Below are 56473 nucleotides of genomic sequence, written 5' to 3' on the forward strand. Positions count from 1 at the left end.
TCAGCGGATTGTCTATTATTTAAAAATCTGTTACCTCTATATTAAAAGGCTTCGACTCCGCTCAGTCTGAGAATGTATAATTAAACAGCATAACATTAGAGCTGCCATACTGAACGAAGTTGAAGCATCTATAATTGAAAGAAAGAAAAAAGTCTTAATAATTCAATAAGTATAGATGATGTTGCAGACCATTATTGCTTTTGAGATTCTTCACTGCGTTACATTCCATTCAGAATGACAGAAGCACAGACTATGACTCTATCAGCCTAAAACACTCAAACTCTAACATTCTCAAACTCTAAAATTCATTATCTTTGCGCCATGGAACTACAATCAATTTATCAAAAGCTGCAGATTCAGGATATGAATCAGATGCAGAAATCTACTTATAAAGCGTCTGAAAACAATACTGATATTGTACTGCTCTCTCCTACCGGATCAGGGAAAACCCTTGCTTTTCTATTTCCGGTTCTCAGAAATCTGAAAAAAGATGTTCAGGGAGTTCAGGCATTGATATTAGTTCCTGCCAGAGAACTTGCGTTACAGATTGAACAGGTTTTCAAATCGATGGGAACAGATTTTAAAGTTTCCGTTTGCTATGGTGGACATGATAAAAAAATTGAAGTCAATAATTTAATTGAAGCTCCGGCTGTTTTAATCGGAACTCCGGGTAGAGTTACTTATCACGTAAGAAATAATAATTTTGATCCTAAAACGATCAAAACATTGGTTCTGGATGAATTTGACAAGGCATTGGAGCTAGGTTTCCATGATGATATGGAATTTATCTGTAATTCTTTAAAAGGACTTTCTCAAAGAATTTTAACGTCTGCAACAGCAATGGATGAAATTCCTGCATTTACAGGCTTGAAAGATGAAAAAATCATCAGCTTCCTTAAAGAGAATGAAGTAAAACCGGATATTCAGTTAAGAAAAGTAATGACCATTTCTGAGGAAAAACTGGATACTCTCTTCAATCTGGTTTGTAAAATCGGAAACAAGAGAACTCTGATTTTCTGTAATCACCGTGATGCTGTTGACCGTATCTCTGAACTTCTCAATCAAATGGGTATTGACAGAGAAACCTTCCATGGCGGTATGGAACAGGATGAAAGAGAACGTGCATTACTGAAATTCAGAAACGATTCTGCAAGAATCCTTATCACAACAGATTTAGCTGCCCGTGGGCTGGATATTCCTGAAGTGGAATCTATCGTACATTATCAGCTTCCTCCAAAAGAAGATGCTTTCATCCACAGAAACGGACGTACTGCCAGAATGAATGCTAAAGGTTTTGTCTACCTGATTATGACGGAAGAGGAAAATTTCCCGTTCATCAAAAATGATACGCCTGAAGAAAGTGTTGCCGGATTCACCCAGGTTCCGCAAAAAACACCTTTCCAGACTATTTATATCAGCGCAGGAAAAAAAGATAAAGTAAATAAAGTTGATATCGTAGGGTATCTGCTTAAAAAAGGAGAACTACAAAAAGAAGATGTGGGTACTATTGAAGTAAAAGACACTACTTCCTATGTTGCGGTTGCCAGAAATAAGGTGAATACTGTTTTGAAAAAGCTTCAGAATGAAAAACTGAAAGGGAAAAAAGTAAAAATGGAAGTTGCTTATTAAAGGATAAGCTCAGGATTTATCTTCGATAAATTGAATACTGCTAATAAGAGTTGTTTTAAATTGCCACGAATGCACGAATAATATTTATGCGTTCGTGGCAAAATTTTATTTTATTCCCCTCACTCTCATCGGAAAAGTATACACTGATTTTGAAGCGGTAATGAATAAAATATCATTATTTTCTCCTCCGAATGTCACATTGGAAGTCCATTTTTCAGGAATCGAAATGTGATAAATTTTCTTTCCTTCACGGTTAAAAACATGTACTCCGTCTCCGGTTAAATAAAGGTTTCCGTGTTTGTCCAGCGTCATTCCATCCGAACCCATTTCACAGAAGAGTTTTTTCTCTGATAACTTTCCTTCTCCCAGAATATCATATACATAGGTTTTTCCGGCATCAATGTCTGAAAGGTACAGTTTTCTTAGTCTTTCACTTCCTACAATTCCGTTGGGTTGTGTGAAAGTGTCTAATTTATTAATCTTTCCATTCTTATTTCTGTAATAAAGGCTTTTATTAGGTAATTCCTGTTTGAAATCTATCCAGTAATCTCTTTCATATAAAGGATCGGTAAAATACATTCCCCCAAAAACATCATTCCAAACATCATTAGGACCGTTTAATCTTTTCCCTTCAAAATCTTTAAACAGGACTTCTACTTTTCTATTTTTTGAGATCTTCCACATCTCTCCATTATCATCGGAACAGGTAATCAGGAAACCATCTTTATCAAAATGAGTTCCGTTTGCCCTTCCTGTTTTATCTAAAAATTCAATGATCTGATTACTTTTCCAGTCCCAGTAATAGATCTTATCATTAGGCTGATCGGTAAAATATACATTTCCTTCTTCATCGGTTGACGGGCCTTCTGTAAAGCTAAACTTATCAGAAACCATTTGTGGTTGTACACCTTCATAAAACATTTTACTACTATTTACTGATTGACAGTTTACTAATGCGAAAACCAAACCAATCAGGCCAACTTTACAGATATTCTTCATACTTCATTTTTAGATATGCAATTTACGATATGCTTTATCGATTTCAAAAATATTTTCATCCTTTGATTTATGATTAACCAAAATATAAAATGTCCCAATTGTACTATTTTTGAAGTAGATCATATTAGTAGTTGAAGGATATAATCCAGAGCTTTGCAGTAGAGGAATCAATACCGTTTATCTATAGAGATTCAGCTTGGAAAACAGGTATTGGTTCGGATGAAAAATATTACCAAAATACTTTTATAGCATACGATAATGAGCGCAGAGTCCAACAACATCAAATCCCTGGAAATTGAAAATGAAGATTTTAGAAATTCGGTAGGAACAATGGATGAGACCGGAAAAAGAAAATGGATCTTCCCCAGAAAGCCCAAAGGTAAATATACCAATTACAGGAACTATACCAGTTACGCTTTACTTTCCCTTTTCTTTGGATTGCCTTTTCTAAAGATTAATAACAATCCTTTCTTCCTATTTAATGTTATCGACGGGAAATTCTTTATTATTGGACAGCCGTTTTATCTTCAGGACTTTTTTATCCTTGCCCTTGGAGCTGTTACCTCTGTTATCTTTGTTATGCTGTTCACCGTAGTTTTTGGAAGAATATTCTGTGGCTGGCTATGTCCGCAAACTTTATTTATGGAAATGGTTTTCCGTAAAATAGAATACTGGATTGAAGGTGACCGAAACAAACAAATGAAGCTCGACAGACAGGAGTGGGATGCCGAAAAGATCAGAAAAAGAATTACGAAATGGTCTGTATTTATTTTGATTTCTATGGTCATCTCTACTTTTATGTTCATGTATATAGTAGGTTATGAACAGGTTTTTCAGATTATGATTGAAGGGCCGGCAGAACATCCTTTAAAGTTTGTCACCATGATTTTTTTCACGATGACTTTCTACTTTGTTTTTGCATGGCTTCGTGAGCAGGTATGTACTCTGGTTTGTCCATATGGAAGACTTCAGGGAGTTTTAATTGATAAGCAGACGATCAACGTATATTACGATTTTAAAAGAGGAGAAGGCCGTTCAAAATGGAGAAATAATGAAGATAGAAAAGCGGCTGGTAAAGGAGATTGTATAGATTGTAATCAATGCGTTGTAGTCTGCCCTACGGGAATTGATATCAGACATGGACAACAATTGGAGTGTGTAAACTGCACAGCATGTATTGATGCCTGCGATGAAGTAATGGATAAAGTAGGCCTGCCAAAAGGATTAATCCGTTATGCCACTGAATCTGAAATTGAAAATCGTGAGAAATTCAAATTCACTTCGAGAATGAAGGCTACTACTGCTATTCTGGCTCTATTAGTCGGGTTCCTTGGCTTTTTAATGTATGACCGTGGATCTATGGAAGCTAAGTTCATTAAGCCAGCAGGCTCTACTTTCTTCATTAAAGACGGTAAAATCACCAATACTTTTATTTATACCCTTCTGAATAAATCGAATGAGAAAAAAACACTCACCATTAAAGTGATAGCCCCTGATAATGCCGAAATTACTTACTTCGGCCCTGAGAAAATTATTCTGAAAGGCGACCAGATCTTAAAAGGAAATATCAATATCTCTTTCCCTGAAGATAAAATCAAATTTTCCAAGCAGAATATGGTTATTGGTGTTTTTGACGAGAAAGGAGAATTGGTAGATTCGTTTGATACTACGTTTGAAGGACCATTTCAACTGGCGTTATAATAGATTAGGAAAACAAGAGATTCAAATATTTGTGACAGACGTGATAAAAACTAATAACCAGCTTTTAAATATTGAACTTTGAATATCAAACAAATCAGGCCTTATATTTCCTCATAAACTGAGTAGGGGTCATTCCGGAACTTTTCCGGAAGACTCTTACAAAGTAGGAATATTCTTCATACCCCAGTCTGAAAGCAATATCAACAAGGTTCTCATCAAGGTACATCAACATTCTTTTGGCCTCCAATACTACCCGTTCGGTGATCACTTCTGTAGCTGTTTTCTGTACTACAGCCTGCACGGTTCTGTTCAGGTGCTTTGAAGAAATCCCTAATAACGATGCATAATAGGCAATTGATTTATGTTCCGTAAAATGTTGTTCAATAAGACTTTCAAAATCCTGATAATGCTTAAAATAAGAAAGCCCGGCAGAAGAAGTAAGTGTATCAAAATCCCTTGAAAATAACCGGGTTGAGTTGATAAAAATCTGAGACATTAATGAGAGAATAAGCCCATTTTTCATCAAACTGTCAGACTGATGTTCATTTCCCAATTCCTGAAATAACTGAATATTCTTCGCCAATTCTACTTCATCCAATTGCTGTTTTCTGGGAAATGATACGGATCCGAAAAAAGGAAAATTTCTCAGTTTCTGATTTACATAATGCATTTCATAAAATTCCTGAGAACAAAAGAAGATATAACCATCTATATCTGCTGACAGTTCCCAACTGTGAATCTGTCCTGGTGAGAGAAAAAACAGACTTCCTTCTGACACATCGTACCTCTGGAAATCAATCTCATGAATACCGGTTCCTTTGGTAAAAAGTACAGCAGCATAAAAATCATGCCTATGAGGCTTTTCTATGTGCTGATGTCCCACAACCAAATGGTTTTTCATGGTATTAAAATAAAAATCTGAAAGATTTTTACCCTGAAAAAGATCAATATGAAGAACGGAAATAGAATTCATCCTATAAAACGGATTAGTAAATGGATGATAAAAATACTATAAATAAAGCCAAGCTACAAATCCGATACAAAAAAGGACCGGCTATTGCCGATCCTCCTTATAATATTTTATAAATAATTATTTTATAACCAGTTTACTGTTGTATACTCCTTTCGAAGAGCTGATGCTGATGACATATACTCCTTTCGGTACATTAACGTTCAGCTCTTTGGTATTATTTCCTTCACTTTGATAAGCTGATGAATAGATCAGTCTTCCGCTTGAATCAAATAAAGTAACTTTCACCTCACCTCTTATATTCTGAGATTTAATAAAGAAATTGCCATCACTTGGATTAGGGTATACTTTAATACTCTCTGCTAATGGAGAAGAGACTTCTCTGGTGGCAAGAGTCTGAGTTTCCCTTGTACATACTTCGAGTGACCATCCATTGATGGTTCCTGCATTACCTGCATTATTATCTGTTGCAAAAAGCTTCCATTCTCCTTGTGCCGAATGACCTTTAAATATACCCAGGGATTCATTTGATTTAGCATTTCCCTGAACTGGAGAAATACAGTTCACCGCTGCTCCGGAATCACTGAATGAAGCTGTAATTCCCGATTGCCCTGAGCACTGTCTGTTCCAGAAAAGAGCTGATGATCCTACCGGACTTTCAATACCAATAGCCAACTGGCTTACACTTGGATGAACAACAGTTGGAGTTACTTTTATTTTCGTAATAGTACCATTATTATTAACCATTAAAGGAATTGTTATTCTTGGTGCTGATATACCGCCGCCGCCAGGGCCATCGGTAACTGCTACAGGTCCTCCACTGTATGTATAGGTATTACAGTTTTCACCAGTTACATTATAATCAATTACAAAACTAGGACTCACTGTATAATAAATATTATCAACCGCCTCAATCAGAATATAGGCATTGGCAGACTTAGAGCCGGATGGTATCACGATTTCTTCACTCCCGTCATTGGGAGTATTGGCCAAAACAACACTAAATGTCTTGCCACCGTCTGTAGATAGTTTAATATTTACATTAGCAGTATTTACCGGTGCAACATTTGTACCAGCAACATCCCAGGTAACATTTACAGATGCTCCTGAGCTTAATGACTGGCCAAATACAGGTGCTGTTACCTGAAAAGGCCCTGACACAGCATCTACTGTTATTGTCATTGCATCTTTTGAGACTTGAGGCTGCAAAGGATTATTATTTCTTACGGTAGCTGCAAAATTAAGGTTTCTGGCTACACTTGATACACTTTCCCAACGGGTTGATAAAACACCTGCCAATACTTTATTAAAATCCGGAAAATATCTTACCAATGAGTTTACAGGAGCAAATGATCTGAAAGTAGGTCCTGTTGGTTTTGCAGGGTAAGCTGAAGAAATATCACCTGCACCAATCTGAGCTGCTGCAGCCTGATCAGTTTGTTCCCAAATATATGTATAAGAAGCATTGTTCGCATCGGTAGTAGATGCTTTTAAAACAAATGGTGTTGATTTAGGAATTGTATAATCCAGTCCGGCATTAATATTGGGAGCAGGATCTACAAAAGGAGTATTTGTACCACAAGTAAGGCTGTTTAATTTAGTTCTTATCTGGCTGATACTATTGGTATGATAGTAATCATTGGAATTAAACTGAACATCAGAAGCCGTAGTAATCCCGGTATATGCCATTATGGTACTTCCGCTTCCAGGTTCTACCTTTTGGTCTGCCTGCGAAGATCTATAGGTATAAGAATGTCCAGCTCCCAATTGATGCCCCATTTCATGAGCGACATAGTCTATATCAAATTTATCTCCTTCCGGAAAATTGTGAGCAGTCCATCCTCCTCCTTTTGAGCTACTCCCACAAATAACTCCTACGAAGGCAGATCCATTACCTCCTTTTTTATCAATCAGATGTCCCATATCATAATCTTCAGTAGGGATTCTTGCTGATATCTGGGCGTGGGCTTCGCTAGGGCCACCGCTTGTATAAGGATCAGATGCAGGATCTAAGAAAATAATAGTTTCATTATTGGCAATCAGATTAAAATGAAAAGAAAGATCTTTTTCAAAAACACTATTAAGACGGGTAAGACTAGCATTCATTGCCGCAAGAATTACTGCCTTTTTCTGCATATCAGTAGCAGTGGCAGGGGTTCCGGCAGCAGTTAAATGATACTGGGCATATTCTCCTGTACAGGATAATGCCAATCTGAAAATATTAAATCCTGCCGCTTTTTTATTTACAGCATTGTTTTTTTTTTCGGCTGCATTCTTTTCTACATCTTCTATTGTAGAGCATTCAAACGGATCTTTTTCCTGACCTCTTCTTGCATTGGAATCAAAAACAGCATAAACAGTTCTGTCTTCAGTATAGGGTTCTATAAATTCAGAAATTCCAGAGCGAGTGATCATTGAGGAAAATCCCACCGGAGACAAACTGAATCTTAAATATACGGAAGGGTCCTCCAATGCAGTTCCTACATACGATTTAATATCAGGATATTTTGCCTGCAATTCCGGAGCCATATTGGAATATTCCCAAACCTGGAATTTCTCCAATCCTCCTTTAGCCGTTGGAAGAGAGATAATTGTTCCTTTGGGGCTTGAAAAGCGCGCTGGTGTATTTTTAAGACTCTGTCTGAACTGGTCAGCATTGAGTGAATAAAGTCCTGCAAATTCGAGTTTTTCCTGTGATTTCTTAACTTTTTGATTCCTAATTTCGGTTCTTGTCCACTGAGAAAATCCAAAGAAAGGAATCATCAATGCAAAAATGAATAAATGTTGCTTCATATCATTATATTTTCTTGTTTTTCACTAAGTTATAAAAAAAACCATTCATTTTTTTATTTTTTTCACAACATCATGATATTTTATTCTGGTTAAAAAAAACGGGGTTATGACAGGACTTTTCAAGATATATTTGGATGAAACTTTAAAAAATTTTTATCTTTGAAGTTTAGGAGTTGTAAAATGAAAATAAATTTACCTGATAAACTGTATTATTCTATAGGAGAAGTTGCTAAAGCATTCGATGTAAACACTTCATTAATACGCTATTGGGAACAGGAATTTCCTATCATCAAACCTAAAAAGAATAAAAAAGGGAACCGTTACTTCACTCCTGAAGATATCAAGAACCTACAGATGATCTATCATTTGGTTAAAGAAAAAGGATACACACTTGATGGTGCACGAGTGGCTCTGACTACCAACAGTAAAATTTCAGAAACCATTACCATTATTGACCGTCTTGAATTTGTAAAAGCTGAACTTTTAAAACTGAAAGAATCGCTGGGTGAAAATGATTCTGAATAAGAGCTTTTCTGTTGCCGTTTTCTTCAAAATATCTCTTTAAATATTTCTATACCAAAGGATATAAACGTTTAATTTTAAATAAATTACAATTTTTTATATTCTAAAATCAACCATTTTAGTTCTGGCTATTGCAATGCATGGTTTTTATCAATATGTTTATACACATGATGAGAAAAAACTATTACCAAAAACTGGCTTTTATGGTCATTTTACTGACTATTTTATTAGCCTTCCAGAAATACACCAGCAAGGACAAGGGTACTTTTCCTGAAGTAAAATTTATTGCCAATTCTTCTGTTTCAGCCAATCTATCTGATTTTGATCCTAATAGTCTGAATCAGGAACAATGGCAAAAACTCGGATTTTCTGAAAAACAGATCACAACGATTCTTAAATATAAAGATATTGTGGGCGGAACATTTACATCAAAGGAACAGCTGAAAAAATGCTATGCAATTTCCAACGAAAAATTTGAAGAATTAAAAAAGTTTATTCTCCTTCCTGAAACGGCTGAAAAAAATAATCCCAAAAAGTTTAGCAGTTTTGTAAAGAAGGAAGTCATTGTTAACGGGAAATTCAATCCTGATATTGTTTCTGCTCAGGACTGGATCAAAATGGGTTTCAGTGAAAGGCAGGCAGAAGCCATTATAAAGTATAAAAATTATCTGGGCGGAAGTTTCATCAGCAAAGAGAAATTCAGAGAATGTTTTATTATTTCCCCTGAAAATTACAGCAAACTGGAGCCCTATTTACTATTACCTGTGAAAACTCCGGAAAGTTTTAAAGCTGTCGGTACTCGTTATCCGGAAAAAATAAAGGTGCAATATCATACTTTTGACCCTAACAGACTGGATGTTAACGGATGGAAAAACCTTGGGTTTTCGGAAAAGCAGGCTCAGATTATCATCAATTATCGTGACAGAAACCTTCGGGGCAACTTTAAAAGTCCTGAAGATCTTCAAAAATGTTTTGTCATTTCTCCAGAAAAATTTCAGGAGATTAAATCTTTCATCAGGCTCAGTCCTGAGGCAATAAAGAAAGAAGAAATTAAGCAGGAAAAAACAGATTTTACGAAAACAGACCTCAATACTATTACCTTCAGACAGCTTATTGAGTTTGGGCTTGATGAAAAGAGCTCAGGTTCAATTATTGGCTTCAGAAAAAAACTGAGAGGTTTTGTCAATAAACAGCAGATTTTAGATACTTATAATATTGATAAAGATTTAGTTCAAAAGTTAATCAATATTGCTCCGTTGGACATCTCCGGCGTTCCTAAATATACTTTAGCTGATGCCCCTGAAGAATGGCTGAAGGATCATCCTTATTTCAAATATTCTGCAGACAAGATCATCTTCTACCGGATTACCTATCCTGATGATAAGAAGATTTTAAAATTTTTGAAATTAAAACCAGAATATGAAGAAAGAATGAAATTATATTTAAAATAACAAAAATACCATACCGGTTAATGCAAAACTATCCAAAACAGATCTTCTATTTCGGATAGTTTCTAATCTGAAATATCGGTTTATACTTTAGTGATGCATATAATTACTTGGCCCATTGGTACCTTCAATGGATTCGGGCAGTATTCCATATTTGGAGCGTAAATTAACTGTACCCAAGGTTTTTCCAGTCTGAATTTCAATGACACTAATGGTGCCGGAATTTAAGTTTGGAATATCCAGCAGATTATTTTGTACGGCTACCACTTCTTTTCCTTTTTTGGTTTTAAAGAAAACCATATGATGCGCTCCTTTATCTGCAGTAAGGGTTTTTAAAAGCTTTAGTTGAGGAAGATTACTGATGTCAAAAACCAGAACTTTGCCCGGATCGGCAAAACTTACATACAGCCTGTTGTTATCATCAATATACATTTCGAGAGTCCAGCCTAAGCCTTGTGTACTTCCGTCAAATATTTTGGTAAAAGCATCGTATTTCTTAGTTGCAGCATTATATGGAGCAATCCAGATATCTCCTCCAAGCATGGTTGTAGCAAGAGCATATTGTGGAAATTGTCCACGAAGCAATAAAACCTCAACAGGACTTGACAAATCAGCTGGTGAGTCTGCAACCTGATAGGTCTCTTTTAACTCATACGTTTTTAAATCTATCAAAGTACAGGTATTTCCAAAACCACTGGTAAGATCCGGATGAATAGTTGAAGTTACCATCATCAGCCCTTTTTCTTCATTAACAGAAATACCATGTGGGTACATAATAAATTTATTGGGATTGTCCTGAATTGGAGCTTTAATGGTTTTGATAAGCTGATTGTTATTAGCATTAAAAACACCTACACTTCCATCTTTCAACCCTCCTGCTCCTCCCATAAAGGTCATAAAAAACCTTCCGTCATTGGTGAAAAATAAGTTTTCGCCTACCGTATTTTCTCCTGTGTCAATTGGGGTTGCACTCACTAATTTTGGTTGTCCGTTTTTGTCTTTTTCAGTTTTCACCTGATAGAGATAGCTTCCTCCTAAAGCTGTTGTATATAATTTGTTTGCATTCTGGTTATAATAAAGATGGTGAGGCAGAACGCCGGCACCTAATTCAAGTTTACTGCTGATATTTCCGAAATCGGGAGCTTCCGGATCCAGCTCTATGACCGCTATTCCATCAGATTGTCCTGTCAGACTTCTATAATCGATATAAAAAGCAGTATCATGGGGAAGGTCTGGGTTATGATTATCATTTTGACAATTAGAAAATGGAAGTAAAATGACAAATAAAAAAACGGGATTAAATTTTAATTTCATGATTTTCAAGTTTTTAGTATTTTTAATTATAAATATAATATAATTTGACCAAAAAACTAAAAATATTACACCAATATGTGAATATTCATAAAAAGTAATCCTTTTAAGATTCTTTAAACCAACTTTCTATACAGCAATGGGCATGCTAATCCGTATAAAAATCTATGTAAAATAGAATAAAACAGATACTCTGCTTTACTTTTGCTTCAGAAAAACAACTAAAAAAGATGGCAAGAAGAAATTTTCTACCTGCCATCTTTTTTATTTTATACTATACTCTTAATCGATTGTTTTACTTGAATCTGTTAAAAGAGAATTTAAATTGCTAAGCTCGTCATCTGTTAAATCTCTCCATTTTCCTACAGGAAGATCAAGCTTGATATTCATGATACGGATTCTTTTCAGCTTTTTTACATCATAGCCAAGGTATTCACACATTCTACGGATCTGCCTGTTGAGTCCCTGAGTAAGAATAATTCTGAAATTCATATCATCAATCTTTTCCACCTCACATTTCTTTGTGACTGTGTCCAAAATAGGAACTCCATTTCTCATTTTTTGAAGAAACGTTGGTGTTATCGGTTTATCTACCCGCACCAGATATTCTTTTTCGTGATTATTTCTTGCCCTTAGAATTTTATTTACGATATCTCCATCACTGGTTAAGAGGATAAGTCCTTCACTGGGTTTATCCAATCTACCGATCGGAAAAATCCTTTTAGGATGGTTGATATACTCTATAATATTATTCTGTTCACGTTTTGTATCAGTAGTACATACGATTCCTACCGGTTTATTAAAAGCAATATAAACAGGCTTATCCTGTGGCTCTCTGATAGGTTTTCCGTCTACTTCCACCAGATCTTCATCAGAAACTTTGGTTCCCATTTCAGGTACTTTACCATTAATCTTTATTCTGCCTTCCTCCAGCAGCTTATCTGCTGCTCTTCTTGAACAGTATCCTACTTCTGATAAATATTTATTAATACGTGTCTTTTCCATTAGTCTCTACCGTAATTGGTATCATTTTTCATTCACCTTGAAATCTGAAATCATTGTTTAAAAACTGATCTGTAGCATCTTCAATTTTATAATCACCGATTTTTGTTCTTCTTAATTGAGTAAGATAAGCACCTACTCCTAATTCCTGCCCTATATCATGGGCCAAACTTCTTATATAAGTTCCTTTTGAACATCCAACTGTAAAGCTTATCAAAGGAAAATCTATTTTAATATCGTTGAGATAGTGAATCGTTGTCTTTCTGAATTTCATTTCCACTTCTTCTCCTGCTCTTGCCAGATTATAGGCTCTTTCCCCATCAATCTTTATGGCAGAGTATACAGGTGGTTTCTGTTCAATTTCTCCAACAAATTTTTCTAAAACCTCTTTCACCTGATCTTCTGTGATATGCGAAAAATCCTGATGAAGAATTTCCGGCTTTTCAGTATCATAGGATTCAGTTTGTACTCCTATTTTAATTTCTGTCCAGTATTCTTTAGGTGCATCCTGAATTTCAGGGATCTTCTTTGTGAATTTCCCGCAACATACGATCAGAAGCCCCGTAGCTCTTGGATCCAGAGTTCCTGCATGTCCGATTTTAAATTTTTTAGGAAGATCAAACTCCCTTTTAAGTTTATATTTCATTTTATTGACAGCCTGGAAGGAAGTCCAGTCCAAAGGTTTGTCTAATAAAAAAATGTGTCCTGCTTGTAGATCTTCTGCCGTCATTCTTTTCCAATATTGTTTATTTCTCCCACTTGCTTGAAACTCACTTTATATTTATTTACGAGATAAAGAAGAGTTATTAAAAATATAGTTATTATGCCTTTTAAATAATAATGAGAATAATCATAATACTGATTAAAAAATAAAGCTATAAAAGATTTAATATTGATTAATAAAACTAATATGAGATAAATATTGATTAATCGTATTGTAATTCTTTTTTTGCTAATCAACAAAATGAAAATTACAATTGCAAAAATAAGAATACTTATTACAAAAAAATTATGCTCTACTCCTACATTATAAGCAAAAGGATGAATATTTAAAGGAATAAAGATAAAGCCACCAAGTATAAAAAATAACAAACAAAATGTACTTACAAATTTCTCTTTAAATAATTCATTTTTCATTATTTAAAGAAATAAAAATAGATTAGTAAAGCAATTCCCACAAAAATACGGTACCATCCCCAAGGTTTGAAACCATACTTATTAAGCACTCCAATGAATGCTTTTATCGCGATTAATGCTACAATAAATGCCACCACATTTCCAATTACGAAGATCATGATGTGATCCTGTGACGCCATAATCATCTCATATCCTTTCTGTGGATTAGCAGTTTCTTTTCCCCAGGTCTTTACAAAAACCGAATATACAGTTACCGCCAGCATGGTAGGTACAGCAAGGAAGAAAGAGAATTCAGCAGCAGCTTTTCTTGTAAGTCCCTGAGCCATCCCTCCAATAATGGAAGCGGCGCTACGGCTGGTTCCCGGCATCATAGCCAGACACTGCCAGAATCCTATGGTTACTGCTTTTTTTATTGTAATTCCTTTTTCATCATCAATGGTAGGGTTTTTAAACCATTGATCAGCAAATAATAAAACAACTCCGCCCAAAACCAATACTGAAGAAATAGCAATCTGATTTCCAAGAATGGCTTCAATTTTATCATCAAATAAATATCCCAACACCAATGCAGGAACTACGGCAAAGGCCAGTTTAAAGTAAAACTGAATGTTATTCAGATCAAAAAACTTTTTCCAATAGGCGACTACAACTGATAGAATGGCTCCAAACTGAATGGATACCTGAAACATTTTCAAAAATTCATCATCAGGCATTCCCAATAAATTGGCAGTGAATCCCATGTGTGCTGTAGATGAAATAGGAAGATATTCCGTAAGTCCTTCTACAATGGCAATAATAATTGCTTTAATTAAATCCATATTCTTTTACAAAAATTAAAAGATTAAGAGATTGAGAGATTTAAAGCTGGCTTTAAATTTCTTAATCTCTTAATCTCTAAATATAAATTTCTATTTATTTCCTTTTTAAGATCGCGTAGACTTCTATTACAAAACCTATCACAACAAATAGCGGAGCGATTCTGATTCTTCTGATGGAGAAGATATCGTCATTCCATGAGTTAGGATCAAATTTACCGTCTACGGTATTAGCATCAGGTCCCATCATCAAAAGAAATCCTACCACAATAAATGCCAATCCGATTAACATCCATTTAAAGTTCTGCTTTCCGAAATAGAAAGCATTTTCTTGTAGTGCTTCTGCTTCACTTCCGAAGTCTGAAGCAGAAATTTTATTTATTTTTTTGCTCATTTTTAAGAGTAATATAAATCGTCAACGTTTGATTTTAAGAATCTCCATGTAGCAAAAATAGTACTTAAGACAGAAATAAAAATTCCTACACCTAATACTAAAATTACTAACCAGACATACTGATTATTGTCCTGTACAAAAGCCGATCCGATCTGGCTTGTGAAATAATACCAAACACCTCCTAAAGCAATAAGACCAATTAGAGAACCAATGGCCCCTAAAATAATCGCTTCAATGATAAAAGGCTTAAGGATAAATCTTCTTTTCGCTCCTACCAGCTGCATGGTTTTAATAATAAACCTCTTGGAGAAAATTTTCAGACGGATAGAGTTATTGATCAACACCACTGCCAATACTAAAAACAGCAACGAAAATCCAAAAATCCATTTTAAGATTCTGCTCAGGTTGTTGTAAACATCCACCATCAAAGTACTGTCGTTCTTTACATCAATGATACCCGGAACCGACTTGATCACCTTGATAGCTTCATCAATTTTCGCAGGATCTACATATTCAGGTTTTAAAGCAATTTCGATAGACGACGGGAAGATATTTTCTTCAAACAATGCGTCACTATCAATTCCCATACTCTTTTTGGCTTCTGTGGCAGCCATGCTTCTGGAAATATAGGTTGCTTTTTTTACAGGAGCTAACGTCTGTACCTTTTTAAAAGTTTCTTCCTCTAGTTTTGCAATTTTCACAGAGTCTTTAGCATCATAGTTTTCATCAAAGTAAGCGTTCACTACCAACTGCTCTTTGATATAGTCAGAATACTTCTGGGCATTGATTAAAATAAGCCCCATTAATCCTAACAAAAATAACACTAAGGCAATACTTATCACTACTGTAATATTGCTGGACCGAAGCCTTTTCTTATTAAACTCATCTACAGATTTAGCCATTAATATTAAAATTTTTGGCTAAAATAGAAAAAATCTTCCGAAATTTGGGACGAAATAAAGAAAATCATTGTTAATAAAATCATAAAAAACTTTGAGTGTAAAAGCAAAAAAACATCTTGGGCAGCACTTTCTGACAGATGAAAATATCGCAAGAAAAATCGTAGAAGGTCTTAGTTTTGAGAACTATAATAATATTATGGAAGTAGGTCCCGGAATGGGAGTTCTTACCAAATATCTTCTTGAAAAGGAACAGAACATTTATCTTGCAGAGATCGACACAGAGTCCATCGAATACCTGAAAAACAACTATTCCAAAGTTACGGAAAATACTTTTGTAGGGGATTTCCTGAAACAGGACTTTAATTTTATCAAGGATGAGCAGATTGCTATTATCGGGAACTTTCCGTATAATATTTCATCGCAGATATTATTTAAGATCGTTGACCATTACGAAATGATTCCTGAAATGGTAGGAATGTTCCAGAAAGAAGTAGCTGAAAGAACTGCTGCGGTACCAAGAACCAAAGATTATGGTATTCTTTCTGTTCTTATCCAGGCCTACTATGATGTATCCTACATGTTTACGGTTCATGAGAATGTCTTTAATCCGCCACCAAAGGTAAAATCCGGAGTAATCCGCCTTACCAGAAACCCTAAAGAAGGTCTGGCCGGTAATGAGGTTCTTTTTAAACAGATAGTAAAGACAGGCTTCAACCAGAGAAGAAAAAAACTTTCCAATGCATTGAAGTCATTGGTTATACCTGAAGCCTTGAAAGGTCATGAATTTTTAGATAAAAGAGCAGAGGAACTCAGCGTGTATGATTTCATTCACTTTGCAAATCTCTGGAAAGAAAACCAATAAGACATATAACAAAAAGCTCCTCATTAAGGAGCTTTTTTATGAAATTTATTTAAATAAAGCCTTTCTGACTGAAAGGCTTTACACTTTATTATTCTCTGTTTTTTAGCATGATCCAGCCAGACCAGTTCATCTGGGTTTTGGATTTTGGATATTCATAGGTAAACTTATACCAGTAAGTCGCTGAAGGCAATCTCTTACCAGATACAGTACCGTCCCAGGTTGGAGTTTCTTTCGAGAATCTGAACATCTCTACTCCATACCGGTCATAGATAGAACCTGTGAAATTTTTAAACTGACCTAAAGCTTTCAGATCAAGTACATCATTAATTCCATCATTATTAGGAGTAATCATATTGTTGATCTGCAAAGTAAAGAAATCAAATGTTCCTATACAGTGCGTTCCTACTCTTCTCACCTGGATTGTATAATTGGTATTATCTAAAAGCCCCGTGAATATATTAGACTGCTGCCATGTAATTCCGTTATCAATAGAATATTCAATACTGCTTGGGGTATTATTCATCGGAGGGTTTTCTGCAGCAATCGTCAGAGTTTTTTTAGATGTTTGGTAATCTATTCCGATAACATAAGGGATTGCAGCTCCCATCACTTTGGCAGAAAAGGTCTTTTTACAGTATCCGTTATCAATTTCAACGGTATAAATTCCCCATTTTTCTACGTCTATTTTCTGTGTAGTAGCTCCTGTACTCCACTTGTATTTATACTTAGGTCCAGCTCCTGCATCAAGGGTAACACGGTCTCCGTCACACATTTCAACATCTGCTAACGGGCTTATGATTTCAGGAGTAACTTCAATTCTGATAGTTGCAGGGTTAAGAGACTTACACCCTTTTTCTCCTATTGCATACACTGTGAATACTGTACTCTGATATAAAGTAACATCTTGCATATTGCCTGTTCCCGGAAAGTTACTCCAAAGGTAGGTATTTCCACCTTCTGCTGTAAGGGTTACGGTTTCTCCCGGGCATACCTGGATACTTGATGCTTTCAGTTGGGCAGTAGGTGTTTCTTCTTTCAACAATTTCAACTCTACCAATTTTCTACAGAAACCTCCATTAGAAACTACTACATGCAATATCTGTCCATCTGTACCATTATAGTTCAGGATATTCTTGATATAATTATTATTCTCAGCAACGGCATCAGCCTGATTTTCATAAAATTTAAATATAGCTCCCGGTGTTGTACTGATTGATGGCTTAATGGTACTTAAATCAAAAGTGGTAATATCCGGTGTAGTACAGAGCAATAATGTAGCATCAAATGCTTCAGGCGTTGTTCCGCCGTGGATTTCTATCGATGCTTTACCTGGACATGGGTTTCCGGGTACACTTACTTCAATTGTATAGGTTCCCGGCTGTGCAGCAGTAACTACATTGGTTGTTGCATTAGGAATCAGGGTTCCGTTATAATACCACTGATACAATAAGTTCGGATCACTTACAGAAGCAGTAAGTACCTGAGGTACATTATCACATACATTAATATCACTAGGTAATTTTGCTCCGCCAGGTCCTAAAAGGTCTACCCCGATATTAAAAGAACCTCCTTCCAGAAATACTGCAGAGTCGAAGCTATGGTCATTGAAGTCAGCGATTACCATTTTAAAATGATATTCCTGTCCTGCCACTACATCTGCTACAGCAGTAAGCGGAACCGTTCTTCCGTTAAAGTTCGTCTCAACATTAGTAGTATTATACCCTCCAAAATACTGTTGATTAACAGCTCCACAAGTGGATCCAATTGCAGGGTGAATATTGGTAATACTTACTGGTCCTGCTCCTCCAGGCAGTATCGCCATATTGGTATAGGCTGCTGCTCCTGATGTAGGTCTCAGTAATATAGCAAAGGCATCCGCATAGTTACAGGGAAATGTCCCGGTATATTCGTCGGATGCAATTAAATAATTAAACTTGATCTGAGTAGTTGTAGGAACAAAATCAAACTCCAGAAGTACTGCATCATACAATTTGCTTTCAGTAACCCCAAGCACCTGTGCCAGATCAGCATCTGACCCACCACCATTGGTATCACTATTACTGGATTCAAAACTATTACCTGCCTTTCTTGCATACCCTGTAGAAAGTACAATACCATCTTTAAAAGGAAAATTGGTTGTTGCCTTATGAAAATATCCCCATGCCCTGTTTGCATCACCTACAGCATGATTAGGGGTAATCTTTACATTGGATACATTGGGAGTAATACAGGTATTGGTTCCTGATGAAATCAATACATCTTTTACTAGCTTCTCTATACTATAAGCGGATTCCAAATATCCCGGTGCATTCACATCAATAAAAGCGCCTGCTTTTTTAGACTGAATAGACGCTTGTTTCTTTAGCACTGATCTGGGCTGCTGACTTTGTGAAAATGAAAAATTTGAGATAAATAAAAATAATAAACAAATCGGTAGGTATCTTATCATAATATTTCTGTTTCAACAAATTTAATTTTTTTTTAAATATCTAATACACATATTTATATTTTTTATAAAAAAATAACAACATTTATAGGCACAAAACAATATTTATAGTAATAAAAGGTGTTTTAAGAAAATGATAATATAAAATAAAAACACAATTTATAAACTTCACTACAATTCAAGAAATACATTAACAAAATCAACCAAAACAAATAACAAAACCCTTCAATTACGAAGGGTTTTGTTGTTTATTTTATATTATAACTTAATTTCTGTTTTTCAAAAGTATCCATCCTGAGCGTTGCTCCAGTTTTTTGCTCGCTGGGTTTTCCCACTGAACTCTATACCAGTAAGTGCCCGTAGGCAGATTGATTCCTTTTAGAGATCCTCTCCATATTACATCTCCTTTTGTTGCCTTAAAGACTTCTGCTCCGTATCTATCAAAAATAGAGGCAGAAAAGTCCTTATATCCACTGATTCCGGAGAAATCTATCGTATCATTTATTCCATCCATATTAGGAGTAATAGCGTTGCTGAGTACGAAGGTATAATAATCCACTGAAGTTCCACATTTTGCATTCTTCACCCTAACCATCAAATGATACATTGTATTGTTTAAGATACCGTTAAATACATTTGATCCCTGCCAGGTCAACCCACCATCTATGGAGAATTCTAACACTCCACCTGTAGGATTAGTTGCAGTAAGGGTCATGATATTCTTATCATAAGCAACATTGATGATCTCAGGAAGATCAGGATTGACAAGCTGCGCTGTAAATACTTTGGAACACACCCCATTACTTATTGTTACAGAATACGTTCCGGCAATTTTTGTAGTAATTGTCTGCGTGGTAGCTCCGGTATTCCACAGGTAGGTATAATTAGGGCCTGCTCCGGCATCAAGAGTACCGTTATCTCCGGCACAGACATACACATTTTCTAACGTAGAAACAATAGCAGGAACTACATCTATTTTTATCTCGGCAGCTTTCTCAGAAATACACCCGTTCCCTCCTAATGCAAACACAGAATAAATGGTAGTAGTGGTAGGACTTACTACCTGTGTATCTCCGGTTCCGGTAAGACCCACCCAATTATAAGTAACTCCACCAGTAGCGGTAAGGGTAACAGATTCTCCGGCACATATTTTCACTTTATCTGCAGAAACTCCTGCTATCGGAGGTCCTACTTTAACAGTAACGGTTGCAGGTGTAGCAGAAACACATCCATTAGCCCCTACTGCATGTACTGTATATACTGTCGTAACTGTAGGTGAAACAACCTGAGTATTTCCGGTACCTGTAAGACCATTCCCCCAGGTATAGGTAGCTCCACCGGATGCAGTTAATGTTACTGATTCACCAACGCATATACGAGCTTCTGACGATACAAGAGCTGCAATAGGTGCCACTTTATCCTGAGTTACTGTTACTGTTGAACTATATGGGCAATTTAGATTTCCCGGCTGGGATATATTGGTAACAGTTAATGTATATGTACCTCCCGCACTTACTACAGGCGTAAGGGTATTCCCTCCTGACTGAATAACGCCCCCAACTGTCGTCCAGGTAATGGTAGATCCTGGCGGTATTACAGAAGCTGATGCATTAAGGGTAATCTGGGGAGTTGTACAGGTAATAGTCTGTGGAGCAACTATGGTTAAGGTAGTTTCTGCAGCTCTCAATAATTGCAGAGAAACCACATAGCTACAACCTCCGTTGCTAACTCTTACATAGACTGTCTGGTTTGCCGAAGTAGGTAAATACGCTGTAGGAGTTGCTATAACGTTACCATTACCGGCATCAGCATCGGTTTGATTTACATAATATGCAAAAGTAACCCCAGTTGCTGTTGTGATCTGGCCCTGTGATTCCTGAAGATTAAAAGTTAATCCCGGCTGATAGCATTTGTGAAGTATTGCATTCTGTGCTGTGAATGGCTCAGATACTTCGATGGTAAGTGTTGCAGGGTTGGCAGAAGCACATCCATTAGCTCCCACACCGATTACAGTATATGTTGTAGTAACTGTAGGAGTTACAGTTTGTGTATTTCCATTTCCGGGAAGGCCACCACCCCAATTATAAGTTGCCGCCCCTGAAGCTGTAAGTGTTATAGATTCTCCCTTACAGATTTTTAGTTTAGGAGCTGTTAAAGTTGTATTAGGCGGAGCACTATTTCCTGTCACCGTTACGTTTGCAACCGCTGTACAGTTGATATTTCCAGGCTGATAAGCTTTTGATATTGTCAATGTATAAGTTCCCGGCGCATTGATTACAGGATTCAGCGTAGTGTTTCCTGAAACAATATTCCCACCTGTAGTAGTCCAGTTGAATGTAGCTCCGGCAGGATAAACTGAAGCTGATGCATCCAGTGTAATCTGCGAATTAGCACAGGTCAATATTGCAGGAGGTACAATAGAACCTGTCATCTGTGGTGCTTTAGCCAGATTCAGCTCAGCTACTTTAGCACAGAAGCCATTTTGTACCCTTACATATACCGTTCCTCCGGCACTCTGATAGGCTGTAGGATTAGGAATTATATTAGCAGGACCACCTGCATTGGCATCTGCTAATGTTGTATAATAAGTAAAGACTGCTCCCGCTGTTGTACTTATTGCAGGTTGTGCTGCAGGCAGATTAAACGTCGCATTTCCTGCACTGTAGCAGGCTGTCAAAGTAGCGTTTTGCACTGTAGGAGAAGTTCCTCCCACAACGGTAATTTTTGCCTCTCCCGGACAGGTACTACCAGGTATCAATACTTTCACCGTATAGACCCCAGGTTGTGTTGCTGTATAGCTGGCATTGGTTTCTCCTGGGATCAGTACATTATTTAAAAACCACTGATATGTCACATTAGGATACTGAACTGAAGCGGTGAAAGTCTGTGGTGTATTATCACACATATTCACTGAGCTTGGCAGCTGTACACCTCCCGGACCGAGGATTTTCACTCCTATATCAAAGGATCCCGCGTCTAAAAACACAGCCGAATCATAGTTACCATCCTGAAAATCAGCCAGAACCATCTTAAAATGATAGGTCTGCCCAGGGATAACGGTTGCTTTTGCCTCCAAAGGAACGGTACGGCCTTCAAAATTGGTTTCAATCTGAGCAGTATTGGTTCCTCCGTAATATATTTCGTTTTTTGGACCACAATTAATATTAGCCGGGTGGATATTCGTTACACTTACCGGTCCTGCTCCTCCCGGAAGTACCGCTAAATTCGTATAATTAGGATCACCAACTTTCTTCAGCAATAAAGCAAAACCGTCAGTAATATTACAAGGGAATGTTTTCTGATATTCTTCTGAAGCAAATAAATATTTAAAGGTAATCTCAGAGGCAACAGCTACGAAATCAAATTCAATATAGGTAGCATTGGTCAGCTTCGCATTACTAATTCCCAAAGCATTTGCCAGATCTACATCTCCTCCTGTACCCAAGTCATCATTAAGATCGGGTATATAAGAATTTCCTGCATTTTTAGCAAATCCGGTAGAAAGAATAATCCCTTTAGAAAAAGGAAAATTCGTTGCCACTTTATTAAAGTAGCCCCAGCTTCGGTTCTGATTAGTGGGTGGTAAATTAGGAAAAACAAGTACATTACTTATATTATTACTAGCACATCCCCCACCTGAGATAAGAACATCTTTCACCAACTGAGTTATACTATAGGAAGACTCAGGATAATTGGAAGTATTAACATCAATAAAAGCACCTGCTTTCATAGTGGCAGTGCTAGGTTTTTTGGCCGCACCTATTTTGCTTCTCTCCTGAGCAAAAATAAAGCTTCCCATAAAAACAAAAAACAACACTAAAAATAAACTTCCTTTCCTCCTATTTAACATTTTATAGTATTTTAAACAAAAATACTATTTTTTTTGATTTAAATTCAGTTTAACATAATTTACATTGTTACTAATTCAAATTTATTAATCGTAGAATATCAACTTAATTTATTTCAATATCACAAAAAAAAGACTGACAAGGCAGTCAGTCTTTCAATAATATTTTTGAATTATTCTATATTCTTAAGCAGGATCCAACCCGTTTTAACGGTGAGCAATTTGCTTGCCGGATCTTCAAAGGTAACCTGATACCAGTAAGATGAGGACGGTAATCGTTTTCCCTGGAAGTATCCATCCCAATAAGGTCTGAACCTTTCAGCCCGGAATACTTCTTTTCCATAACGGTCGAAGACCTTACCGCTGAAATCTTTATATTTTACGATTCCTCTGAAATCGATAATATCGTTAATATTATCTCCGTTTGGAGTAATTACATTTCTCATGACAAAGGTAAAGTACTCCAGGAATCCTACACAGCTTGTAGTCTTCACTCTTACACGAATAGCAATAACCTCATTTTTAGGTACATTTGTAAATACATTGGAATTCTGCCATGTAAGGCCGTTATCTACTGAGTATTCCAATATACCATTACTAGGATTGGTGGCTGTAAGAACCATGGTTCCCTTGTCATTATAGTTCACATTAATAATTTCAGGAATAACCGCTTGTATCACTTTGGTTTTAAATTCTTTAGAACACACCCCATTACTGATCGTTACACTATATTCTCCAGGTTTATTTGCTGTAATAGTCTGTGTTTTATCTCCGGTACTCCATTCATAGGTATATCCGGGGCCTGAGCCTGCATCTAAAAGAATTCTGTCACCTTCACAGATCTGTCCGCCTTTCAGTGTAGAAACAATAGCCGGTACTACCTCAACGGTAACTTCAGCCGGTTTTGAAGACTTACATCCCAGAGCTCCTACAGCATATACGGAATACGTTGTTGTTTTGGTAGGGCTCACCGTTCTTGTTCCATCTGTAACAGAAGTCGTATCACTCCATTCATAAGTTACCCCGCCGGTTGCTGTCATCAACACAGATTCTCCCAAACATATCTTCAGCTTTGCAACATTAAGACCTGCAATAGGGGTTTCTTCTTTTCTCAGTGTTAATGTTGGAATTTTACTACAAAATGCTCCATTAGATACAAGAACATATAAGATTTGACCATCTGTTCCATCGTAACTGGCCAGATTTTTAATATAATTATTATTTTGAGCCTGAGCATCTGAAAGCTTCGCATAAAAACGGACTACAATTCCTGGTGTTGTACTGATCATGGGGATTGCATTCTCTAAATTAAAAGTCTTAACAGTAGGCGTCATACAAAGCTTGAGTACTGCATCCTGTACCGTTGGGCTGGTTCCTCCGACAATGGTAATCGTAGCCTCACCCGGGCACTGATTTCCGGGAATCATTACTTTTACGTAATATACACCTGGTTCCACAGCAGTATAAACAGAATTGGTAGCTCCCGGAATCACAACGCCATCTTTATACCACTGATAAGTCATCCCTGGAATATCAGCTAACAGTGCCTTTAATGCCTTAGGAGTATTATCGCACATATTAATTGTAGATGGCAGAACAGCTCCTGTTTCATCAACGATTTTCACACCGATATCAAATGATCCACCTTCTAAAAAAACAGAAGAGTCTAACTGTGTATCCGATGCATCTGCAAGAACCAATTTGAAATGGTAAGTCTCTCCAGGAATTACGTTAGCAACAGCCGTTAAAGGAATAGTTTTTCCGTTATAATTAATTCCTATATGTGGCATATTCAACCCTCCAAAATAAGTTTCATTGATGGGTCCACAACTGAAACCCACTCCTCCCGGAACAATATTCGTTACACTTACAGGTCCTGCACTTCCAGGTAATACAGCCAGATTCGTATACGCAGGATCTCCTACTTTTTTAAGCAAAAGCGCAAAAGCATCAGCGTAATTACCGCACGGATAATCCCCACCAGGATCATATTCCTGAGAGGCAAATATATAATTGAATTTTACCAGGGTAGAGCTTGGAACAAAGTCAAACTCAAGGGCTACTGCATCTTTCAGGGCTACAGGAGGATTAGTTGCTGCCACCAGATCCGGATCACTTTCTGTTCCTACCGATTTGCTCACATCATCAGTAAAGCTATTTCCTGCATCTTTTGCATGACCAGTAGTCAGTACAATTCCATCTTTAAAAGGAAAATTTGCAGTTCCTCTATTAAAGTAGCCCCAAAATCTTTCGGGCTTATTTACGGCATGATTAGGAGATATGGTAACATTGGTAACATTTGCTGATGTACAGGAACTTCCACCATTGATCAAAATTTGTTTAACCAGCTGTTCAGGAGTAAAACCTGAAGGTGGATAAGGAGGAACATTTACATCTATAAAGTTGCCAGCCTTAAGATTTGCTCCCGTAGGTTTCACCTTTGTTGTCTTTCTTTCAGGAACAACCTGGGAAAATACAGAAATAGAACTCAGTAAAAACGTTAAAAGAAAAAAGTAGTGTTTCAATCTATAATTCAACATTTTGATTTCATTTTGCCCAAATGTAGCAAAAATAATTATATCTAATCAGCATTTAAGACACTTAAATCTCAGTTTTTAATGAAAATTCACAATAAATACTTTTTATTTTTAAATTTACTATAAAAAACAATACTCAATCATAAAAAAACAGACCAGCAAAGCTGACCTGTTCTTATATTCTCAGAGATCTTCCAATCTCCTATTCATCTTTTTTCAATTGATCTATTTCATCCCGAAGTTGAGCAATAATGTCCTTCAAAGCTTTTATTTCATTTTTATTTGAACTTACATTGCTTTTTAGGATAGCATTTTTAGCCTTTTCATTATGATCCTCTTCTTCTTCATCTTCATTAATCTCTTCAATATCCTCACTGATTTCTTCGATGTCTTCCTGAATATCCTCGATATCTTCATTAATTTCCTCAATATCCTCACTGATCTCTTCAATATCTTCGCTGATTTCTTCTATATCTTCCTGAATATCTTCGATGTCTTCCTGGATATCTTCAATTTTTTCGTGGCTTTTGTTCACAGACATCTGAATGAAAATTGCCAGATAAATAGCTTCCAGAGAAAGTACTGTAGTAAGAATCAGAAGCATCTTATCAAAATCAACAATTTTCAGCATCGGAAGCAAAAACGAAGTAACAAACAGCAAAGTATGTACAATCAGAGACTGAATAGATCCTATCCATGAGGTAATACGATCTGCTATTTTTTCGAGAACTTCTGCTTTTTCATTATATTTTTTCATCCTTTATTTTTTACAACAGTTCTTTCGTCACACCTAATCCAAACAGAGCAAAATCATATTTTGCAGGGTCTTTTTCATCAAATTTTCTAATGGCTACATCCAGTTCTTCCACTGTTTTCCAGTCATTCTGAGTTCTTTCCACCAATCCCAACTTTCTTGAGATATTCCCGGTATGCACATCCAATGGAATAGACAGGTATTTCTGATCTATATTTTCCCAGATACCGAAGTCTACACCACGTTTATCCTTACGTACCATCCACCTCAGAAACATAATGATTCTTTTGGCTGAGGAATTCTTATACGGTGAGCTTATATGCTTATGACTTCTATGTTTCTCCACCTGCAGGAAACTGCTTCTGAATCTTTCTATAGCGTGTTGGAAATTAGTTTCCGAATCTTTTACTCTAAACAGTTCTTCCAGGCTTTCATGGTCTTTATAAATTCTGTTGAACTGTTTGATAAAATAAGAAAAATCTTCTCCGTTAAAAGTTCTGTGAATGCTTTTATCCTGAATGTCTTTCAAATCTCTTTCAGAATAATTCAACACAAAATCATAGGGAGAATTCCCCATAAGATCCAGCATTTTATTGGCAGAGTTGATGATCGATTTTCTGTTTCCCCAGGAAATAGTTGCTGCCAGAAAGCCTGCAATCTCAATATCCTGTTTCACTGAGAAACGATGCGGAATCTGTATCGGATCATTTTCTATAAAATCAGGAGCGTTGTATTGGTTAGCCTTTTCATCCAGAAAGCTTTTAAGCTCTTCAAACTTCAACATACTTATTTAAATTTTTACACTCTCCAGAGCTTTTGGCAGGAATGAATTAGGGAAAATGGTTCTGGCTTCATCGGTAAATACCGTCAGATCTGCATATCTGTTGGAAAAATGCCCCAAAATAAGCTTTCCTACCTGAGCTTTTTGCGCAATGGTTGCTGCCTCCAATGCAGTGGTATGTCCTGTATAATCTGCCATTTCTTTTAAATCATGCAAAAAGGTAGACTCATGATACAGAGCCGTCACGTTTTTAATGATCGGAATTACACTTTCTAGATAACGGGTATCACTACAGAATGCATAAGATACTGATGGAGCCGGATCAAGAGTAAGCACATCATTTTTAAGAACATAACCATCACTTAAAACGAAATCTTTTCCTGCTTTGATATTATGATAATCACAGCTTTCAATTTCACTGTATTTGACAATTTCCTTCATATCCAGATGTCTGTCCTTCGGCTTTTCTTTAAAAAGATAACCATTACAGTAGATTCTGTGATCTAAAGGAATGGTATATACCTCCACTCTATTGTCCTCATAGATCTTTTCAGAATAATCTTTATCCAGTTCATGATATACCACTTCAAAACCACGATGTGTTTCCGTAATCTGGAAAATAGTTTCCATCATCTTCTTAATCCCTTTCGGACCATAAACATGTAATGGGTTTTCTCTTCCCAAAAGACGAAAAGAGGCAATAAGACCCGGAAGACCAAAGCAATGATCACCGTGAAGATGAGAAATAAAAATATGGTTGATTTTTGAAAATCTGGCTTTTGCTTTTCTCAACTGTACCTGTGTTCCCTCTCCACAATCGATCAGGAAGAGCCTTTCTTCCATTTCCAACAGCTGGGCTGTGGGTGAGGTGTTGATCGTCGGAATCGCTGAATTAAAACCTAATATTGTTAAATAAGTACTCAAATCAATTGTTTATTGTAACAAATGTACGACAGAAATTTTAAAACATATATTTTACCTTTACTTTTAAGCAGGAAAAGCATAAAAAAACCACTTCTCCGGGAAAGAGAAGTGGTTCTTTTTATCTGTAGTATTGACTACTTTACTTTTAAAAAATCCATAAACAGATCCAATGCCTGCTTACGGTGGCTGATCTTGTTTTTATCTGCAGGATCCATTTCTGCAAAAGTTCTGTCATATCCTTCCGGAACAAAAATCGGATCATATCCGAATCCTTTGAATCCTTTATTTTCAGTCAGTAAATTTCCGTGAACTCTTCCTTCGAAATATTGGGCCCCATTTTCATCATAATAACATAAAACAGTCACAAAATAAGCTTTCCTGTTCTCTACTCCCTTCATTTCTTCCAATACTTTTTCAATATTTTTAGCAAAATCATGATCTCCGGCATAACGGGCAGAGAATATCCCAGGTCTTCCGTCTAAAGATTCTACAACAAGCCCGCTGTCATCTCCCAAACTCGGAACTCCAGTCTTTTCAAAACAATATTTCGCCTTAATTAAAGCATTAGCATGAAAAGAATCTCCATCTTCTATAATTTCTTCGTGAATGTTATAATCTGTAAGACTTTTAACAGTACAGTCATTTCCTAAAATCTGCTGAATCTCTTCTTTCTTATGCTCGTTGTGGGTAGCTACCAATAATTCCATTTCTATATTCATTTTCAATTTTACTTTTTAACTGCTGTTGATTATATTTCAGAATAATGTACTTTATATTTCTTCATAAAAAGATAGTAAAACAAAGAAAAAAGTAGAATTCCTATGGCTAAAATCAGCCATTCTGAAACATTAAAAACTTTTGCAAAACTTTCATCTTTACCATAAAGTACCAGTAATGACAAGGTCAGGTTATTAAATGCATGCAACAATATCGGCATCAGTAAAGATTTTGTCTTGTGATATACCAATCCTAACACGCACCCCAGCATCACAGCACTGATGAACTGCCATGGGTTGCCATGAACTACTCCAAAAATAATGGATGCATATAAAATAGCTCTCCATGGTTTTACTCCTTTATTGATCAGTCCTTTCTGGATAATCCCTCTGAATATGATCTCTTCAAAAATGGGAGCCATAATTACAGTCATGATAATCATAACCACAGGATTATCGGTCAGCTGGCTCATAAGCTGAGTGAAATATTCGTAGAAATCTCCAAAAAAAGGACCTGATGTAGGAATCAGTGTTGTTGTAAACTCTGAAATAAACATCATCCCTGCCATCATCGGAAAAATAAGGAGATAGGTATAAAAATTAACGGATGAAAGATTAAAATTAAGCCTCTGCTGTGTGGTTCTTCTCACAATGAAAAAATCGAAGAATGCAATGGATGTGACGAATCCTACAGAATTGGCCACCATCAGAAACCAGTCTTTCAATTCAAGATTTTCTTTGAAAGCCACCTTCCAAAAGGTACTGAATAAAGAAACAGCCATCGTCCCTACAAACAATCCAACCACTAAAGTAACAGCGCCCAGCCATGTGAAAGTAAACTTCGGATACCTGCTATTTTCCATTCTTTTTTCTGTAAAAATTTATTGAAACAAAGATAATTTTTTTGAATGCTACAGGCAACTAAAAAAGAAAATACTTAAATTAGCCCCAGTACCATGAATATCATCAAAACAAATACAGCAATTCCTTTCGCCGGTGTTGAATCTAAAATTAACAGGCTGGCCACTTTCATCCTTCAGTCCACTTTTTTCGGGATGCTGTTTTTATTATTCAGTCTTTTTGTCCTCGGCCCCGTTTATGGGATTTATAAAAGAGGATTTGAAGCAATGTTAACACCCGCATTGATATGTTGGGGAATTTCGCTTCTTATCTTAATTCCTTCTACACGCTACTATATCATAAAAAGAAAAAATATTTCAAGGAAGATCATTGTTGATAATACCGGACTTTTATTTTACAATTCAAAAAATGAAATCGTAGAACAGATATTGTACACAGAGCTTCGTTCTTCAAAGCAAGATTTTGATATTTATACGGTAACAACAGTTGGTGGCAGCATTGTCCCTTTTCTTGAAGTAACCTTAAAACCTGAAAAAAAAGAAGAAACGAAAAGACGTATTGACATGAACCTACCTCTTCATGTTGTAAAGAATAAATTTACTTTATATGCTCATTTTATGCATGGAATCACGGTTTTTCGTCCGGATTTAAAAATAGATCCGATGGCTGTCAGTAGCTTTTCTATTGATCCGACTACTTGGAAAGTCAATAGAAAAGGAACTTCATTAGGAGGCTGGCTTTTAATTCTTGCAGTATTTGTGATCAGTGCAGCCATTTTTGGCCTTGTATTTTTATTAGCTGAATTAAAAAACTGATATGACGGAAAAGTTTCAAACCATAGTGTCTAAAGTCAATAAAACGGCCACTTATTCTCTGATAGGAATCATGTGGATAGCTATTATCATGATTATTATGGTCATCGGAACTGTTTTCGAAAATATGTATAACAATATCAGCCAGTATTTCGAAAATGATCTTGGTATTTTTTTTCTTCTAGTTATTGCTATAATTCTTCTTATACTTTGTTGTTTGGCTCTGATTCTAGCCTTGACCAATCGAAAAAAAGGAAAAATCAGGAAAGCCATTATTGATGAGAAAGGAGTTACTTTTTATGACAGCCGGGATAATATTATCAATATCATTTTATATAGTGAACTGCAGCAGTCTAGAAACTTATCACATGACGCCTATATGTACAGTACTACATCAAGATATCCCCAAAGCTATCTGAATGTTTTTCTTCGAAATAAAGCAGGCGAAAGTGTATTGACAAGTATAGATTTCAACTTTGAATATGTTCTTCTTAGCAATCAAATTGAGATGTATCGTCAGTTTTTAATAGGAATCCAATATTTTCGTCCTGACTTAAAAATAAGCCAGCAGACCATTAAAGAGTATGATCTTTCTCCAGATTCCTCACCGAGGAAAAAATATGAAAAGTTTGATTTATTTATATCTGCATTTATTTTTCTTGTGGGTTTAGGGTTGATTTATGTCCTGATATTATTAGTAAGAATTCTTTTCTGATAACCGGAAACGGCAATGGTGAATAATTAATCTCAATTCGCTGCGCTTGTGAATTTTATAGTACATTTCAGTGTTATTACCAGCTTTATAATTATAAATTACAAGGATGCTTTTATTCCTTTTATTGGGTATTCTCAATCCTTCTTATCTACCTGCTTTCTCTTCTAATCAGTATTGTATTAATTTAAATTTGAAAACCTCGTAAAAAATCACGATTTTTGCAACTTCAAAATACGATATGTCAGACTTAATCAAAGAAATACAAAAAAGAAAGACCTTCGGGATCATTTCCCACCCGGATGCCGGAAAAACAACGCTTACTGAAAAGCTGCTTCTTTTCGGGGGGGCAATCCAGGAAGCGGGTGCGGTAAAATCCAACAAAATAAAAAAAGGAGCTACTTCCGACTTTATGGAAATTGAAAGACAGAGAGGGATCTCTGTAGCAACTTCCGTATTGGCTTTTGAATATAGAGATCATAAAATCAATATTCTCGATACTCCGGGTCACAAGGATTTTGCTGAGGATACTTACAGAACGCTAACCGCTGTAGATTCAGTAATTGTTGTGATTGACGTAGCAAAAGGAGTTGAGGAACAGACTGAAAAACTGGTTAAGGTTTGTAGAATGAGAAACATTCCGATGTTGGTATTCATCAACAAACTTGACCGTGAGGGTAAAGATGCCTTCGATCTTTTGGATGAAGTGGAACAGAAATTAGGGTTAACAGTTTGTCCGCTTTCTCTACCGATTGGTATGGGTAGCGATTTCCAGGGAATTTATAATATCTGGGAAAACAATATTCAATTATTCTTAGAAGAGAAAAAGCAGAAAGTTGGAGATTCTATTAAGTTTGATGATATTAATGATACTTCAATAGATGATGTTATTGGTGAAAAAGCTGCCGCTACTTTAAGAGAAGAGCTTGATCTGATCCAGTCTGTTTATCCTGAATTTAATCGTGAAGATTATATGAAAGGTGATTTACAACCTGTGTTCTTTGGTTCTGCATTGAACAATTTTGGAGTTCGTGAATTATTGAATGCGTTCATTGACATCGCTCCGATGCCACAGCCTAAAGAAAGTGATACCCGTTTGGTAAAACCGGAAGAAAGTACTTTCACAGGTTTTGTTTTCAAAATCCACGCTAACATGGATCCTAAACACAGAGACAGACTGGCTTTCGTAAAAATCGTTTCCGGAACTTTTAAGAGAAATGAAAACTATCTGTTGGTAAGAGAAGGTAAAAAGATGAAATTCTCTTCCCCTAATGCTTTCTTTGCTGATAAAAAAGAGGTTGTAGAAGAAAGTTTCCCTGGCGATATCGTTGGTCTTCATGACACGGGAAGTTTCAGAATCGGTGATACTTTGACTGGCGGTGAAAAGCTAAGTTTCAAAGGTATTCCAAGCTTCTCTCCGGAACATTTCCGTTATATCAATAACAATGATCCGCTTAAAGCTAAACAATTGGCTAAAGGTATTGATCAGCTGATGGATGAAGGGGTTGCCCAGCTATTTACGCTGGAAATGAACGGAAGAAAGATCATTGGAACTGTAGGAGCCCTTCAGTACGAGGTTATTCAATACCGTCTGGAACATGAATATGGTGCAAAATGTACTTACGAACCACTTTCAATGCATAAAGCATGTTGGGTGGAAGCTGATGAAAAATCAGAAGAGTTTAAAGAGTTTGCAAGATTAAAACAGAGATTCCTTGCCAAAGATAAATACAATCAACTGGTATTTTTGGCAGATTCTTCTTTCACCATTCATATGACACAGGAGAAATTTCCGAATGTGAAACTTCATTTTATCAGTGAATTCAGAGAAAACTAATATGAACAGACAAAATCGCTAAACAGTGAAGTTGTTAAAGATATAGATCCGCAGAGAATTTCTGCGGATTTTTTTTGCTCCCTCCATAGGATAGAAATTACACATTTTCCATTGTAATATTTTTCTTGATACAGCTTAAATTTAGCTGTGTTGAACAAAAAAGGCGTTTTGTAAATCTCTTGTAAAATAAATACAAACAACTGAAAATATTACAGTTATAACTTTACGACCAGAATACATTCCATTTACAAGTACTTCAGCTGCTTCGTCACTAATTTTACTTCATCAAAAAATTAATGTTATGAAAAAGTACATATTACTGATTGCTATATCAGGCGCTTTTATTGCGTGCAGTCAAAAAGGAGGAGCTTCTCAATCTAATATAGAGGATGCTGCCCAAAGTATAGACAGTGCTGCTACTGTTGCTTCAGAAGCTATTGACAATGCCGGCAAAACGGCAAACCAGGCTCTTGATTCAGCCAGTATAAGAATAAAAGATATTGAAGGTGCCAAAAATGATATTCAGGAGAAAATAGAACGCACTTCCAAAATGGTAGATTCTCTATCTGATAAAATTGCATCTACAAAACTGGAATCAAAAGTTGAGAAAAATGATTCTACAGCAAAGAAAACTGAGAAAATTGCCACAAATACTCCAGCTCCCAAAGTTATTAAAGAGACCAAAATCATTTACAAGGAAAAGCCAAAAAATGACAGCTATGAGCTGAATATGCCAAAAGATAAAATGGTAAAAACAGGGTATCTTGCGATAAGAGCAGATAATATTGAAACGGTAAAAGAAATCATTAAAGAAGAAGCTATTAAAAATAATGGTTACATTAAAAGTGAGAACCAGTCCTATATTGAATCAGCAAATCAGCGGGATGAAAATCAAAAAGTATACACTCTGGACATCAAAGTACCTATCCAGCATTTCGATGGATTAATGGAAGCCCTGAACAGTACTATCGGGGATATTGAAACCAGAGATATTCAGGTTACAGGACGTAATTATACAGACAACACCATCTGCAGTATCGATATCAATATCACGGATAAAACTGAAGTGGAAAAGGAACCTAAAACTTTTGGCGGAAAATCATTGGCAGCTATTGAATCAGGCTGGGATGTGATTACTTCCATCTTTCTTTTCCTTCTTCCATTATGGCCTGTATTTCTGATTGGTGGTATTGGATACTATTTCTATAAAAAGAGAAATTCCAATACTCCTGATAGGGATTCTCAATAGAATAGATTTTTGAATCCGTCACCTGTGTGATGGATTTTTTAGTTTATTTAATTGTATTTAGAATATCAGTTTTCAAAAGTTGAATTAAAAATAAGAACCAACGGTCTAAAAACTCACCTTCCTCTCAGTAAGATCATATTTTTACAAGTTATTTCCCAAGAGGAAGATGATAAGAAAAAAGCCAAATTAAAATTCACTGATCGTAATAAACAGTGTCCCGGAAATGGTTTGCCCATTATTTCTATCGGTATTAATAAAGCGAACTCTTACATTGGTGGGTGAAGTAAGCCTTGCAGAAGCTATTGAAACAGCTCCGGGTAGGTCGAAATTTGGAGATACTGCTACTACTGCCTGTGAAGACCCAGGCCTGCTTGCTGCAGGAATGGTCACATTGACATCCAAAACTCCGGAAGAATTAAAATTGCCTAAGAATGTTGAATCTCCAGAAGAAATGGAACTATTGACTGTTGTTGAGAAACTAATCATATTTTTATGAACTGTTCCTGTGCTTCCCAGCTTATAAGCACCATTAACATCTAATTTCGAAGAGGCAGTAGGGGCAGTAGTGTTTATACCTACTGTTGAAAATATTTTCACCCCTGCAAACGACTGATTGGCAGTAGTAACCACTCCCCTTGCCGTGGGACTTGCATCCGGAATATTAAGTGTCATACTTCCTCCTAAAGAAGCTGGTGAACCGGAAACATTGATATTGCTGCCGGAAGTTCCCACATTCAATGATATGGTTCCTAAAGCAGAAGCAGAGACAGGGATCCATGTGGTTCCGTTCCATTGAAGAAGTTGCTCGTTGGATGCTCCATTTTGTCCCAGAACAACAGGATTGGCAGCCGTTCCATTTCCTGTGAGCGGACTCGCCGTTACGACAGAAACTAATCCATTTCCCTCAGCAACAATCTGTGCAGCTGTTACTCTTTTAAGTACACCACCGTTATCAAATGCAACGATAGAATCTTTTGCTGAAGTACGGGGACCAGTTTGTTTGATGTTTCGTATGCGTACCGTACCGTTTACATCTAGTGTTTCGGTAGGTTTCTCTGTGTTAATTCCAATCTGGGAACTAACAAGTGTTACTGCTCCGAAAAGGAACAATAGAGATAAAATTCTCATCATAGTGTGATTTATTTGTGATATTAAATATAATTAAATTATTGATTACCAATAAATAAATCTATTTTTTTTACTATTCAACACACAACAATCTTTGATCGTAGATAGCACCAAAAAGACACAGAACCCTATTGAAATGATATGGTGACAACTGTTTTGAAAACAATAAAGCATCCTGCCCTGCAAAAAAGGCTTCCATAACGGAAGCCTTTAAGATTATTTCATATTCACAACTTTGTCTACGACAAACTTTGTATTTCCCCGCCACGGAAGAGCACCATTGTATTCTTTGTAATGGAGGTCAAAGGTTTTACCACTGTTGGTCTCCAATTGTTTGAAAACTTCAGGGTCATCTACAGAAAATTCAAACTCATAGCTTGTAATACCTCCCGCTTTACCTTTTCCGAAACCTTCCTGAATCAATTTACCTTCATAGGTTTTGAAGACATAGCCTTTTTTCATGGCATAGTTCAGGTATCCGGATTTCACGCCTTCTCCGAAAACGAAGAAGTACTTATACCATACAAATACTCCTAATAACAGCAGTACGACACCAAGGGTGATCCACAAAGATTTTTTCATAGCGTGTGTGTTTTATAAATTCTTATTTTGCAATACTTCTGGAGATCACGATTTTCTGGATTTCAGAAGTTCCTTCGTAGATCTGAGTAATTTTTGCATCTCTCATTAATCTTTCTACATGGTATTCTTTCACATATCCATATCCACCGTGAATCTGTACAGCTTCAATAGTAGTATCCATTGCTACCTGAGAAGCGTATAATTTTGCCATAGCTCCGCTTTCAGAGATATCTTTTCCTGCATCTTTCTCACAAGCTGCTTTGAAGCAAAGCATTCTTGCTGCTGTGATCTGAGTTGCCATATCTGCTAATTTGAATGCGATCGCCTGGTGATTGATGATCTCAGTTTTGAAAGCTTTTCTTGTTTTAGCATATTTCAACGCCAATTCGTAAGCTCCTGAAGCAATACCTAATGCCTGAGAAGCAATACCGATTCTACCACCGTTCAATACAGCCATTGCAAAATTGAAACCAAACCCGTCTTCACCGATTCTGTTTTCTTTTGGAATTTTAACGTTATTGAAGATCAAAGAGTGTGTATCACTTCCTCTGATTCCCAGTTTATCTTCTTTTGTTCCGATTTCAAAGCCTTCCCATCCTCTTTCTACGATGAAAGCATTGATTCCTTTATGTTTTTTCTCAGGATCAGTCTGTGCAATTACGATATAGTAAGTTGCTGTTCCACCATTGGTGATCCAGTTTTTGATCCCATTTAAAAGATAGTAATCTCCTTTATCTTCAGCAGTAGTTTTCTGAGAAGTTGCATCAGAACCAGCCTCCGGCTCAGATAATGCAAATGCTCCGATCACTTTTCCGCTTGCCAATGGTGTAAGATATTTTACTTTCTGCTCTTCAGAAGCAAATTTTTCAAGACCGGCACAAACCAATGAGTTGTTTACAGACATTACAACAGCTGCAGAAGCGTCTATTTTTGCAATCTCCTCCATTGCCAGCACGTAAGAAACACTGTCCATACCTGCACCACCGTATTTTGGATCCACCATCATTCCTAAAAGTCCCATTTCCCCCATTTTCTTCACCTGTTCTACAGGGAATTTCTGGTCGCGGTCTCTTTCAATAACTTCAGGTAATAGTTCGTTCTGTGCAAAGTCTCTTGCCGCCTGCTGAATCATCAGCTGTTCTTCCGATAAATTAAAGTCCATAAAAAAATAATTAGATAGCCGTAAATTTACACTTTTTAACGAAATCTGAAAATAGAATTGGTAATTGCCCATTATTAATTATCCGGCTGCACAAATATTACCAAAAAACAACTATTGGGTTAAAGCACAAAGCATATAAAGTATTGATTTAATGTGTAGATTTGGCCATAAGAATATTTTAATTTCTGCATGATGAAAGAACTTGAACAATATATCCAATCTCATTTTAAAATTATTCAGCCGGAGCAATTGAATCAGGTAAGTTCACTTTTCAAATCAGAGATTTTGAAAAAGGGAGATAACTTTCTAAAAGCAGGAAGGATATGTGATAAATTATGTTTTATTCAATCCGGATTATTGAGAGTCTTTACAACAAAATATGATAAGGAAATTACCCAATGGATTGCAACCAAAGGATATTTTGGAACAGACCTGTCAAGTTTTTATTTTAAAATTCCATCCCGTTGGACCATTCAGGCTCTATCTGATACAGAAATCTATTTTATTACCCACAATGACTATAGTAAAATCATCAATATAGTTCCGACATGGAATGAACTGGAGAAGAATTTCATCATCCAATGTGTAACTTATATGGAGGATAGAATTTTCAGCCATTTGTCTATGTCTGCGGAAGAGAGATACAATTCTTTTTTTGAGAGCAACAAAGAGTTATTTAATCAGGTTCCATTACAATATATTGCTTCAATATTGGGAATGACACCTGAGACTTTCAGCAGAATCAGAAAAAAACAGCTTATGTAATTCTTGATTTTTATCAAGTGTACGCCTTCTTCTATATTTTAACTTTGTGTTCGTTATTAAACGTAAAAACAATACAATCATGTTTATAGGACACTTCGGTTTATCATTTGCTGCCAAAAAAGCAGCTCCAAAGGTTTCATTAATTACCTTATTCGCGGCTACTCAGTTTGTAGATATCCTCTGGCCTTTTATGCTCATTTTTAATATAGAAAAAGTAGCAGTTGTTCCCGGGTATACTAAAGTCAATGCGTACGATTTTCTTTACTTCCCGTTTACTCACAGTCTTTTGATGGGAATTGTATGGGGAATTCTTGCCACGTTCATCTATTTTTTAATAAAAAAAGATATCAGAAGCGCTGTGGTCATTGGTTTATGTGTTCTCAGCCATTGGTTCTTTGATTTGATAGTTCACACTACAGATCTGCCCATTACACCATTTGGCAATTATAAAATGGGGTTCGGATTATGGAATCATATTGCGGCTACTCTCATTATTGAATTTCTTATCTTTTTTGGAGGCCTGTCTGTCTATATATCTACAACCACTGTAAAAAATAAGAAAGGTAAATGGGGACTTTTGGGACTGGCAGTATTACTTGTTATCGTAACGCTTTCCAATACATTTGGACCACCTCCTCCTGATTCTGTGAAAGTTTTATTTATATCTTTTGTAATTCTTATGGCTCTTATCCTCTTCCTTGCCGGCTGGGTTGATAGAAACAGGGAAATAAAATTTTCAGGTAATCAATAAATTATATTTTCATAAAAAACAGATGGGCTTAATGAATAGTTGAAAAGAAATAAGAAGTAATATATTTTCCGGCCTGGATTTTAAATTAATATGTTAAGCATTTTAATAATCTTGAATTCATACCATTCAATTTTTTCAATTAAAAAAAATGCTTATATTTAGATTTCTTTATAAATTATTTAAAAAATCATGACGATCAAGAGATTATTCGATATTCCGCACTACGCTTTAGAGAAATATCCTAAAACGGATATGTTTGCAACGAAGTATCATGGTGAATGGAAAAAAACTTCTACACAGGAGTTTATTAATGAAGGCAATAAGATATCCAGAGGATTACTGAAGCTAGGTATAAAGCCGGGTGATAAGATCGCTTTGATAACCACCAATTCCCGTACAGAATGGGCTATTATGGATTTTGGAATCTCCCAGATTGGTGTTGTTTCGGTACCGGTTTATCCAAGTATTTCTCCGGAGGATTATGAATTTATTTTCAATAACGCACAAATACAATACTGCTTTGTCTCTGATAAGGAGCTTCTCAACAAAGTAATGAAGGTAAAGCACAATATTCCCAGCTTACAGGGAATTTTTACTTTTGATAAAATAAGCGGTGCTGCCAACTGGAGCGAAATTCTGGATCTTGGTGAGGATGAATCCACTCAAATTGAGGTGGAAGATCTTTCCAATGCCATCAATACTGAGGATCTGGCTACTATTATATATACTTCAGGAACTACAGGAAGACCTAAAGGGGTTATGCTGACCCATAATAATATTGTTTCCAATGTATTAGGTTCTATCCCTAGAATTCCTAAGAAAAAAAGTCTGGATTATAAGGAAACAAGAGCATTAAGTTTCCTTCCTATCTGTCATATTTTTGAAAGAATGCTTTTCTATCTTTACCAATACAACGGTTTTTCTCTTTATTTTGCTGAAAGCATCGATAAAATGGGTGAAAATGTAAAGGAAGTGAAACCCCATTACATGACTGTGGTCCCAAGATTGGTAGAAAAAGTATATGATAAGATCTACAATACCGGTTCTTCTGCCGGAGGTTTAAAATCAAAAATCTTCTTCTGGGCTCTGAATCTGATTACCAAAAAGAAATCTGTTTCCAAACCATCCGGAATTCAGGAACTTATTGCAGACAAGCTGGTGTTTTCTAAATGGAGAGAAGGTTTAGGAGGTGAAATTGTTACATTAGTTTCAGGATCTGCTGCTTTATCTACAAGACTGAATTTAATGTTCCAGAATGCTGGAATTCCTATTTTGGAAGGATATGGCTTAACGGAAACTTCACCTGTAATTTCTGTAAACAGTTTTGAAAAAATGAGAGTGGGAACCGTGGGTGTACCTTTGGATAACCTACAGGTAAAAATCCAGGAAGATGGTGAAATTACGGTAAAAGGACCATCTGTTTTCAAAGGGTACTTCCAAAATGAAGAAATGACAAGAGAGGCATTTACACAAGACGGATTCTTTAAAACAGGAGACATCGGCCACATTGATACTGATGGATTCCTACAGATTACAGACCGTAAAAAAGAAATGTTCAAAACATCCGGTGGTAAATATATTGCTCCTCAAACGATTGAAAACCTAGCAAAAGCCTCTAAATTCATCGAGCAGATCATGGTGGTAGGTGATGGTGAGAAAATGCCATGCGCTCTGGTACAGCCTGATTTTGAGTTTGCAAAAAGCTGGGCGATGAGAAATAACCTGAATATCGGTTCCAATCCAGCTGAAATTGCAAACAGCGCTGAACTGAAACAAAGGATTGAAAAAGAAATTGAAGGTATCAATGAGCATCTCGGAAACTGGGAGAAAATTAAGAAGATCGAGCTTACTCCTGAAATATGGAGCATTGAATCCGGACTTCTGACTCCTACGCTGAAACTGAAGAGAAAGGCGGTAAAAGAGAAGTTTATTGCCCTGTACAATAAGATGTATGATCATCATGAATAAATAAAAATATAACCGCTTCGTTTGAAGCGGTTTTTTTGTGGATTTTAATCTGATAAACTAATTAGGTTTTGGCTAAAGCCAATGGAATTTGTTTATTTTTATTAAATAGGCTAAAGCCTATTTCTATTGAATTTTTCACTCTCAGATTTAGCAGATTTTCAAGCGTAATCTTTGTCATTTCTTTAGAAATAGAGGGCTGTTTTTATTTATCTTATGATGTTGAGATTCCTCCTTCGTCGGAATGACAAGAAAACAGCCAAGTAATTTGTGGCATTTGTGAAACATTTGTGTCATTCATGGTTCAACAAAATAAAAAAGCTGTCTCATTTCTGAAACAGCTTTTTTATATTTTTAAAATTAGTAATTAGAATTTAATTACAGATTTCATTCTTTCGTTTTCTTCCATTACCAACTCATCGTCAACAAGGATTTTTCCAGAGTGCTCATCAATGATGATTTTCTTTCTCTGAGCAATTTCCATTTGTTTTTGAGGTGGAATAGTGAAGAAAGATCCTTTTGGAGCTCCTCTTTCTAATCCTACAACTGCAAGTCCGTTGATAGAGCTTTTTCTGATTCTGTTATAAGAAGCCAGTAATCTCTCATCGATTTTACCTGCATATTCTTTAGACTGCTCAATAAGGTACTCTTCTTCTTTTTGAGTTTCAGAGATCAAACCATCCAACTCTTCTTTCTTGAATTTCAAGTGGCTTTTTAAATCGTCGATCTTTGAAGTAAGTTCGCTTAAAGTTTCGTTTTTGTGAGCGATTTTAGCTCCGAACTCTTTAATTCTTTTTTCAGCAAGCTGAATTTCCAGATCCTGGAATTCCATTTCTTTTCCTAATGCTTCAAACTCTTTATTGTTTCTTACATTATCCTGCTGAGACTTGTATTTCTCAATTAAAGTTTTTGCATGGTTAATCACTTCATGCTTTGTTTTGATCTGATCGTCCTGATCTTTGATGTCTGCATGAAATTTTTCAGCTCTCTTCTCAAGACCTTCAATCTCGATCTCTAGATCTTCAACTTCAATTGGCAATTCTCCTCTAGTATTTCGGATTTCATCCAATCTTGAATCAATGATCTGTAAATCGTATAAAGCTCTTAATTTTTCTTCAACTGAAATATCGTTGGTTTTTGCCATATTTAAATGAAATAATTTACTGGGTTTGTTTTTTCAATAGATTTTGAAATTGCAAATGTACTAAATTTTTGTGATAAAATTTCAAATAATTGTTGACTTACAAATTGTTCTGATTCATAGTGTCCTATATCGCACAACAACATTTTAGACTCTGCTAAAAAATAGTCATGATATTTAAGATCTCCGGTAAGGTAAGCATCACATTTCCTGGAAACTGCAGATCGTATTCCACTGGCTCCGGAACCGCCAAGAACCCCTACTCTTTTAATTTTTTTACTCGTAAAATCTGAATGTTTAATAACTTCAATGCCGAATTTTTCTTTCACAAACCTCAGGAAATCCTTTTCTTCCATTTCTTCCTCTAGCTCACCGTACATCCCGAGTCCTACATGATGGTTTTTATTATCAAGACTGTATATCTGATGAGCTACTTCTTCATAAGGATGTGCCTCTTTCATTGCCCCCACAATCTGCCCCTGCCTAAATCCTTCAAAAATTACAGAAATCATGTCTTCATCGGCATTCTCCCGAATATTCTGTTGCCCTGAAAACGGATTTGAACCTTCAACAGGTCTGAATGTACCATTTCCATTAACAGTAAAGCTACATTCGTCATAAAATCCTATGCTTCCTGCTCCTGCAGAGAACATCGCTTCTTTTACTTTTTCTGAATAGTCTTTAGGTACGAAAACCGTCAGCTGTTTTAAATTATTTTCTTTCGGCTGAAGAATTTTCATATTCTTTAATCCCAGCTGGCTGCATATTCCATGATTCACTCCAAAGAAATCATTATCAAAAGCTGTATGAATGGCATAAATCGCAATTTTATTTTCAATTGCTTTTAAGACTGCTCTTTCTACATAGTTTTTCCCGGTTAAAGATTTCAGTCCGGAAAAAATAATAGGATGAAAACATACAATGAGATTACAGTTTTTCTCAATGGCCTCATCTACTACATTTTCCAATGCATCATGACAAATCAGAATCCCGGATACGTTACGGTCAGGAACTCCGCATAATAATCCTACATTATCAAAATCTTCTGCCTGCTGCAACGGAATGAGCCTATCTATTTCTGAGATTACTTTTCTTATTGTCATTTTATTCTGTATGTTTGCTACGAAAATAACGATAATTTGTTAATTTTAAAAAACATTCAGAATGGAAAGAGAACACAATCTTGTTCCTGAAGACAAACTTTGGAAAAGATACCTTTATCGAATCATTTATCGTTCCGATACCAGGCTCGGAAAACTGTTCGATATCATCTTATTGTCCTTAATTCTTGTGAGCACTGCTATTATTATGATGGAAAGCGTGCCTCAGCTTGATAAAAGATTTCATTATACTTTTCTCATTCTTGAATGGATTATTTCTATTTTTTTCACCGCAGAATATTCCATGCGGATTGCAGTACTAAAAAATAAAAAGCACTATATATTCAGCTTCTTCGGGATCATAGATTTCCTTGCATTAGTTCCTTTTTATCTAAGTTTCTTCTTTCCTGTTACCAAATATTTTCTGATCTTCAGAATGCTGAGAATGCTGAGAGTTTTCAGAATTTTCAATTTGCTGGATTTCATGAATGACGGCTATCTTATTGTAAAGGCTTTAAAAAACAGCTCTAGAAAAATTTATATATTTCTGCTGTTTCTGATTATATTTTCAGTGATCGTAGGCTCTCTTATGTTCATGGTGGAAGGAGGCCGGCAGGGATTTGAAACCATTCCTCAGGCAATCTATTGGGCTGTAGTAACCGTGACTACCGTAGGATATGGTGATGTCTCCCCTATTACTCCCCTTGGCAAGTTTTTCGCCGTTGTTCTGATGCTGGCCGGTTATTCTATTATTGCAGTTCCAACAGGTATTGTAACAGCAGAAATGCGAAACAAAAGACAGAATCTGGAAAAGATATGTGACCGTTGTGGTAATGAAGATATTGATGATGATGCAAGATACTGCAAGCAATGTGGCAAGAAATTAGCTTGATATTTGGATATTAGTTTAATCTATTCACCAAATACCACAAAATCATGGAACCAAAAAAGAAAAACAAACCGAATAGTTTAGTCATTATTCTTTTCTCATTAATAGTCCTGATGATTATTATTTACTTTATCCTCGTCATGTTCTTCCCAACTGTTTTCGATCTTATGAATACGGGGGAGATACAGCCAGTACCGGATAAATAATGCATGACAAGTAATGAGCAATAGACCATCTAAAATAGAAAAGATGAGCGAAAATTTCGCTCATCTTTTTTTATCAAATAAGATATTCAGTATGTGACTGAATATTCTGTAACTATTATTTATTTCTTAATAGCTTTCACTGTTTGTTTAGAACCATCTTTCATATTTAATACTACCAGATACATTCCCTGTTTCAGATCCCCTAAATGAAGAACGGAAGAAGGGTTTTCAATTGTTTTTACCAGTCTTCCGGAAACATCCAGAACAGAAACTGTTTTTACCTGGTCTACTTTTGAAATATTCAGTATTTCAGTGAATGGATTCGGATATACTTTAATTTCATTTTTAGCTTTAGCTATTTCTGAGGTTCCAAGGGTCTCTTTATTGATGGTAATGGTAAATGTTCCTTCCATTATATCTTCATTATCATCATAATGCCCTACATTCACATAATATACGGTTCCTGCAGTCGTTGAAACAGACATTGTTTCTGTTCCGCCACCGCTTCCGCTATCTACAGTATTTTCACAGGTTAAATTATTACACGTACCACTGTATAATCCTACCTGAGGGTCAAAGCTACTGTCTGCCGGCATGGTAACTTTTATATCATAAACAGTACCATCTCCTGTAAAAGTGAACCACGTACCATCATTCATACCATCCGAACAGATTTCAATAAATCCGTTATTATTTGTAGCTCCTGCAGCATCAGACTGTGTATATATATAAGGGAATACAGAAGCTACCAAAGCTCCTGAACAGCTGTCATTTGCAGGCGCCGGCGGAAGTGTTCCTACACAAATATCAAACATCTGTGCTTCTCCTGCTCCTCCATCTGTATATACTCTTATATAATATGTTTCTCCTACAGTAAGGCCGGAAATAAGTTTCGTCTCATCATACTCTGAACATGCTACATTGGCCAGACTGCTACAACTTCCATTCAAAACCTGAAATAAAAGTGAATAGCTATAATCTGCTCCGATAGAACTCATGTTGCTCAATGATATGGCGTGAGTATCTGCAGTGGCTGTAAACTTAAACCATACATCATCATCTGCTTCTCCGTCACAAGGATCTACCGGTTGGTTTGAATCTGTAGCTCCAAGGGTATGTCCTGATACTTTGCTACCGCAGTTCATGTCCGGATTTACCGTTAGTGTAACAGCAGCAGTACATTCATCATTCAAAGGGGGTGGAGGGAATGTTCCTACACAGATATTGAAACTTTGAGCCTGCCCTGTTCCTCCGTAGCTGTACACTCTTACATAATAAGTATCCCCTACAGTAAGACCTGATACAGTTCCAGTGTTAGGATCTGAACAAAGAATACTTGTTAGTCCTCCACAAATTCCGCTTAAAACCTGAAAATAAGCATCGGTGCTGGTTCCTGTTCCTGCCGCTTGTACATTTTTAAGTGAAATAACGTGGGAGGAAGCTGTCGCAACAAATTTATACCATACATCATCATCAGGAGTACCATAACATGGATCCGGATCCACTCCGGAATCTGTTGCAGAAAGGGTTGTTCCTGGAGTAGCTATTCCACAATTCAGATCTGGGTTTATGGCCAGAGTAACTGCGTTATCACACTCATCGTTGGCTGGCGGCGGTGGAAATGTCCCAATACAGATTTTAAAGCTTTGTGCATACTGTGTTCCATCTTCATAACTGTAAACTCTTATATAATATACTTCTCCCGGATTAAGACCATTCACTATTCCTGTATCGGGATCTGAGCATAAAATACTGGTCATGTTTCCACAAGCTCCACTGAACACCTGAAAATAAGTATCAGTATCTGAATCTGAACCAGCCGAAGTGATATTTTTAAGTGAAACCACATGAGTAGAAGCTGTAGCGGTAAATTTATACCACACATCATCATCAGGAGTACCATAACATGGATCCGGATCCAATCCGGAATCTGTTGCAGAAAGGGTTGTTCCTGCTGTAGCACTTCCACAGTTCATATCTGGGTTTACAGTTAGGGTAACAGCACTTGTACATTCATCATTGGATGGTGGTGGTGGTGCTGTTTTGAATTTTATTTCAGTGCATCCTGAAGATTCCCCTCCAGTTCCTACTGAAGTTACCTTAAGATAATAAGTTACACCGGTAGAAAGAGGAGATAAGGGAGTAAGGCTCGTTGTGGTTACGGTTTGCTGATTAGCAACATCTGTTCCTCCCGGAGTAGTTCCTATTGAAACTTTATAGCTTGAAGCTCCAGATGATGCACTCCAGGTAATCACAGGAGACAGAGGTACAAGAACCGCATTATTGAGCGGATAAGTTACAACAGGACAAGAAGGTATCGGGCTTGGGCTAAGCCCTATCAGACTGATAACAGACCTGGTCCCCTGCAGATTTCCCCACTCAGGATCTGTAGGATCCGGATCATTACTATCCGATTTATACAAAATAGATTTGTTCTGTGCATTAGGGTCATCAAATACAGAAAATGAATCATCATCAGAATCATAATCCGGAGTACTTTCATGCACTGCAACTACCAAGTTCTGTGTATTGTTATAAGTAAATGGGGTAGTAAATGCTACCTCCAAAACACCATTCGTATTGGTAACTGTTCCTGAAAAAACTTCTGTAAGTTCTGCAACAGGAACCCAATCACTGCCTGATGTAAAATTGGTTTTGGAACTATGGCCGAGATAAATCGTCCAGTTGGCTGAATTGGTAAAATCCGCAGATGGGTTTACATACAATTTAAGCCCCGAAACAGTTCCCGCTGCTGCAGCATTAATTTCCTGTTTGGTAAAAATCTGCTGAGAATAGGAATATCCGTAATTTGTATTGATTGGAATATTTCCAACTGTCGTGCTCCCCTCTCCTAGGGTAATTTGAGCATTCAAGATTAAACTTACCATGAGTAAGTATAAGAGTAAGATTTTCTTCATATATTTTTTTTAGATGTTAATTCAATCACTAAATTAGTAATAATTCAAACAAAACACTCAAAACAAGATAAAAACAAATTAAAAAACTATAATAAATCAACATTCTGCTTCAATTTTGTTTATTTGAAAACTATTTTACAACTTTAAATTTAGATTAGAATAAAATTTAAGTTGTTCTTATAAAAAACAATAAAGGCGAATCACAGATCCGCCTTTATTTAGGACTAATTATTTCTTGATAGCTTTTATTACTTGTTGAGAACCATCTTTCATATTCAGTACTACCATATACATTCCCTGTTTCAGATCACCTAAATGAAGTGCAGAAGAAGGGTTTTCAATTGTTTTCACCAATCTGCCTGAAACATCCAGAAGAGAGACCGATTTTACCTGGTCTGTTTTTGAAATATTCAGTACCTCTGCGAATGGGTTAGGATATACTTTAATTTCATTCTTATTAGCTTTAGATACTTCTGCAGTTCCAAGAGTTTCTTTATTAATAGTAATCGTAAACGTACCCTCCATTTGATCTTCACCACCATCATAATGTCCTACATTTACATAGTATACCGTACCTGCAACAGTTGGCACTGACATTGTTTCTTCTGCTCCACCAGTAAGGCCGTCATCTACTGTATTTACACAGACCAAATTATCACATGTGCCATTATACACCCCTAGCTGAGCATCAAAATTACTTCCTTCCGGCATGGTAACTTTTATATTATGAACAGTACCATCTCCTGTAAAGGTGAACCATGTACCATCATTCATAGCATTCGAACAGATGTCAATAATTCCGTCATTATTAGTAGCTCCGGCTGCGTCAGACTGTGTATAAGCGTAAGGAAATACTGATGCAACCAAAGCACCCAAGCAATTATCATTTACCGGAGGTGGAGGAATAGTTCCTATACAAATATCAAAACTCTGTGCCTCACCTGCTCCTCCATCTGTATATACTCTTATATAATAGGTCTCACCTGCAGTAAGGTTTGAAATCACTTTCATATCATCATAATCTGAACATTCAATGCTAGTCGGGTTACTGCAATCTCCACTGAATACCTGGAATAACAGTGAATAACTGTCCTCAGTACCAATAGAAATCATGTTACTTAATGAAATCACATGTGCAGTAGAGGTTGCCGTAAACTTATACCATACATCATCATCTACTTCCCCGTAACAAGGACTTACAGACTGACTAGACTCAGTAGCTCCACGGGTGTGTCCGAATGTTTTACTGCTACAGTTCATGTTCGGATTTACTGTTAATGTAATTGCTGTAGTACAATCGTCATTTGTTGGTGGTGGTGGCAATGTGCCAACACATATATTAAAACTTTGCGCAAATTGTCCTCCTTCATCCATGCTATATACTCTTACATAATAAGTTTCACCTATTGTAAGTCCTTCAGCAATACTAACCCCTGAATATGATGAACATACAATACTTGTCAAACCATTACAGTCTCCACTGAATATTTGAAATCCAATATAATCACTATCTTCTGATCCCACAGAAGCTACATTTGAAAGTGAAATGATATGACCTGAATCTGTAGCGGTAAATTTGTACCATACATCATCATCGGGAGTACCATAACACGGGTCAATGTCTACACTGGAATCTGTTGCAGCTAAAGTAGTTCCTGCAGTAACAGCCCCACAATTCATATCTGGGTTTACCGTTAAAGTGACAGCAGCAGCACACTCATCATTAGAAGGTGGCGGCGGTGTAGTAGTAAATTTTGTTTCGAAACAACCTGAAGATGAACCTCCTGTTCCCACAGCTATAATCCTTACATAATAGTTTGTATTAAGAGAAAGAGGAGCTGACGGAGTAAAACTTGTGGTACTTACTGTTTGCTGATTTACAATATTTGAACCTCCCGGAGTTGTTCCGATGGAGATTTTATAACTTGTGGCACCCGCTGATGCATACCATTTAATTTCAGGAGTTACAGGAACCAGTACAGCATTGTTTATCGGAGACATCACATTAGTACAAGATGGCAACGCCTTAGGCGTAAGCCCTGTAAAACTAACAACAGGTCTATAGTCTAATAAATTACCATTCCCAGGATCCGATGAATCAACATCTATATAAGAGGTACGGATAATTGCACTTTTGGGTGCATAATTAAGATGATGTACATAAAATACCCGGTCGTCACCATAATCTGAACCTGAGCCATTTTCATCCACAGCAATCACCAGATTCTGTGTATTATTATAAGCAAAAGGGGTAGCAAAAGTAAGCTCTACCATTCCGTTTACATTACTGATGGTACCGGTGTACACCTCTGTAAGGGCTGAAACCGGAACCCAATCACCTGCAGACGTAAATCCAGTTTTTGAAGTATGCCCCATATAAACAACCCAATCTGAAGAGTTAGCTATGGTTGAAGCCGGGTCCAGATAGAATTTAAGGCCTGTAATATTTCCGGCGGCATTGGTGTTAATTTCTTCTTTTTTAAATATTTGTTGGGAGTAAGAATAACTCGAAAAATTATCAATCGGAACCCGTCCGACTTTAGTGCTTCCTTCCCCTAAGGTAATTTGGGCACTCAAAAACAAGCTTACCGTTAGCAAGCACAAGAGTAAGATTTTCTTCATATACAATTTTTTTAAGGTGTTAATACATTTGCCAAATTAATAATAATTTTAATACAACATTAAAAAAATATTAAAAAAAAGCAGCAACTATTAAGTTACTGCTTTAAATTATTATATTAATCGGTTTTATTTCTTAATTGACTTAACCACTTGTTTCGATCCGTCTTTCATATGAAGCACGACTAGATACATTCCTTGTTTAAGGTCTGCTAATTGAAGTTCAGAAGAAGGTTTTTCAATTGTTTTCACCAATTTTCCTGAAAGTTCAACTATGGAAACAGATTTCACTTTAGAAGCATTCGAAATTTTTAAAACATCTGTAAATGGATTCGGATAAACCTTAATATCTTCTTTTTTACGCTCAACCTCTTCTGTTGCCAATACACCTCTTCGCATGGAAATTGTATAATTACCATAGCACCAGGCAGCTCTTCCATTCAGCATTATATAATAAGTAGTACCTGCAACTCCCATAAATGTTATTTTGGAACCAATTAAAGGATTAGCCGTACACGCTTTATAGGTAGATCCAATAATATTTACAGAATCACAAGCAAGTGCCCCACATGCCCCTGTATATACGTTCAGAGATGACTCAAATTGTGTCCCACAAGCATCAAGAACTATAGGACCATTTTCAGTAGCTGTTACTTTAAACCAAACACCTTTGAAAGGAGGAACCATATTACTGCAAGAATTAGATGGCCACAAATCATCATTGGCCAATGCATTTACTCCTTGTACAGTTTCATCATATCCTATAGGTATAGCTGTACTGCACACATCATTAGTAACTACAGAAGGTGTAGTTACAGCAATCTGAAAATCAGCATTTAGAGGTGTTGTAAGAGGCTCCATAAATACCCTTACATAATAAGTCTGCCCCACATTAAGATTCAGTAATAACACATTAGCATTTCCAAAAGAACCAGGATGGCATCTAACTGAAGTTAAATTTCCACATGTCCCTGTAAGAACCTCTGTTCCAATAGAAGGATCACGCAAAACATGCACAAGCTGCATTGAGGCACTTGCAGTAAATGAATACCAAATATCACCATTAAATTCTGTAACAAATGAAGAACAAGCCGGCGCTCCGATACTTGGCGTTGCGCCTAACAAAGAGCCATTTACAGGATTAACAAAAGCATCTGTATTGCTAACAGTCAGTGGTATTGCATTAACACACTCATCATTAGCAGGTGGTGGTGGTAGCGTACCAACACAAATATTAAAACTATCAGCATATACCGTAGTTCCATTTGCATTAGAATCATACACTCTCACATAATATGTATCACCAGGGGTAAGTCCCCTAAGTGTTGTATTAGGTAGTGTGCTGCACTTTATACTTGTTAAAGTTCCACAGGCCCCACTAAAAAACTGAGTATACAAACTTTTAGATGCAGAAGTTCCTACCGCATTAATATTAGAAAGCATCACTACATGCTCAGAAGCTACTGCAGTAAATTTATACCAGACATCATCATCTGCAGACCCAGAACATGGAGCTACTGCTAAACCTGAATTAGTTGCTCCTAAAGTAGTTCCCGACACCGGTGAAGTACAAGCTAAAGTAGGACTAACCGATAACTCAACAGCACCTGAACATTCATCGTTTACAGGCTTAGGTAGGGTTCCCATGCAAATATCAAAAGAACTTGCATAATATGCCCCCCTATAATTAGTTTCATTATTGTAAAATCTAACATAATAAGTCTGGCCAGGTACTAATCCGTTTAGAAATGTATAATTGGTATGATTATTTATACAAAATGTACTTACTAAAGCATTACAAGCGCCACTAAATACTTGAGCAATCAGAGATGTAGAAGTAGTATTTCCTACAGAAGTTATATTTTTCAGTTGAAAAGTATGCCCAGTAGCTGTTGCTGTAAATTTATACCAAACATCATCATCCGGATCTCCATATCCTGTACATGCACTCACTGAAGCCAATGATTTTGTTCCTCCTAATGTAGTTCCTGATGTCATACTACCACAATTCATATCTGGATTTATTGTAATTGGTATCGCATTTACACAATTATCATTTACGGGTGGTGATGGCGGTAAACCTATACAAATATCAAAACCTGCGTTAACATTAACTTCATTTGAAGAAGTATATATTTTTAAATAATAAGTTTTACCCACTGTAAGACCGTTAATTGCATCCAGTGATCCAGCACAATAAAAAGGAGTAAGATTCCCGCATTCTCCTGAAAAAACGGCAATATGCACATAAGGAGATCCAGATTGTCCTCCCGTAGAAACCATATTAGAGAGTGATATGATATGACTCGGATATGTTGCAACAAACTTATACCAAACATCATCATTATCCCCTCCTGAGCAAGCCCCCATCCCCTCAGGTGATCTGGTTGCACCTACAGTATCACCGTGTACAACATTTGTACAAGTCAAGGAAGGATTTATGGGTAAACTAATTGCACCTGAGCACTCATCATTAGAAGGAGCAGCAACTGTAGTGGTAAAATTTCTTTCAAAGCAATTAGGAGATACTACTCCGCCATTATATGCTGTAACTCTAAAATAATATTTCGTGGAAGGATTTAATTGTTGAGCTTGGCTAAGTGTATAGGTATTAACATTTCCTACATCAAAATTATCCAAAACATCAGATGCACCTGCAGAAGTTCCGATACTTAATCGATATCCTAATGCGGCTGTAGAAGTCCCCCATTTAAATGTTGTTTTCAAGGGAAATCCTTTTTGAGATGGATTAGGTACATCCACAAAAGGACAGTCTAATGTTGCAACTGTTGTAAAAGTTCTTTCCGTACATGCAGAAACACCTGCAGAGTTTACAGCATACACTGTATAATAATATTTAGTATTAAAATTCAGTTGATTTGTAAAAGCAAACGAATTAGAAGTTCCCAAGTCCTGCATATTCAACACATCAGATCCACCAGGAGTGGTTCCTACTTTTATTCGGTATGATAATGCACTACTTGACCTTAGCCAATTAATTACAGGAGCTATGAGAGCCACCGTATTATCAGGAAAAGAAACAACAGGACAAGAAGGTACCACAGCAGCTGTTAAGCCCAATAAGGTGGCTACTGACTTTAAATCTCCACTAAATCCAGGTGCAGGGAAAAGAGGATGCACATCCAAAAAATTACTATTATACACCATTGTTGAATTATCAACTCCTTTATAACTGTAAAAAAAGTTTGTATACGCCGCAGAACCTGGATTATTTTCATGAATTGCAATCACAAGATTATCCGTATTATTATAAGCAAAAGGAGTATTGAAAGTAATAGTCATTTCACCTCCGGATTCACTTACAGCTCCTGTGAAGACCTGAGTCAAACTTGACGGTGGAACCCAGTCATTACCACCGGAAAAAACTGTTTTTGTAGTATGTCCTAGATAAATCCTCCAATTGATAGCCTTACTAAGATCAGTAGAAGGAGGAAGATAAAATTTGATGCCCGTAATATTACCTGCAGCATTTGCAGAGATCTCATCTTTATTAAAAATTTGCTGAGTGTAATTATATTCAGACGACAATCTTATTGGAACAGAACCTCCATCACTAAATTTTTCTCCTCCCAATGCTATTTGGGCGTTTGTAATAGATGCTATTAAAAATAAGCATAAGAGTAATAATTTTTTCATGTATTATTGTTTATATTAAGTTGCGAAATCGCTCTCAAATTTAAACAAAATTCAATATAAAAAATAAAAAAGCAGCAACCGTTAAGTTACTGCTTTAAATTATTATATTAATCGGTTTTATTTCTTAATTGACTTAACCACTTGTTTCGATCCGTCTTTCATATGAAGCACGACTAGATACATTCCTTGTTTAAGGTCTGCTAAATGAAGTTCAGAAGAAGGTTTTTCAATTGTTTTCACTACTCTTCCTGCAAGATCTACAACAGATACAGACTGTACTTTGGAAATATCAGAAATATTTAAAGTGTCTGAGAACGGATTAGGATATACTTTAATTTCGTTCTTAGCTGTTGTTACCTCAGAAGTAGAAAGGCTTCCAAACTGATACACAAAATTATCAATCAATACACTGTTTGCAGGAGAACCTGTATGCCTGAATACAAGCTTATTAATTCCGGCAGGAACTCCCATAATATTTAAAGAATAATTATCGATGGTAGAAATATTTGATGCAGTATAGCTATCCAATACTACAAATGTAGAAGTATCTGCAGGATTTGTTAAATAACCAATCTCAACAATTCCACCAGCAGTAAAGTTAGCTCTTCCTTTAAAACTAATTGTTGCAGTGTTAGAATCTAAACCTATAAATTCAGGCGTTGAAACCATACCTACTCCTGAACTGCTACTATAGATATACAGAGCATTAGGAGCACTTGCAACAGTTGTTGAATAAGCAGATACTTTCGCATTACCAACAACAGTTCCTATGCTAGTCCAGCACATAGGAAGTGTATCAACAGGCGTAGTATCAAAATTCTGAGAATATACCTGTAACGGAGTACATGTAGTAGTAAATATTGCTGCCTGTGACCAAATACTCTTATTTGCAGCACTACACGCCGAGCGAACCCATACATAATAAGTGGTAGCAGAGCTAAGTCCATTTAAAACAGTACTTGTAGCAGTGCTTGTTCCTGATATAGTTACATTAGCAGCAGGTACTGTACTATTGGTAGAATAATAGTACTCATAACCATTTGCAGGTACTGAAGCAGGAGCGTTCCAAGATAAGTCTGATGAAGCAGAAGTAATATTTGCCACTACCGGAGAATCTGGTTCTATACATGTTGGGATAGGTTCTACAATGAAATCATCAAGATGGAAATAAATATCAGGCGAAGTAGAACTTGTAGTCGCTACAAAAGCCACTTTAACAGTACCAGAATACGCTGCAAGATCAACAGTTTCCGTTTGCCCTGTATTAGAATAGGTTCCTGCTCCTGTATATGTTTTTAGAACATTAGTATTGCTCCAGGTAGTTCCTCCATCTGTAGAAATGATAACTCTAACCTGATGTGTCCCTAATGTCGACTGAGCTGTGGTACCTGTATAACTGGTAACAGCCATTCTATATCTAATCCTATTTGCCCCTGGAGTTGCACCCAGATTGATTGGCTGAGAAATTAACCAGTCACCGGTGTTTGTTCCATATAAATTTAATTTTACAGCCGTATTATTGCCCGTATTAGCAAAACCTGATGCGGCTGCCCATTTACTGCTTCCATACGTCAAAGTAGAATTGGCGGTAACATCACCTTTAGCGACAGACCAGCATACGGGAGTCAATGTACTAAATCCTTGTGAGATGGTTGGTATATTTTCAGATCCACAAACTGTCGTAAAGCTACGTTCAGTACATGAAGCTGAAGTACTTGTAGGAGTATAGGCGTTTACTGTATAATAATATTTTGTACTATAATTAAGTGCAGAGGAAAGTGTATATGATGTAATATTTCCAACATCAACACTGTTCATAACATCAGTTCCACCTGCTGTTGTTCCGACAGATATTTTATACCCAGTTGCATCAGTTACGGCACCCCATGTTATTGTTGGCATAACAGAAACTCCCGATGCCCCTGATACAGGCAATGTCACTGTTGGACAACCGATATTTTTTGTAATAAATGATATTTCTGTACATCCGCTTGCTGTTCCGGTACTGTTCGTAGGCAATATGGTTGCGTAATAAGTAGTACCATATAATAATTGGCTTGCTGCAGGTATAGTATAAGTAAGTACATTTCCAACATCTACACCGGCCATCACATTGGATCCACCTGATGTAGTTCCCAAATTTAATTTATATGAAGTTGCATTAGGTGAAGCATCCCATTTAAAATTTGGGGTAATTGACAATCCTGTAGCAGCATTGGTAGGTGCCGTAATAGTGGAGCAATTAGGCGCAACATTAACAGAGGAAATATTAATATTATCCACATAGATATCATCACTTCCGTTATCTCCTTTGGCTAAAAATCTTATGATGGCATTAGGACTGGAAGATGCTAAATTCACATAATTTGTGACCCATGGTGAGGTTGATGATGTGGAACCAAATGTCATTCCTACATCTGTAAAGGTGACTCCATTGTCTGTTGAGATTTGTATTTTCAAAACATCTGTTCCTGATGGATTTGCGTAATCAAAACTTAGAATCCTATCACCAGAACCTGACGATAAATTAATATACAAGTCCATATACCCTGAAGCATATTGACAGTTATAGGAATGGAATCTTGCTGCAGGTGCTACTGCAGATCCACCAATTGTTACGGATCCACTCGTACTTGTCCACCCTGAAGCAGATGCAAACCCACTCCCTGAAGTATCACTCTGTCTCCAGGAATTATCGCCCCTTGCCGGCCAGGTTCGCCAATAATCTGCATTAGGCAGATCCAATGTAGAATTACCATTTGCCCAGGTACTGAAGCTTTCAGTAAAAGGCAAAGTGGCGAAAGTATTTGGGGCAGCCAACCACGTTCCTGGAGTATAAGTAAATGTCAGTCCAGAAGCAGGCACAGTAGTCCCGTTTGTTGTCCCTAAAGTTGAACTGGAAGTAGCTGTTGTCCCTGCTGTCAGTGAAGTCCAGTTTGTTCCTGTTAAATTATTAATGTCCGAAGCTTCCGATCCTCTTATCCCTACCTGTCCAGTAAATGTACTTGCTCCGGAAACACAATTTCCATAAACAATAGCTACTGTATGGGAAGTAAGATCTAACTGGATCTGGAAGTTGAGAAGTTGAGAAGCAGAACCGGAATTGCTTTGCACATCAGTAAACTGTACAATAAATTTAGTTCCTACAGTCTCATATGAAATTTCAGAGCTTGTTGTGTTTGCGTTCCTTAGATTTGCTCCAAAACCGGCAAAAGCAGCCTCATGGGTAGTGGGAGTAATCTCACTGGATAGCCCGGTATAAGTAGTGGCACTGGTAGCTCCTCCTAATGTTACAAAACCATTATTACTGATATAAACAGAGTTATATTTCTGATTATTGTATGTAAAATTGGAGGGTAAAGGAATAGCTGCAGATACTAAATCCGTAGCCAGGGTAGCTCCCGACTGCCATACTGTTCTTCCTGCGGATAATGGTGCATATGTTCCCACAGATTGTGTAAATCCATATCCGTTATTTGTATTCGGGCTCGTTATTTGCGGTGGCCCAACCTGTGCAGACACGCTGTAATAAAAAGCGGTCAGGCACGTAAGTAAAATTCTTTTCATAAATAGTAAAAATAATAGTCAGGCGATAAAAGTATAAAATATTTAAATATATTTCATAAAAT

41 protein-coding genes are annotated in these 56473 nt (G+C 36.6%); 14 read left to right on the forward strand and 27 right to left on the reverse strand.

Going from position 1 to position 56473, the window contains the following annotated elements; translation table 11 throughout:
* Positions 1–321: 321 nt before the first annotated feature.
* Entirely contained in the window at positions 322–1629 is a 1308-nt protein-coding gene (locus tag WH267_RS16960; RefSeq protein WP_115970965.1) for a DEAD/DEAH box helicase, read from the forward strand.
* Positions 1630–1734: 105 nt separating this feature from the next.
* On the opposite strand, the gene WH267_RS16965 is transcribed toward WH267_RS16960, so the two are convergent.
* Positions 1735–2628 carry an SMP-30/gluconolactonase/LRE family protein gene (locus tag WH267_RS16965; protein WP_340009913.1) on the reverse strand — a complete coding sequence of 298 codons (894 nt, stop codon included), beginning with the start codon at positions 2626–2628 and terminating at the stop codon, positions 1735–1737.
* Between the two features lie 258 nt (positions 2629–2886).
* On the opposite strand from WH267_RS16965, the gene ccoG reads away from it, so the two are divergent.
* Complete coding sequence (gene ccoG / locus WH267_RS16970) at positions 2887–4329, forward strand: cytochrome c oxidase accessory protein CcoG (RefSeq protein ID WP_340009914.1); 1443 nt, start codon at positions 2887–2889, stop codon at positions 4327–4329.
* Positions 4330–4423: 94 nt separating this feature from the next.
* On the opposite strand, the gene WH267_RS16975 is transcribed toward ccoG, so the two are convergent.
* Positions 4424–5302: an AraC family transcriptional regulator gene (locus WH267_RS16975; protein ID WP_115973466.1), complete on the reverse strand. Its 879-nt coding sequence runs from the start codon at positions 5300–5302 to the stop codon at positions 4424–4426.
* 117 nt (positions 5303–5419) lie between these two features.
* Entirely contained in the window at positions 5420–8092 is a 2673-nt protein-coding gene (locus WH267_RS16980) for a zinc-dependent metalloprotease (protein ID WP_340009915.1), read from the reverse strand.
* 180 nt (positions 8093–8272) lie between these two features.
* Here WH267_RS16980 and WH267_RS16985 point away from each other — a divergent pair, with 180 nt between their 5' ends.
* Positions 8273–8617, forward strand: a complete 345-nt coding sequence (locus tag WH267_RS16985) for a MerR family transcriptional regulator (RefSeq protein WP_115973468.1) — start codon at positions 8273–8275, stop codon at positions 8615–8617.
* 164 nt (positions 8618–8781) lie between these two features.
* Positions 8782–10065, forward strand: coding sequence for a helix-hairpin-helix domain-containing protein (locus WH267_RS16990; protein ID WP_340009916.1), 1284 nt, complete (start codon positions 8782–8784; stop codon positions 10063–10065).
* An 87-nt stretch (positions 10066–10152) separates the two neighbouring features.
* Here WH267_RS16990 and WH267_RS16995 read toward each other — a convergent pair whose 3' ends face one another.
* The 7 genes from WH267_RS16995 to WH267_RS17025 all read right to left on the reverse strand — a co-directional run bounded on the left by WH267_RS16995 (position 10153) and on the right by WH267_RS17025 (position 15623).
* Complete coding sequence (locus WH267_RS16995) at positions 10153–11376, reverse strand: YncE family protein (RefSeq protein ID WP_340009917.1); 1224 nt, start codon at positions 11374–11376, stop codon at positions 10153–10155.
* A 279-nt stretch (positions 11377–11655) separates the two neighbouring features.
* Positions 11656–12378, reverse strand: a complete 723-nt coding sequence (rluF, locus tag WH267_RS17000; RefSeq protein WP_340009918.1) for a 23S rRNA pseudouridine(2604) synthase RluF — start codon at positions 12376–12378, stop codon at positions 11656–11658.
* A 28-nt stretch (positions 12379–12406) separates the two neighbouring features.
* Entirely contained in the window at positions 12407–13105 is a 699-nt protein-coding gene (truB, locus tag WH267_RS17005) for a tRNA pseudouridine(55) synthase TruB (protein WP_340009919.1), read from the reverse strand.
* Positions 13102–13512 (reverse strand): hypothetical protein, encoded by a 411-nt coding sequence (locus WH267_RS17010; protein WP_340009920.1) that lies wholly within the window; start codon positions 13510–13512, stop codon positions 13102–13104. Before WH267_RS17010 ends, truB begins: the two co-directional genes overlap by 4 nt.
* Positions 13512–14330, reverse strand: a complete 819-nt coding sequence (locus WH267_RS17015; protein ID WP_340009921.1) for an undecaprenyl-diphosphate phosphatase — start codon at positions 14328–14330, stop codon at positions 13512–13514. The genes WH267_RS17010 and WH267_RS17015 overlap by 1 nt, the downstream gene beginning before the upstream one ends.
* A 94-nt stretch (positions 14331–14424) precedes the next feature.
* Positions 14425–14721: a DUF3098 domain-containing protein gene (locus WH267_RS17020; RefSeq protein WP_340009922.1), complete on the reverse strand. Its 297-nt coding sequence runs from the start codon at positions 14719–14721 to the stop codon at positions 14425–14427.
* A gap of 2 nt (positions 14722–14723) precedes the next feature.
* The gene (locus WH267_RS17025) at positions 14724–15623 is read right to left on the reverse strand and encodes a cell division protein FtsX (protein WP_340009923.1); all 900 of its coding nucleotides are present in this window, start codon (positions 15621–15623) and stop codon (positions 14724–14726) included.
* A gap of 91 nt (positions 15624–15714) precedes the next feature.
* Between WH267_RS17025 and rsmA the strand changes: the two genes are divergently transcribed.
* The gene (gene rsmA / locus WH267_RS17030) at positions 15715–16485 is read left to right on the forward strand and encodes a 16S rRNA (adenine(1518)-N(6)/adenine(1519)-N(6))-dimethyltransferase RsmA (RefSeq protein WP_115973476.1); all 771 of its coding nucleotides are present in this window, start codon (positions 15715–15717) and stop codon (positions 16483–16485) included.
* Positions 16486–16573: 88 nt separating this feature from the next.
* Here the strand turns inward: rsmA and WH267_RS17035 are convergent, their stop codons facing one another.
* The 8 genes from WH267_RS17035 to WH267_RS17070 form a co-directional block, all read right to left on the reverse strand.
* On the reverse strand, positions 16574–18853 hold the full coding sequence (locus WH267_RS17035; protein ID WP_340009924.1) for a choice-of-anchor L domain-containing protein: 2280 nt from the start codon (positions 18851–18853) through the stop codon (positions 16574–16576).
* Positions 18854–19196: 343 nt separating this feature from the next.
* On the reverse strand, positions 19197–22781 hold the full coding sequence (locus WH267_RS17040) for a choice-of-anchor L domain-containing protein (RefSeq protein WP_340009925.1): 3585 nt from the start codon (positions 22779–22781) through the stop codon (positions 19197–19199).
* Positions 22782–22951: 170 nt separating this feature from the next.
* Entirely contained in the window at positions 22952–25318 is a 2367-nt protein-coding gene (locus WH267_RS17045) for a choice-of-anchor L domain-containing protein (RefSeq protein WP_340009926.1), read from the reverse strand.
* Positions 25319–25517: 199 nt separating this feature from the next.
* Complete coding sequence (locus WH267_RS17050; protein WP_115973480.1) at positions 25518–26072, reverse strand: DUF1003 domain-containing protein; 555 nt, start codon at positions 26070–26072, stop codon at positions 25518–25520.
* Between the two features lie 10 nt (positions 26073–26082).
* The gene (locus WH267_RS17055; RefSeq protein ID WP_394337828.1) at positions 26083–26853 is read right to left on the reverse strand and encodes a TIGR02757 family protein; all 771 of its coding nucleotides are present in this window, start codon (positions 26851–26853) and stop codon (positions 26083–26085) included.
* A gap of 6 nt (positions 26854–26859) precedes the next feature.
* Entirely contained in the window at positions 26860–27774 is a 915-nt protein-coding gene (locus tag WH267_RS17060) for a ribonuclease Z (protein ID WP_340009927.1), read from the reverse strand.
* Positions 27775–27908: 134 nt separating this feature from the next.
* Positions 27909–28493, reverse strand: coding sequence for an RdgB/HAM1 family non-canonical purine NTP pyrophosphatase (gene rdgB, locus WH267_RS17065; RefSeq protein ID WP_409013132.1), 585 nt, complete (start codon positions 28491–28493; stop codon positions 27909–27911).
* A gap of 29 nt (positions 28494–28522) precedes the next feature.
* Positions 28523–29353, reverse strand: a complete 831-nt coding sequence (locus WH267_RS17070; protein ID WP_340009928.1) for a CPBP family intramembrane glutamic endopeptidase — start codon at positions 29351–29353, stop codon at positions 28523–28525.
* A 93-nt stretch (positions 29354–29446) separates the two neighbouring features.
* On the opposite strand from WH267_RS17070, the gene WH267_RS17075 reads away from it, so the two are divergent.
* From WH267_RS17075 to WH267_RS17090, 4 genes are all read left to right on the forward strand, one after another.
* Positions 29447–30166 (forward strand): hypothetical protein, encoded by a 720-nt coding sequence (locus WH267_RS17075; RefSeq protein WP_340009929.1) that lies wholly within the window; start codon positions 29447–29449, stop codon positions 30164–30166.
* A 1-nt stretch (position 30167) separates the two neighbouring features.
* Positions 30168–30878 carry a hypothetical protein gene (locus WH267_RS17080; protein WP_340009930.1) on the forward strand — a complete coding sequence of 237 codons (711 nt, stop codon included), beginning with the start codon at positions 30168–30170 and terminating at the stop codon, positions 30876–30878.
* A gap of 238 nt (positions 30879–31116) precedes the next feature.
* Positions 31117–32712: a peptide chain release factor 3 gene (locus WH267_RS17085; RefSeq protein WP_340009931.1), complete on the forward strand. Its 1596-nt coding sequence runs from the start codon at positions 31117–31119 to the stop codon at positions 32710–32712.
* A 301-nt stretch (positions 32713–33013) separates the two neighbouring features.
* Complete coding sequence (locus WH267_RS17090) at positions 33014–33961, forward strand: DUF4349 domain-containing protein (RefSeq protein WP_340009932.1); 948 nt, start codon at positions 33014–33016, stop codon at positions 33959–33961.
* A 186-nt stretch (positions 33962–34147) separates the two neighbouring features.
* On the opposite strand, the gene WH267_RS17095 is transcribed toward WH267_RS17090, so the two are convergent.
* From WH267_RS17095 to WH267_RS17105, 3 genes are all read right to left on the reverse strand, one after another.
* Positions 34148–35092: a hypothetical protein gene (locus tag WH267_RS17095; protein ID WP_340009933.1), complete on the reverse strand. Its 945-nt coding sequence runs from the start codon at positions 35090–35092 to the stop codon at positions 34148–34150.
* 213 nt (positions 35093–35305) lie between these two features.
* The gene (locus tag WH267_RS17100) at positions 35306–35671 is read right to left on the reverse strand and encodes a hypothetical protein (RefSeq protein WP_047485689.1); all 366 of its coding nucleotides are present in this window, start codon (positions 35669–35671) and stop codon (positions 35306–35308) included.
* Positions 35672–35693: 22 nt separating this feature from the next.
* Entirely contained in the window at positions 35694–36833 is a 1140-nt protein-coding gene (locus WH267_RS17105; RefSeq protein WP_340009934.1) for an acyl-CoA dehydrogenase, read from the reverse strand.
* 189 nt (positions 36834–37022) lie between these two features.
* Between WH267_RS17105 and WH267_RS17110 the strand changes: the two genes are divergently transcribed.
* The 3 genes from WH267_RS17110 to WH267_RS17120 all read left to right on the forward strand — a co-directional run bounded on the left by WH267_RS17110 (position 37023) and on the right by WH267_RS17120 (position 40317).
* Positions 37023–37598 carry a Crp/Fnr family transcriptional regulator gene (locus WH267_RS17110; protein ID WP_228438947.1) on the forward strand — a complete coding sequence of 192 codons (576 nt, stop codon included), beginning with the start codon at positions 37023–37025 and terminating at the stop codon, positions 37596–37598.
* A gap of 79 nt (positions 37599–37677) precedes the next feature.
* A complete protein-coding gene (locus tag WH267_RS17115) occupies positions 37678–38349 on the forward strand; it encodes a hypothetical protein (RefSeq protein ID WP_340009935.1) in 672 nt (223 codons plus the stop codon).
* A gap of 189 nt (positions 38350–38538) precedes the next feature.
* A complete protein-coding gene (locus WH267_RS17120; RefSeq protein ID WP_123319845.1) occupies positions 38539–40317 on the forward strand; it encodes an AMP-dependent synthetase/ligase in 1779 nt (592 codons plus the stop codon).
* A 364-nt stretch (positions 40318–40681) separates the two neighbouring features.
* Here the strand turns inward: WH267_RS17120 and WH267_RS17125 are convergent, their stop codons facing one another.
* Positions 40682–41458, reverse strand: coding sequence for a zinc ribbon domain-containing protein (locus WH267_RS17125; protein WP_115973492.1), 777 nt, complete (start codon positions 41456–41458; stop codon positions 40682–40684).
* A 2-nt stretch (positions 41459–41460) separates the two neighbouring features.
* Positions 41461–42558 carry a Nif3-like dinuclear metal center hexameric protein gene (locus WH267_RS17130; protein ID WP_340009936.1) on the reverse strand — a complete coding sequence of 366 codons (1098 nt, stop codon included), beginning with the start codon at positions 42556–42558 and terminating at the stop codon, positions 41461–41463.
* 61 nt (positions 42559–42619) lie between these two features.
* On the opposite strand from WH267_RS17130, the gene WH267_RS17135 reads away from it, so the two are divergent.
* Positions 42620–43447: an ion transporter gene (locus WH267_RS17135; RefSeq protein ID WP_115973494.1), complete on the forward strand. Its 828-nt coding sequence runs from the start codon at positions 42620–42622 to the stop codon at positions 43445–43447.
* A 44-nt stretch (positions 43448–43491) separates the two neighbouring features.
* Positions 43492–43650, forward strand: a complete 159-nt coding sequence (locus WH267_RS17140) for a hypothetical protein (protein WP_165852313.1) — start codon at positions 43492–43494, stop codon at positions 43648–43650.
* Between the two features lie 119 nt (positions 43651–43769).
* On the opposite strand, the gene WH267_RS17145 is transcribed toward WH267_RS17140, so the two are convergent.
* The 4 genes from WH267_RS17145 to WH267_RS17160 form a co-directional block, all read right to left on the reverse strand.
* Positions 43770–46568, reverse strand: coding sequence for a T9SS type A sorting domain-containing protein (locus WH267_RS17145; RefSeq protein ID WP_340009937.1), 2799 nt, complete (start codon positions 46566–46568; stop codon positions 43770–43772).
* 228 nt (positions 46569–46796) lie between these two features.
* Positions 46797–49190 carry a T9SS type A sorting domain-containing protein gene (locus WH267_RS17150; RefSeq protein WP_340009938.1) on the reverse strand — a complete coding sequence of 798 codons (2394 nt, stop codon included), beginning with the start codon at positions 49188–49190 and terminating at the stop codon, positions 46797–46799.
* 126 nt (positions 49191–49316) lie between these two features.
* Positions 49317–52844, reverse strand: coding sequence for a T9SS type A sorting domain-containing protein (locus WH267_RS17155; RefSeq protein WP_340009939.1), 3528 nt, complete (start codon positions 52842–52844; stop codon positions 49317–49319).
* Between the two features lie 117 nt (positions 52845–52961).
* Entirely contained in the window at positions 52962–56411 is a 3450-nt protein-coding gene (locus WH267_RS17160) for a T9SS type A sorting domain-containing protein (RefSeq protein ID WP_340009940.1), read from the reverse strand.
* Positions 56412–56473 lie beyond the last annotated feature (62 nt).

Origin of the sequence: Chryseobacterium sp. MYb328, from assembly GCF_037572595.1 — a bacterium.
In the GTDB taxonomy this organism is placed as follows: Bacteria; Bacteroidota; Bacteroidia; order Flavobacteriales; family Weeksellaceae; genus Chryseobacterium; species Chryseobacterium pennae.

Coding starts and splice junctions, on each gene's coding strand:
- WH267_RS16960 (WP_115970965.1), top strand. CDS start 322: ATGGAACTACAATCAATTTATCAAAAGCTGCAGATTCAGGATATGAAT.
- WH267_RS16965 (WP_340009913.1), bottom strand. CDS start 2,628: ATGAAGAATATCTGTAAAGTTGGCCTGATTGGTTTGGTTTTCGCATTA.
- ccoG (WP_340009914.1), top strand. CDS start 2,887: ATGAGCGCAGAGTCCAACAACATCAAATCCCTGGAAATTGAAAATGAA.
- WH267_RS16975 (WP_115973466.1), bottom strand. CDS start 5,302: ATGAATTCTATTTCCGTTCTTCATATTGATCTTTTTCAGGGTAAAAAT.
- WH267_RS16980 (WP_340009915.1), bottom strand. CDS start 8,092: ATGAAGCAACATTTATTCATTTTTGCATTGATGATTCCTTTCTTTGGA.
- WH267_RS16985 (WP_115973468.1), top strand. CDS start 8,273: ATGAAAATAAATTTACCTGATAAACTGTATTATTCTATAGGAGAAGTT.
- WH267_RS16990 (WP_340009916.1), top strand. CDS start 8,782: ATGATGAGAAAAAACTATTACCAAAAACTGGCTTTTATGGTCATTTTA.
- WH267_RS16995 (WP_340009917.1), bottom strand. CDS start 11,376: ATGAAATTAAAATTTAATCCCGTTTTTTTATTTGTCATTTTACTTCCA.
- rluF (WP_340009918.1), bottom strand. CDS start 12,378: ATGGAAAAGACACGTATTAATAAATATTTATCAGAAGTAGGATACTGT.
- truB (WP_340009919.1), bottom strand. CDS start 13,105: ATGACGGCAGAAGATCTACAAGCAGGACACATTTTTTTATTAGACAAA.
- WH267_RS17010 (WP_340009920.1), bottom strand. CDS start 13,512: ATGAAAAATGAATTATTTAAAGAGAAATTTGTAAGTACATTTTGTTTG.
- WH267_RS17015 (WP_340009921.1), bottom strand. CDS start 14,330: ATGGATTTAATTAAAGCAATTATTATTGCCATTGTAGAAGGACTTACG.
- WH267_RS17020 (WP_340009922.1), bottom strand. CDS start 14,721: ATGAGCAAAAAAATAAATAAAATTTCTGCTTCAGACTTCGGAAGTGAA.
- WH267_RS17025 (WP_340009923.1), bottom strand. CDS start 15,623: ATGGCTAAATCTGTAGATGAGTTTAATAAGAAAAGGCTTCGGTCCAGC.
- WH267_RS17040 (WP_340009925.1), bottom strand. CDS start 22,781: ATGTTAAATAGGAGGAAAGGAAGTTTATTTTTAGTGTTGTTTTTTGTT.
- WH267_RS17045 (WP_340009926.1), bottom strand. CDS start 25,318: ATGTTGAATTATAGATTGAAACACTACTTTTTTCTTTTAACGTTTTTA.
- WH267_RS17050 (WP_115973480.1), bottom strand. CDS start 26,072: ATGAAAAAATATAATGAAAAAGCAGAAGTTCTCGAAAAAATAGCAGAT.
- WH267_RS17055 (WP_394337828.1), bottom strand. CDS start 26,853: ATGTTGAAGTTTGAAGAGCTTAAAAGCTTTCTGGATGAAAAGGCTAAC.
- rdgB (WP_409013132.1), bottom strand. CDS start 28,493: ATGAATATAGAAATGGAATTATTGGTAGCTACCCACAACGAGCATAAG.
- WH267_RS17070 (WP_340009928.1), bottom strand. CDS start 29,353: ATGGAAAATAGCAGGTATCCGAAGTTTACTTTCACATGGCTGGGCGCT.
- WH267_RS17075 (WP_340009929.1), top strand. CDS start 29,447: ATGAATATCATCAAAACAAATACAGCAATTCCTTTCGCCGGTGTTGAA.
- WH267_RS17080 (WP_340009930.1), top strand. CDS start 30,168: ATGACGGAAAAGTTTCAAACCATAGTGTCTAAAGTCAATAAAACGGCC.
- WH267_RS17085 (WP_340009931.1), top strand. CDS start 31,117: ATGTCAGACTTAATCAAAGAAATACAAAAAAGAAAGACCTTCGGGATC.
- WH267_RS17090 (WP_340009932.1), top strand. CDS start 33,014: ATGAAAAAGTACATATTACTGATTGCTATATCAGGCGCTTTTATTGCG.
- WH267_RS17095 (WP_340009933.1), bottom strand. CDS start 35,092: ATGATGAGAATTTTATCTCTATTGTTCCTTTTCGGAGCAGTAACACTT.
- WH267_RS17100 (WP_047485689.1), bottom strand. CDS start 35,671: ATGAAAAAATCTTTGTGGATCACCCTTGGTGTCGTACTGCTGTTATTA.
- WH267_RS17105 (WP_340009934.1), bottom strand. CDS start 36,833: ATGGACTTTAATTTATCGGAAGAACAGCTGATGATTCAGCAGGCGGCA.
- WH267_RS17110 (WP_228438947.1), top strand. CDS start 37,023: ATGATGAAAGAACTTGAACAATATATCCAATCTCATTTTAAAATTATT.
- WH267_RS17115 (WP_340009935.1), top strand. CDS start 37,678: ATGTTTATAGGACACTTCGGTTTATCATTTGCTGCCAAAAAAGCAGCT.
- WH267_RS17120 (WP_123319845.1), top strand. CDS start 38,539: ATGACGATCAAGAGATTATTCGATATTCCGCACTACGCTTTAGAGAAA.
- WH267_RS17125 (WP_115973492.1), bottom strand. CDS start 41,458: ATGGCAAAAACCAACGATATTTCAGTTGAAGAAAAATTAAGAGCTTTA.
- WH267_RS17130 (WP_340009936.1), bottom strand. CDS start 42,558: ATGACAATAAGAAAAGTAATCTCAGAAATAGATAGGCTCATTCCGTTG.
- WH267_RS17135 (WP_115973494.1), top strand. CDS start 42,620: ATGGAAAGAGAACACAATCTTGTTCCTGAAGACAAACTTTGGAAAAGA.
- WH267_RS17140 (WP_165852313.1), top strand. CDS start 43,492: ATGGAACCAAAAAAGAAAAACAAACCGAATAGTTTAGTCATTATTCTT.
- WH267_RS17145 (WP_340009937.1), bottom strand. CDS start 46,568: ATGAAGAAAATCTTACTCTTATACTTACTCATGGTAAGTTTAATCTTG.
- WH267_RS17150 (WP_340009938.1), bottom strand. CDS start 49,190: ATGAAGAAAATCTTACTCTTGTGCTTGCTAACGGTAAGCTTGTTTTTG.
- WH267_RS17155 (WP_340009939.1), bottom strand. CDS start 52,844: ATGAAAAAATTATTACTCTTATGCTTATTTTTAATAGCATCTATTACA.
- WH267_RS17160 (WP_340009940.1), bottom strand. CDS start 56,411: ATGAAAAGAATTTTACTTACGTGCCTGACCGCTTTTTATTACAGCGTG.